Source organism: Myxococcus sp. CA056, assembly GCF_013336715.1.
Taxonomy (GTDB): Bacteria; Myxococcota; Myxococcia; order Myxococcales; family Myxococcaceae; genus Myxococcus; species Myxococcus llanfairpwllgwyngyllgogerychwyrndrobwllllantysiliogogogochensis.
Window position 1 is genome coordinate 57,193 of sequence record NZ_JABUMT010000016.1, and the last position, 57,671, is coordinate 114,863.

At 70.1% G+C, this 57,671-nt stretch carries 24 protein-coding genes and 1 riboswitch (2 of these 25 only partly in view); of the genes, 13 read left to right on the plus strand and 11 right to left on the minus strand.

The annotated features are described in order from the left end of the window. On the minus strand, positions 1-2,050 hold the 5' portion of the coding sequence (locus HUA76_RS38035) for a 1-acyl-sn-glycerol-3-phosphate acyltransferase (protein ID WP_174463647.1). 341 nt of this gene lie to the left of the window's left edge; 2,050 of the gene's 2,391 nt are visible here — the first part of the coding sequence; the start codon lies at positions 2,048-2,050; its stop codon lies beyond the left edge, outside the window. 2 nt (positions 2,051-2,052) lie between these two features. Further along, complete coding sequence (locus HUA76_RS38040) at positions 2,053-3,018, minus strand: SDR family oxidoreductase (RefSeq protein ID WP_174463648.1); 966 nt, start codon at positions 3,016-3,018, stop codon at positions 2,053-2,055. Positions 3,019-3,120: 102 nt separating this feature from the next. Between HUA76_RS38040 and mutL the strand changes: the two genes are divergently transcribed. The 5 genes from mutL (at position 3,121) to HUA76_RS38065 (ending at position 7,780) form a co-directional block, all read left to right on the plus strand. Further along, positions 3,121-4,983, plus strand: coding sequence for a DNA mismatch repair endonuclease MutL (mutL, locus tag HUA76_RS38045; RefSeq protein ID WP_174463649.1), 1,863 nt, complete (start codon positions 3,121-3,123; stop codon positions 4,981-4,983). Positions 4,984-5,143: 160 nt separating this feature from the next. Further along, positions 5,144-5,299 (plus strand): hypothetical protein, encoded by a 156-nt coding sequence (locus HUA76_RS38050; RefSeq protein ID WP_174456601.1) that lies wholly within the window; start codon positions 5,144-5,146, stop codon positions 5,297-5,299. A gap of 25 nt (positions 5,300-5,324) precedes the next feature. Further along, positions 5,325-6,044, plus strand: a complete 720-nt coding sequence (locus tag HUA76_RS38055) for an outer membrane beta-barrel protein (RefSeq protein WP_174456600.1) — start codon at positions 5,325-5,327, stop codon at positions 6,042-6,044. Between the two features lie 117 nt (positions 6,045-6,161). Beyond that, positions 6,162-7,178: a tol-pal system YbgF family protein gene (locus HUA76_RS38060; protein ID WP_174456599.1), complete on the plus strand. Its 1,017-nt coding sequence runs from the start codon at positions 6,162-6,164 to the stop codon at positions 7,176-7,178. A gap of 86 nt (positions 7,179-7,264) precedes the next feature. Next, positions 7,265-7,780, plus strand: coding sequence for a hypothetical protein (locus HUA76_RS38065; protein ID WP_174456598.1), 516 nt, complete (start codon positions 7,265-7,267; stop codon positions 7,778-7,780). Position 7,781: 1 nt separating this feature from the next. Here HUA76_RS38065 and HUA76_RS38070 read toward each other — a convergent pair whose 3' ends face one another. From HUA76_RS38070 to HUA76_RS38100, 7 genes are all read right to left on the minus strand, one after another. Further along, positions 7,782-9,410, minus strand: coding sequence for a carboxypeptidase-like regulatory domain-containing protein (locus tag HUA76_RS38070; RefSeq protein WP_174456597.1), 1,629 nt, complete (start codon positions 9,408-9,410; stop codon positions 7,782-7,784). Continuing rightward, positions 9,407-9,997, minus strand: coding sequence for a hypothetical protein (locus HUA76_RS38075; RefSeq protein WP_141647954.1), 591 nt, complete (start codon positions 9,995-9,997; stop codon positions 9,407-9,409). Before HUA76_RS38075 ends, HUA76_RS38070 begins: the two co-directional genes overlap by 4 nt. Before the next feature lie 19 nt (positions 9,998-10,016). After that, a complete protein-coding gene (locus tag HUA76_RS38080; protein WP_174463650.1) occupies positions 10,017-11,909 on the minus strand; it encodes a sigma 54-interacting transcriptional regulator in 1,893 nt (630 codons plus the stop codon). A 28-nt stretch (positions 11,910-11,937) separates the two neighbouring features. Then, the gene (locus HUA76_RS38085; RefSeq protein WP_141647956.1) at positions 11,938-12,957 is read right to left on the minus strand and encodes a hypothetical protein; all 1,020 of its coding nucleotides are present in this window, start codon (positions 12,955-12,957) and stop codon (positions 11,938-11,940) included. Then, entirely contained in the window at positions 12,954-15,035 is a 2,082-nt protein-coding gene (locus HUA76_RS38090; protein ID WP_174463651.1) for a serine/threonine-protein kinase, read from the minus strand. Before HUA76_RS38090 ends, HUA76_RS38085 begins: the two co-directional genes overlap by 4 nt. Positions 15,036-15,064: 29 nt before the next feature. Next, positions 15,065-16,162 (minus strand): 6-phosphofructokinase, encoded by a 1,098-nt coding sequence (locus HUA76_RS38095; RefSeq protein ID WP_174463652.1) that lies wholly within the window; start codon positions 16,160-16,162, stop codon positions 15,065-15,067. A 141-nt stretch (positions 16,163-16,303) separates the two neighbouring features. Beyond that, positions 16,304-16,786 (minus strand): hypothetical protein, encoded by a 483-nt coding sequence (locus tag HUA76_RS38100; protein WP_174463653.1) that lies wholly within the window; start codon positions 16,784-16,786, stop codon positions 16,304-16,306. A gap of 115 nt (positions 16,787-16,901) precedes the next feature. On the opposite strand from HUA76_RS38100, the gene HUA76_RS38105 reads away from it, so the two are divergent. Beyond that, the gene (locus tag HUA76_RS38105; RefSeq protein ID WP_254614756.1) at positions 16,902-17,618 is read left to right on the plus strand and encodes a hypothetical protein; all 717 of its coding nucleotides are present in this window, start codon (positions 16,902-16,904) and stop codon (positions 17,616-17,618) included. A 149-nt stretch (positions 17,619-17,767) separates the two neighbouring features. Here the strand turns inward: HUA76_RS38105 and HUA76_RS38110 are convergent, their stop codons facing one another. Beyond that, positions 17,768-18,184, minus strand: coding sequence for an acyl-CoA thioesterase (locus HUA76_RS38110; RefSeq protein ID WP_217440768.1), 417 nt, complete (start codon positions 18,182-18,184; stop codon positions 17,768-17,770). A gap of 132 nt (positions 18,185-18,316) precedes the next feature. After that, positions 18,317-18,516, minus strand: a riboswitch (cobalamin riboswitch). A 141-nt stretch (positions 18,517-18,657) separates the two neighbouring features. Here HUA76_RS38110 and HUA76_RS38115 point away from each other — a divergent pair. From HUA76_RS38115 to HUA76_RS38130, 4 genes are all read left to right on the plus strand, one after another. Beyond that, positions 18,658-19,998, plus strand: a complete 1,341-nt coding sequence (locus HUA76_RS38115) for a S1C family serine protease (protein ID WP_174463654.1) — start codon at positions 18,658-18,660, stop codon at positions 19,996-19,998. Next, positions 19,986-20,951, plus strand: a complete 966-nt coding sequence (locus tag HUA76_RS38120; protein WP_174463655.1) for an FHA domain-containing protein — start codon at positions 19,986-19,988, stop codon at positions 20,949-20,951. Before HUA76_RS38115 ends, HUA76_RS38120 begins: the two co-directional genes overlap by 13 nt. 102 nt (positions 20,952-21,053) lie before the next feature. After that, positions 21,054-22,190 carry a DUF4130 domain-containing protein gene (locus HUA76_RS38125; protein WP_371745633.1) on the plus strand — a complete coding sequence of 379 codons (1,137 nt, stop codon included), beginning with the start codon at positions 21,054-21,056 and terminating at the stop codon, positions 22,188-22,190. A 125-nt stretch (positions 22,191-22,315) separates the two neighbouring features. Then, a complete protein-coding gene (locus tag HUA76_RS38130) occupies positions 22,316-23,122 on the plus strand; it encodes a hypothetical protein (RefSeq protein WP_174463656.1) in 807 nt (268 codons plus the stop codon). Positions 23,123-23,152: 30 nt separating this feature from the next. Here the strand turns inward: HUA76_RS38130 and HUA76_RS38135 are convergent, their stop codons facing one another. Then, positions 23,153-24,133 (minus strand): aldo/keto reductase, encoded by a 981-nt coding sequence (locus HUA76_RS38135; protein ID WP_141646072.1) that lies wholly within the window; start codon positions 24,131-24,133, stop codon positions 23,153-23,155. A 324-nt stretch (positions 24,134-24,457) separates the two neighbouring features. Here HUA76_RS38135 and HUA76_RS38140 point away from each other — a divergent pair, with 324 nt between their 5' ends. The 3 genes in view from HUA76_RS38140 to HUA76_RS38150 are tightly spaced (at most 4 nt apart) and all read left to right on the plus strand, a layout consistent with a single transcriptional unit that may run on beyond the window. Beyond that, positions 24,458-29,722 carry an amino acid adenylation domain-containing protein gene (locus tag HUA76_RS38140; protein WP_371823579.1) on the plus strand — a complete coding sequence of 1,755 codons (5,265 nt, stop codon included), beginning with the start codon at positions 24,458-24,460 and terminating at the stop codon, positions 29,720-29,722. A 4-nt stretch (positions 29,723-29,726) separates the two neighbouring features. Next, positions 29,727-41,126, plus strand: coding sequence for a non-ribosomal peptide synthetase/type I polyketide synthase (locus HUA76_RS38145; protein ID WP_174463658.1), 11,400 nt, complete (start codon positions 29,727-29,729; stop codon positions 41,124-41,126). Further along, a protein-coding gene (locus HUA76_RS38150; protein ID WP_174463659.1) for a non-ribosomal peptide synthase/polyketide synthase crosses the window boundary here: on the plus strand, positions 41,123-57,671 show its 5' portion. It continues 1,607 nt past the right edge of the window; the window shows 16,549 of its 18,156 coding nt (coding positions 1-16,549); it begins with the start codon at positions 41,123-41,125; its stop codon lies beyond the right edge, outside the window. The genes HUA76_RS38145 and HUA76_RS38150 overlap by 4 nt, the downstream gene beginning before the upstream one ends.

Genomic DNA, 57,671 nt, shown 5'->3' on the forward strand with positions numbered 1-57,671 from the left:
GGTAGCGCTCCGCGAAGGGCTTGCTGAGCCCCTGGTAGCCCTCTGGGAAGACGACCAGTGGGCGCTGCTCGTCGAGCAGCCGCAGCGCGTTCTCCGGGCATGCCCGCACGGCGCCCAGGCGATTGAAGAGGGTGCCCAGCACGGGCGCGTGGAAGATCTGATCCTCCACCAGCCAGCGTGATTCGCGCAGGTCGGGGCGCTCGCGAGCCAGGGTGAGCGACATCACCAGGCCGTCATAGGGCAGGGCGCCCGAGTGGTTCGCCACCAGGATGGCCGCGCCCTTGGGGATGTGGTCCGTGCCTTGCGCGGCGACGCGCCAGTACTGGCCATAGAGGAACTCCAGCACGGGCTCCAGCCGCTGCACCAGTGACGGGTCCTTGCCGTACTCGTCCAGGTGGGCGCCTCCGCCCGTGCCCAGGCCCGCGCGGACGGCGTCCAGCATGCCGTTCATCGCGCCCCAGGCACGTCCCAGGCCCTCGCTGGCCAGCGCCTGTCCGGCGATTTCACGCGCCAGCGACAGCATGCCGGTGGCGCGCTGCGCGAGGGGACGAGGGGCGTCGGATTCCCCCGAGCCATCCGGAGCCCGCGCCGCGCGCGCCGCATCCTCCTCGGCGGTTGCGGGCACCAGGGACAAGGGGCCTCGACGGCCTGGGGGGAACTCGTCGCGCGTCGCGTCTGGCATTTCCACCTCCGGCTCCAGCGAGGAGCGGGTTGTCGAGAGGGGCGGGGAGGACAGCTCCCACACGTCATCGGCGTCGTCTGGCGTTTCGTCGAGGTCGGAGAGCTCCAGCACCGCGCCCGCCAGGTCCTCGTGCGGCTCGAGACGGGAACCCTGGTCCGCGTCGGATTCGTTCGCGGTGTTGTTCGCGGCGCGCTCCTCGAGAGCGTCCCTGGAGTGCGTGAACGGGGCGCGGCGATCCATCACCTCCGCGACGGCGAGCTCGGCGGCGCTCTCGGCCACCTGCGCGGCGACGGTGGCGGCGAGCTCGCGCTCGCGTTCCGGGCGGCGGGTCGAGGGGCTGTGGTCCAGGACCTCTTCGACCGCGGCTTCGGCCAGCTCGGTCGCCATCTCCGTGGCGAGGAGCCTGTCCACGGGCTCCTTGGAGCCGTCCCGCCGGTTCATCGCCACGTCCACGGCGTGCTTCGCGGTGACTTCGGCCACCTCGGCGGCGAGGGCTTCCGCGAGCGCGTGGTCCACCTCCCGCTGATGGGGTGTTCTCGCCGCGTTGGCGTCATCCATGGCCGGAGCGCGCGCGGGCGGCGGCTCGCGCGGCGTCACCGGAGCCGCGGGTTCACGCAGGGGCTCCACCTCGGCCGAAGGCACTGCGGACGTGTCGGCGGGTCGCGTCGCGGCGACGTCCTGGCCGTGGGTGTCGCGGTTCTCTTCCGACACCGAAGCCGCGGACTCGTCGCCTTGCCGCGCCCGTGCACCGCGCGATGCCGATGCTGGGGCCTGGTGGCCAGCGCCCGATGTGCGCTGCGAAGCGCCCGCCCCGGAGGGCTGACGGGCTGCCGCACTCGGGCCATCCTTCGGGCCCTTGGCGCCATTCGTGCGAGAGGGTGCTTTCCCGTTGGCGTTGGATGCGTGCTTCACCTTCGCGTCGGGCGGCGTGGCGTTCGCCTTGAGCTTCGCCTCGTCGCCGACCTTCGAGCCGGCCGTGCCTCGCGACGCCGTGCCCTGTGGCTGTTTCGTTCCCACTCCGGTTCGCGAAGCGGATGCACCGCCTCCGGAATGTGCCCTGGCCTCGCCCGCGCTCCGGGCCGCCGCCGTGGTGGAGCCCTTCGCCCCGCCCGTGGACTTCGCGGGTGCGGGCTTCGCGCTGGAGGGCTTCTTCGCTCGGCCCTTGTCCAGGGTGCCATCATTCCTGGCGTGGGCCGCGCTCGGGCCCGACGACGCGCGGGTGTTCGCGGCCTTCTTCTTGTCGTCGGAGGTCCCGCGCTCGGAGGGCGAGCGCTCCTGCTTCGCATGGGGGCCGGGCTTCGCGGGCGCGCCATCGCGGGTGGCGGCTCCGCGCTGGAAGGGATCGTTCCCGAGGACACCCTTGGCCATCTCTAGCTCCTCTTGAGCGCCGCGGCGGCGTCCCTGACGTGGTGGAAGGGGATGAATCCGAGGGCGGTCTCGGCGCGCGCGCCGTCCGCCACCCACGAGTAATGGATGTAGTCGAGAAGGGCTACGGGCAACGTGTCCGCTCCCACCACATCCAGCGCGTGGAGTGCGCCACGGAACAAAGGCCCTGGGAGGGGGAGCGGGCGAGCACCCGCCTGCCGGATGAGGCCGGACAGTGGCAGCACACCCCGTCCGACGATGTTGAACTCGCCGGATACGTCCGCCCGCAGCGACAGATGCAGCGCCCGCCCCGCGTCCTCCTCGTGCAGCCCCTGCCACAGCGGGTCGAACCCGAGCAGCGTGGGGACCACGGACGTGCGCGTCAGCAGCCGCGTCACGGGATTCTCGATGGTTGGCCCCAGCACCGGCGCGAAGCGCAGCACGAGCACGCGCATCTCCGGATGCCGCTCGCGGAAGGCACGGACCTGTCCCTCCACCTCCACCTTGTCGGTGACGAAGCGGCTGTGAGGACAGCCCTGCAGCGGCGACTCCTCTCGCAGCAACGCGGGGTTGTTCCCCCGCGCGCCATAGACGGCCGTCATCGAGGGCACCACCAGCCTCGGCAGCCGCGCCCGGCCCGCCGCGGTCAGCACGTTCATCGTGCCGATGACCTCCAGCTCGTGCGCCAGGGAGCCGTTGCGGATGGGTCCGAAGAGGAACGCCAGGTGGTAGAGCGCGTCCACGGGGCGCTCGGCCAGCGCGTCGGTGAGCTCGCTTTCGGCGTCATGCCGGGTGAGGTCCACCTGGTGGAACTCCACCTTGGCCCCCTCCGGACGGGCGACGTCCAGAACGAGAATGCTCTCCACGTCGGGATCCCGCTCGAGCCGGGGCAGCAATAGCTTCCCGTACTCGCCGCTGGCTCCGGTCACCGCGACGCGCAACCGCCCCTTGCCTGGTTGTGACACGTCCATACGCGGGCTCTCCTGTTAGCCCAGCCGGTCCTGAATGTCAGCCTGCACCCATCTCGTCTCGCTGGACAACGTTCGTTCCGTGGCGGAGGGTGGATGATTGCCATGGCTCGCATCGCACGTCTCAGTGACGTCCTCATCAACAAGATCGCCGCCGGCGAGGTGGTGGAGCGCCCCGCGTCCGTCGTGAAGGAGCTGGTGGAGAACTCCCTCGACGCGGGCTCGAGCACCATCCGCGTCGACCTGGCCGGTGGGGGCGTGGACCGCATCATCATCTCGGACGACGGGCACGGCATGGGGCGGCACGACGCCACGCTGTGTCTGGAGCGTCACGCCACCAGCAAGCTGCGCGAGCTGGACGACCTGTTCCACATCGACTCCATGGGGTTCCGGGGCGAGGCCGTGCCCGCCATCGCCTCCGTCTCCCGCTTCTCCCTCCACACCGCCGAGGTGGGCGCGGACGTGGGCACCCGGGTGACGCTGGAGGGTGGGGTGGACCCGCTCATCGAGGATGCCCCTCCGCGCACGGGCACCGTCATCACCGTGGAGGACCTCTTCTTCAACGTGCCCGCGCGCCGCAAGTTCCTGCGCCGGGGCGACACCGAGCTCAAGCACGCCGAAGAGGCCGTCATCCGCCTGGCGCTCGCGAACCCGGAGGTGGGCTTCTTCGCCACCCACGAGGGCAACGAGCTCTTCTCCAGCGCGGCCTGCCCGGAGGACCCCCGCGAACGCATCGCCGCCGCGCTGGGCCCCGCGGCCCACCCGCACCTGTTCCCCGTGGAGGAGCGGCGCCTGGGTGTCAGCGTCACCGGCTACGCGGCCTCGCCCGAGTTCACCTTCCCCAACGCGCGCGGGCTCTACACGTTCGTCAACCGCCGCTACGTCCGCGACAGGGGCCTCATCGGCACCATCCAGCGCGCCTACCAGGACTTCCTCGCCGCGGGCCGGCAGCCCGTCGTCGTCCTGCACATCGACGTGGACCCCATCGCGGTGGACGTCAACGTGCACCCCCAGAAGCTGGAGGTCCGCTTCTCCGATGCCCGAGGCGTCCAGGAGGCCATCAGCGCCGCGCTCAACCGGATGCTGCGCGCGGCCCCATGGCTGGGCGCGGGCGCCGACCCCAATGGCCCCGGCGGGAATCAGCCGCGCGATGCCGCGCACTATGCGCTCGCCGTGGAGCGCTTCCTCACTCGCGCTCAGGAGGCCTCCTGGGGCGCGCCGCTGCCCACCACGCTGGACGCAGCATCGGGGGGCGCTCCGTCGCACGCCCTGTCCGGAGCGCCCGGGCCCATGGTCGGGATTCCCTCGTCGCTGCCCTTCGGCGCGGTGGGGCGCCCGCCCGCGTTCGGCGAGGCCCAACCCCAGCTCAATGAGGCCCCTCCGCCGGGCTACTTCGTCGCGCTGCGACCCATGGGCCTGCTCGGAGGTCGCTTCCACCTCTGCGAAGGACCCGGCGGCACGCTGGTGGTGTTGGACCCTCATGCGGCGCTGGAGCGGACCCGGCTGACGACCTACCTGCGCGCGCTGGACGATGCGAAGGGCCCTCCCGCGCCCTCGCTGTTCGGCACCACGCTGGAGTTTCCCGTGCAGGTCGCCAAGGCGCTCGTCGAGGGGCGCGAGGCCCTGTCGCGCCTGGGCGTCGACGTGGAGCCCTTCGGCGGCACGACGGTGGCGCTGAAGACGGTGCCTCCGGGGTTGGAGGGGGCGGATGCTCGCTCGTTGCTGGAGGCGCTCGCGCGCGCGTTGCCGCCCAAGGGCGCCGCGCTGGACTCCGTCACGCTGGCCGAGGCCGTGCGGGTGATGGCGTGTCATGCCGCGCGCAAGGCGGGCTCCGTGCCGCTCACGGACGCGCAGCTTCGCGCGCTCCTGGGCGAACTGGACCGGGCCGACTTCCATCCCCCCTGCATCCACGGCACGGTGGTGGTGCTGGAGATGCCCCTGCTGGAGCTGGAGCGCCGCGCCCGCTGAAGCCGGAATCCCAGTCCCTCCGCGCCCTTGCACGGCCGGAAAATTGACCCGTGGGAGGCCGCTGCTACGGTGGGCCACACGCCTGTAGCACGGGGCGGACCGGGCACGGACGGCCGGGAAGAGCATCCCTCACGGCAACAACCACGATGGGAGCGGCCACATGCGCGGTGTCATCACCCTGCGGGACGTGGTGTCGAACCTGGGCGTGGTGCTCCGTGAGTTCGGAGCCCTGTGTGTCGTCCGCTGTCTGGTCGCCTCGCTGCGCCGCCAACGGACGACGTTCCTCGAAATCGCCGTGCGCCCCAAGCGCTCCTGACCTTCACCCCCGAGTCCCTGCTTCGATGCTCCGTCGACTTCCGCTTCTGCTCGCCCTGTTGTTCGCCGCTCCCGCTTTCGCCCAGGACGAGGAGGACGATGGGCCCACCTCGATGGACGGCGTGGGACGCATCACCGTGCAGGGTGGCTGGCGTTCCACCTCCAACGAGACGTTCTACAAGGGCTGGTACGGCCGGACGGGCAACGGCGACCTGGCGCGCGCGCGGAAGACCGGAGGGGGGCCGTTCGGTGTGGCCTCCTTCGCCTATTCGCTGTCGGACCTCGTGGAGCTGGGCATCGACCTGTTCGGGACCGGCTCCCGGCTCTACGTCACGGAACCGGGCGTGGAAGGCCTGCCTCCCACCGAGCGGGGCATCGACACCCTGGCCTACGGCGCGATGCTGGGCCTGCGCTTCCAGAAGCTGCTCCCCGAGGTCGGCCCCTATGGGCTGGTCCCCTTCCTGGGCTTCTTGACCGGTCCCACGCTCATCAGCTCGGAGCGCGACGGAGAGGCCGTGCGGGAGAGAACGACGCAGGCCTGGGCGGGTTCGCTGGGAGCGACATGGCGCTTGTCCTCTCGCTGGGGCATCACCGGTGAGTACCGCTTCATGTTCCTGCGCGGACCCGTGGGCCCCGAGGACGCGAAGATTGGCTCGTTCAGTCTGGGAGGGAGCTGGCTGTCGCTGGGCGTGACGTACACTTTTCCGCCCGAGCCATCACGAGGTCTCCCAGGCTCTGGTTTGTAGCTCGCAGAGCGAGCAGGCGTGGACATTGGAAGGTTGTTTGCTCCCGGAAATGTGACAAAGCCTCCGTGTTGTTCCGGTGCGGAAATTGTCGCCGTATGACCGGGAGAACTCCTTACGATGCGTGAATCGGCCGAGATCGTTACCGGGCCCAGGAAGATGTCCATGCCAGAGCAGGCGAAGACCGAGATTGATAAGGAATTGGCGGACCTCCGCCGCGAAGTCGTCGAGGCCCGCAACCTCGTCATCAAAAGTGACAACCTGCTGAAGAACCTCCACGCGGAGGTGAAGGCGGTCGGCAAGCGTCACGAGGACTTCCAGAAGCGGCAGTGGATTTCGTCCGCGGCGGCCTACGTGCTGTTCGCGGTCATCGCGGTGGGCGCGGCGGTGATGATCACCAGCGCGCGCAGCTCCAGCGCCACCAACGAGCGGGAGCGCCTGGAGAAGATGGTGGCGGACCTGACGGGCCAGCTGGAGAAGCAGCGCTCGGACACCTCCGCGCACCAGACGGCCCAGCGCGGCGCCGCCGAGGTCTACAAGATGATGACCTCGCTGCCCGGCGACGAGCGGCTCAAGGGCATCGACGCGCTGATGAAGCTGGACACCCAGCGCCTCAGCTCGCTGGAGCGCCAGGCCCTCAATGACCGCGCCACGTCGCTGCGCCGCGAGACGGGTGATGCCGCCTTCGAGCGCGGCAAGATCGCCTTCCGCAAGAACGAGATGGACCAGGTCGTCTCGGAGATGGAGCGCTTCCTGGCCATGAACCCGCCGCAGGAGCAGTCGCTGGACGCGTCCTTCTTCCTGGGCACCGCGTACAACCAGCTGCGCAAGCACGACAAGGCCGTGCCCTTGCTGGCCCGCTTCGTGGAGGGAGACCGCAACTCCAAGACGCGCGACTACGCCATGCTGCTGCTGGCCCAGTCGTACCAGGAGGTCGGGCAGATGGAGAAGGCGCTGGAGACGGCGCGTGACGCGGCTGGTGCGTACCTCAACAGCCAGTACCAGATGCAGTTCCGCAGCCGCATCGCCATGGTGAAGCGCGCCATGAACGGCAACACGGAGGCCGCGGGTCCCGCGCCCGCCGCCGCCCCCGCCGCGGCCCCCACCCAGCAGGTGGCGAGCCCCGCGGGCCAGTAGTCCCTGGACGCACCCCGCCCGCCTGTCGGGTGGGGTGACACGGAAGCGTTGCCACGCGGGGTCCACAGTCATAAGACCTGGACCCCGTGTCCGCTCCCGACCCTCGGAAAGATCCTCGCTTCCGCCGCTACCGTGGTGCCGCGTATGGGGTCTACATCGCGCTCACCACGCTCTTCTCGCTGTGGATCATCTGGAACGTGAGCCGCTCGGTGGCGGCCATGACGCCAGAGGAGTTGCCACCCGCGGCCACGACGCTCAGCTTCCAGGAGTGTCTGGCGGGTGCCCGGGCCCTGTGGGACGAGCTGGAGGCGGGGCGCGAGAAGCTGGTGCGCGTGTCGCCCGCGCGAGACACGGACCAGGAATGGATGCGCTTCCGGACCTCGTGGCTGGCGCGGATGCGCGAGCGGGAGTCCCAGTGCGATTTGAAGGCCCGCGAGCGCGCGCCGTTGCGCACCGTGTACCGCCGCCTGGAGGTGGTGCTGGACCTCTACACCACGCACGCGGTGCAGTACGCGGACGAGGTGGGCGGCACGGTGGACTCGTTCCACGCCGCCTTCCAGGCCGCCAGCGCCAGTCCGGCCGCCACGTCCCCCCGGCCGTGAGTCAGCGCACCGGCAGCAGCGCGGTGTAGCGGCCCAGCGTGTCCGTCACGGACTGGGCCAGCAGCACGGAGGAGGGGCGCCCCTCCACGTTCACTACCCGATAGAAGCGGATGGACGTGAAGGGCAGGCCCGGAGGCACGCCCGGCTCTCGCGTCGACGACAGCACCCGGCCGCGCAAGGTGCGGCCCCGCTGGAGGGCGAAGGCCGTCACGGCCTGCTCGGAGCCGTCATTGGCGGGCAGCACCGAGACGAAGCGGCTGACGCGGGGCAGGTTCTCACCCGGCACGACGTCCAGCCGGTAGAGGGCGGGGTCCAACCGCAGCACGTATTCGCCGTTGGCGTCCGTGAGGGTCTCCGAGGCGAGGTTGGGCGGAAGCAGCCGGCCGGGGACGACGTCCACGGGCTCCACCACCAGCCGCACGCCCGCGGCGGGGGAGACGTTGTCGGGCTGCAGGAGCCGGCCGCGCGCCACGCGGCGGTTGACGCACACCACGTCCGGCAACACCGTGTCCTCGCGAGGCACCACGGCCGCGGAGGTGGTGAGCCCCGAGGTGGAGCCGGCGGGAGGCACCACCACCAGCTCCAGCGGGGACTCGGTGGCGCTGGGCAGGGAGCGCAGCTCGAAGCGGCCTTCCTCGTCCGTCGTCGCCACGGCGCTCTGGAAGCTCCCGCCTCCTCCCACGCGCCCCTGGATCGACACCGTGGCGGCGACGACAGGCCGGCCGTCCAGGGCCACCACGCGTCCCGACACCCGCACCGGGGCGCCGAAGTCACCCAGTTCCAGCGGGCCGGGCAAGGGGACGCTCGGGTCCACCGTGAAGGTCTGCTGGGGCAGGAGCGCGCCCGCGTCCCGTGCCGTCACGCGCAGCAGCACCGTGGAGGCACTCGCGGCCACAGGCGGCAGCGCCAGCGCGAAGGCGCCCGTGCCGCGATTCACGGGAACGCGCTGGGAGATTGGCTTCAGCTCGGCGTCCAGGGCCTCCACCGAGAGGTCCGCGTCCAGCGGCGCGCCCCCGTGTCCGGTCAACTGCCCTTGCACGGGCACCACGGCGTCGGCGGCGGGCAGCAGCCACTCCAGCGCGAGCGCCTCGCCTGGGAACACGGTGCCCAGGTTCGTCATGGGCGGCACCAGGAGGTCCTCGGCGAGCACCGTCACCGCGTACTGGCCGCTGGCCACCGGCAGGGTCCACTGCCCGTTGTCCGGCACCAGCGTCGCCTCGTGGTAGCGGGCCACCCCGGGGATGAGGGCGCTCGTGCCGACGGCGCGCACGACGAGCGGCTCGGAGTAGGGACGGGAGGTGGTGGTCGACGACGCGGGCGGCACCGTCGAGCGCAGCGTCGTCCCGCGCAGCGAGGCCTTGTCGAACAGCTCCAGGTTCTGCTCGGCCCGCAGGCGACCCACCGGGAAGTCCTGCGCGTACAGGCCGAGGGCGGGGTTGGGCGTCACCTCCACGACGATGTCCTGGCCCGGGTCGCCGCAGCCGTCCACGAAGCACACCTCGTTGGAGGCGCAGTCCGCGTCCGAGCGGCAGACGAGCAGGGAATCCTCCGGCTCCTCTTCCAGCAGGGCACAGCCGGTGCCCCAGAGCAGCGTGAGCGCGAGGAGGAGCCGCGCGGGGCCCCCCTTCATCGGCAGTCCCCCTGCACCGTGTTCACCACCCAGGAGTAGCTGATGACGAACCCCGGGTCGATGATGGAGCCTCCGTCGGGCAGGTTCACCACCTGCGATTCGGGCTCGCGGTCCGTGAGCTCCGCGTCGCTCACCAGCGCCTCCACCAGGTGCTGGCCCGGCGTGCTCAGCTCCGCGTTCGCCGAGGCCAGGTTGATGCGCAGCGTGCCCCGGTCCGGACGGCGGGCCTCGCCGTTGTTCGTCAGGGCGATTTCCCGGTACGGCCCACGCGGGTCCTGCGGGCTGTAGTCGATGAACCAGTGCACCTTGATGCGGTCATCCACGTCCGGGTCCTCGACGGCGACCTCGAACGTCAGCTCGCACCGGCTCCCGCCGAAGTCCTGGATGATGTGCTCCTGCGGCAACACCAGCGACTCGATGATGCGCGGCGAGCGGTTCATGAAGCGCGGAGGCTCGTCGAGCAGGGTGTCGTCCTGGGGCAACAGGCAGCCGACGAGCAGGCCCAGACTCGCGGCCAGCACGCACGTCGCCCAGCCCTGGCCGGAGCGCCTGTCCCAGACTTCTCGCCGCGTCGTCGAGTCCATCACCAGTGCGACTGGGGCCGCTTCAGAGCAGCTCCTCGCCCTCCTCGGGGGGCAGGGGCCGCCCGGTCTTCTCCGCTTCCAGCTTCTCCAGGTGGCGGAAGATGGTGCGAGGGTCCACGCCCAGGTCCTTGGCCGTCTTCGTCCGGTTGCCGTTGTTCCGCGCCAACACTTCGTTGATGTAACGCTTCTGGAATTCTTCCTTGGCCTGGAGCAGCGGCATGATGGGCTCCAGGTTCTCCGGCTTGAGGTCCAGGTCGTCGGGGCCCAGCAGCGGCTTGTCTGACAGCACCACCGCCTTCTTGATGCGGTTCTCCAGCTCGCGGATGTTGCCGGGCCAGCCGTACTTCTTCATGGACACGGCGGCGGACGGGGTGAAGCCCTTGGCCCGGGAGTTGAACTCGCGCGAGTACTTGTGGAGGAAGAACTTGCCCAGCACGACGACGTCCTCGCCGCGCTCGCGCAGGGGCGGCAGCTTCAGGGTGACGACGTTGAGCCGGTAGTAGAGGTCCTCACGGAAGGTGTTCCGCTTCACCTCGTCCTCGAGCACCTTGTTGGTGGCGGCGACGACGCGGATGTCCACCGGCTCGCCGCGGTTGTCGCCCACCTTGTAGACGATCTTCTCCTGGAGCGCGCGCAGCAGCTTCACCTGGAGCTGGAGCGGCATCTCGCCAATCTCGTCCAGGAAGAGGGTGCCGCTGATGGCGGCCTGGAACTTGCCCGCCTTGGTGGCCACCGCGCCGGTGAAGGCGCCCTTCACGTGGCCGAACAGCTCGCTCTCCAGCAGGTTCTCCGGAATCGCGCCGCAGTTGATGGTGATGAAGGGGCCCTTCACGCGGGGCGAGCGGCGGTGGATCTCCCGGGCGATCAGCTCCTTGCCGGTGCCCGTCTCGCCGGTGATGAGCACGGAGATGTCCGTGGGGGCAATCTTGTCGATGCGCTTGTACACGTCGCGCATGCCCTGACAGGCCCCGACGATGTCGCCATAGCGCTGGTCCTCCAGCTTCCGGCGCAGCTCCGTGACGTCGAGCTTGAGGTCGTTGACCAGCATCGCGTTCTGCAGGACGAGCGACGCCTGGGCCGCGAAGATGGTGAGCATGTCCGCGCTCTTGGGCTCGAACCGGTTCACCAGCCGGTCATTGCCCACGTAGATGACGCCGAACAGGTCCCCCTTGTGCATCAGCGGCACGCACATGACGGAGTGCACGCGCAGGTTGACGACGGACTCGCTGGCCTTGAACTCGGGCGCGTCCACCGCGTCCGCGACGATGAGGGGCCGCTGCTCCTTGACCACCTTGGCGATGATGGAGTCGGACAGCTTCTCCACCGCGTCCTCGATGTTCTCCCGGGCCACGTTGCGCGCGACCTTCACGCGCGGGTCCCCGCTCTCCATGAGGATGAGGAAGCCCTTGTCGGCGCGCGTCACCTCGATGGCCTCGTCCATCAGGCTCTCGAGGATGCGCTCCACGTCGTAGAGGGCCAGCAGCCGTTCGCTGAACGCGGTGAGCCGCCGCAGCATGGCCAGCTCTCGGCCGGGCACGCCGGGCAGCTCCGTGGTGTGCGAGTCCGCGGTTTCCGGACTGGCCACCGCGTCGCGGTGAGGCGTGAGGGCGGAGGGGGGGGGCGCGCGCGGCGCGTCCTCGCGGGCGAACGTCAGCTCGGTGCCGCCCACGCGGACCACGTCGCCGGTGGCGAGCGCGTGTGAGTCGCGCTTCTTGCCGTTGACGTGGAAGGTGGCGCCCAGGCTGCCGACTTCGTAGCGACTGCCGTCGAACGTGACGTGCAGGGCGCTGTCGGGCACGCCGGAGTCTTCGAGCGGGATGTCGTTGTCCGGGCTCCGGCCGATGCTGGTGATGCGCTTGTGCAGGGCGACCGCGCGGACCTTGCCATCAGGACTGCGGACGGTGAGGCTGGCCATAGGGCTTCACGTACCTGGAGAAAAAGGCTCAGAAGGAGAGGGTGAGTCCGGCGCCGAGTCCGCCGGAAGTAGGGTACAGCCCCAGCCGTGCGGTGGGGCGAGGCGCGGTCGCGCGCGGCGGCCGGGAGACCGAGGACTCCGAGCGGGGCGCGTTGGAAGAGGGCGGATCTCGCGTCTCCACCGAGGTGCGTACCACCTGGTCCTCGTGGTGGTACAGCGCGTCCACCACGCCCAGCGCATAGATGGTGTAGAAGCCGGCGGCGGACGCCAGCTTGAGCAACTGCCACGTGTCCCGCTGACGCTCGCGGTTGGTGGGGATGTAGCGGATGGTGATGGACGCCTTGCCATCCTCGTCGAGCACGTTGTCCAGCTCGAGGGGCCGCTCCTCGAAGAGCGACTCGTAGGCGAAGTAGGAGATGATGCTCGTCACGGCGAGCACACCTTCGGTGGCGGCGAAGACGATGCCCAGGCTGTTGCGGCCTTGCTGGAACTGGCCCGCGCCGAACGGCACGAAGTTGACCAGGAAGTTGCGCTTCTCCACCGTGCGGACGTTGACCTGACTGGCCAGCTCCTCGGCGCGGCGACGGAGGACCTCGGCTTCCATGCGCTCACGTTCGCGGCGCTCGGCCTCGGCCTTCTCGCGCTCCTGGCGCAGTCGGCGCTCCTGCCGGAGGAACTCCAGCTCATTGGTCATGTCGTCCTTGATGCTCTCCAGGAAGGTCACCGCCGGGGGCGGGACGACGAACGGGTCCAGGCTGAAATCGGGGTCCAGTCGGAGCAGGGCGCGCAGGTGACGCGAGGCCTCCTCGGTGCGTCCCAGGTTGAAGGCGGCGAGTCCGGCCAGCTTGTGCAGCTCCACCAGCTCGTCCTCGTTGAGCCCGCCACGGTCGATGCGGGCACCCGCGCGGTCCAGGACCTCGGCGTACTTGCCGTATTCGAAGCTGGCGCGCAGGGCGGCGACCTCCGGGTCTCCGGCCTCCTGCGCGAGCGAGCCGGCCGGGGTCCACAGCACGAGCCAGAGCGAGATGAACGCGAACCTTCGACTCATTCGGGGCGCAGGCTCCCGTGCAGAAGGGTGGGCTCGCCGGGACGCAGGTGCACCACGCGTCGCTCCGTCTGGAAGCCCGGATGGGAGATCTCCACCGTGACGGTGTGCTGGAAGCCCGCGGGCCCGCGTGGCGAGCGAATCTCGAACGGGTGCTGGACGCTGTCGCGCGCGGTGCGCACCTGGTCGCCCACGCGCACGGTGGCCTCGGCGGGCTCGTACTCGAGCGACAGCGGCGCCGACTTGGGCTGGGCGCGCAGGTGGAAGATGTTCTCCCCGTCGGGCTGCACGTCGATGGTCTCCACCACGTCCTCGCAGTAGTCGCAGGAGATGGTGATGGCGTGTGGGCCGGGGGCCATCTCCACGTCGTGCTTCTGGAGGGCCTGGGCGCTGGGCATGCCATCGTCCACGCGAATGAGCCCGAAGGGCCGCACGAGGATGGACACCAGGATCTTCTTCGACGCGGATTTCCGGCCGGCGACGCGGTCCTCGCCTGGACCTCCCGGCAGGGCGCGGGCGTCCTCCTGGGCCCCTCCGGTGGGACGTACCGCGCTCGCGCGCGCCGCGCTTCCGCCCGAGGCGGGGGCCTGCCGGGTGTCGGGACGGCCGACGAGGGACTCCATGCGGGAGGAGGTGGCTTCGGGGGTGTAGCCCGGGGGGAATCGCGACGGATCGGCGCTCCTCGTGCGAGCTCCGTCGGTCGGCGTGGCGGGACGAAGGTTCGGTCGGGGAGCCGTGTCCACGGTGCCGGAGCCGGGGGGCTCGCGCGCGTCCGTGTCCGGGTTTCCCGAGCCGAGTGTTCCCTCGGGGCTGGAGTTTCCGACCCCGCCGTTCGCGCCATCATGACTGGTGTCGCCGGAGCCCGGGTTGACGCCCTCGCCGCCCTTGGGAGGACTGTCCGTGCCCGGCTGGAGGGCCGCCGCATCCGCGCGTGCGTGGTACGCCTTGTAGGCGCCCAGGCTCACGGCCGTGGCGGTGACCAGTCCCACCGCCAGCCGGATGCCGCGCCGCCGCCAGGTCTTCACGCGCTGCGCGCGCTGGATGCCCTTGAGCAACCCGAGCGCCCGCGCGTTCTGCGCGTCCAACGCCAGCACATGATTGAGACTGCCGAGCGCCCTCGACGTGCGCTTCTCCGAAAGCAGCCGCTCTCCTCGCTCCAGCAGCCTGGCGACGATGCGCTGCCGCGCCAGCTTCCGGTACGACGGTGGATCGGCGAAGAACGACACCAGCTCCTCGCCCACCCGGGAGAAGCCCAGGCCCGCGAGGTAGTCCGCCAGCGCGTCACGCAGCTTGCTTGCGTCCGGATATCGCTGCTGAGGATCTCTCTGGAGACAGCGCGCGCAAATGTCCGCCAGCTCGTCCGACAGGGCGGGGAGGCGGCGGCGCGGATCCTCGTAGTCACCGTCGAGGATGCGCTTGAGCGTGGCCGTGGTGTTGGGCGCGGAGAAGGGCAGCCGCCCCGTCATGGCCGCGTAGAACATGATGCCCACGCTGAAGACGTCCGCCTCGGGGCCCGCCTCCAGGCCCTCGATGATCTCCGGGGACATGTGCGCGGGCGAGCCCACGAGCGAGCCCGTCACCGTCATCCGCTCCTCGATGTCGAGCAGCCGGGCGATGCCGAAGTCCATGAGCTTGAGGATGCCGTCCTCGCGCACCATGACGTTCTCGGGCTTGAGGTCGCGGTGGATGACGCCGGCCTCGTGCGCATGCGCGAGCGCCGCCGCCAACTCGTGGATGATCATCGCCGCCAGCTCCGGCGGATCCAGCGGACCTTCGTCCAGGACCGTCTTGAGCGTCCGGCCACGGATGTACTCGGTGACGATGAACGCGTCCTGCGCGTCCGCGGCGGAGAAGTCGAACACCTCCAGGATGTTGGGGTGGTGCAGCTTCGCCACGGCGCGGGCCTCGCGGGCCAGCCGCCTGCGCGACTCGTCCTTGCCGGCCAGGTGCGGGTGCAGCACCTTCACCGCGACTTCACGGTCCAGGGCCGTGTCGAGCCCTTTGTACACGACGCTCATGCCCCCCGAGCCGAGTTGCTCGAGGATGCGATAACGACCGATATGGCGGCCGACGAGCGTCATGACATGCGGCGGTTGTGCCTGCCCCTCCCTCAGTCCCCGAAGCTGATGCCCATGCTCTTGGCGAAGCGCACCAGTTCGCCGGATGGGTCCACCCGGCGCTCCTTTCGCGACTCGCTCAGAGGTACAGCGACGAGCTGCCCGGCGCGCAGGGCCACCATGTGGTCCCACTGTCCGTCGCGCACCAGGTCCAACACCCCACAACCATAGCGCGTCGCCAGCACGCGGTCCGCCGCGCTCGGACTTCCTCCTCGCTGGAGATGCCCCAGCACATTCACCCGAATCTCCGCCTCGATGTGCTGCGCCAGCAGATCCGCGCACACCTTGCCGGAGCCGCCCAGTCGCACCACGCCTCGCCCGGGGACGTCTTCGGCCCGGTCCAGCACGGCCAGCGTGCCGCCCACGGGGAACGCGCCCTCGGAGATGGCGATGATGGAGAAGCTGCGGCGGCGGGTGGCGCGGCGGCGCAGCTTCTCCACGATGGCCTCCACCCGGTACGGAATCTCCGGGATGAGGACGACGTCGGCCCCGCCCGCGAGCCCGCTCTCCAGCGTGAGGAAGCCCGCGTGGCGCCCCATGATCTCCACCAGCATCACCCGGTCGTGGGACTCGGCGGTGGAGTGCAGCCGGTCCAACGCCTCCGTGACGATGAGGCGCGCGGTGTCGAAGCCGAACGTCTGGTCCGTCCCGCTCAAGTCATTGTCGATGGTCTTCGGACAGCCGACCACCTTGAGGCCCTTCTCGCTCAGCCGGTGGCCAATCGACAGCGTGCCGTCACCGCCCACGGCGATGACTCCGTCGAGCTTCAGCGCCTCGCAGCGCCGCAGCACCGCGTCGGACACGTCGCGCTCCACCCAGTGGCCACCTTCGCGGAAGGCATAGAGGAAGGGGTTCGCGCGGTTGGACGTGCCGAGGATGGTGCCGCCCTTGGGCAGGATTCCCCGCGTGTCCTCCTCGGTGAGGGGACGCGTGAGGTCTGGCTCCACCAGCCCCATGTAACCGTTCTCGATGCCCACGAACTCATGGCCGAACTCATGCGTGCCCCGCTTGACGAGGCCACGGATGAGCGCGTTGAGCCCGGGGCAGTCTCCGCCACCGGTGAGGACTCCGAGTCTCAGGGAACGGGCCATAGGGGTCGGACGCGGGTGTCAGAGGGAGGGTGGCCCACCATGACAGCGACGTCGGACCTGATGATAGGAGGCCCCGGAGCCGGGGTGCAACGCGCGAATCATTCGGCAGGTCGGATTTCCGAGTGGAAACGCGAGCTTCCATCAGTCCCGCTTGAGGCGGCGACGAGAAGCAACCCTGTCGAGGAGGGCTTGGAGACGGGGCTGAGGGGCCTTGGGAAGGGCCTTGTCTGTCGGTGACTGTAGGGGCATCTCCCGGGCCATCTGGAAGATCTCGAGCAGCCGTTCCTTGAAGAGCTCGTTGTCCGGACGCTCCTGGAGGGCGCGGCGATAGGCGGCGGCGGCCCCCACGTAGTCCCCGAGGGCGAACAGGCGCTCACCCTCTTGCGCGGGTGAGGAGGGACCGACCGGCAGCTCCGGCTCCTCGGGCGGGCGGGCGGCCTCCAGCTTCTGGAGTTCCAGGGGGAGCAGGGACTCGCGCACGTTGGCGAGCTTGTCGGCGAGCGAGGCGTCATCCGGGAAGGCATGGGTGAGCGTCTCGTAGAGGTCGACCGCCTCGACGAGCTCGCCACGGCGCAGGGCTCGGTCGGCGCGTGCCTCCATCTCCACCCGGGCTGCAGGAGTCATCTGGGCGCGAGGTTACCCGCGCCGCCCGGGGATGTCACAACGAAGGCATGTGAGCGGTGACTTCGCCGCGCCCGGGGGCACGGGGTATCCGTGGGTTCGTCGTTTCTCGGGGCCCATGACCTGGCCTGCGGATGTGACGCGGGGGGCCTATGCTCGCGGCGTGAATCTCGCGTGGGCGGCTGGAGGCTGGTTGCTGCTGTCGGGCGCGCTCGGCTCCGAGCTGCGTCGAGACGGCTACGTGCTGCGGCCGCCGGAGCGCTTCCACATGGTGCGGTGGGAGCCTTACGTGGGCTCGGTGGCGGGAGCGGTGTCGCTCGACGCGGAGGCGACGCGGAGCCTGTCGGCGGCGCTGGCGGATGGGGAGGGGCCCGAGGCGGCGACGATGCTGGTCTCGGTGGTGGAGCGGAGTTTCTCCGCCAGTCCTTCGGAGCGGGATGACTTCGCGTCGGCGGTGATGCAGCACTTCCAGCGGGAGCTGGGGGTGACGCTGTCTCCGGAGCGCGTGGACCGGGTGGGTGGAATCGTTCCGCGAGTGGAGGTGCTGGGCACGCTGCGCGAGGCGGGACAGGTTCGCACGGTGCTGGTGGCGGGGCTCGCGTCCGAGGGCCGGCACGTGGTGGTGGTGGTGAGCGCGCCGGCGGTGCGCTGGGAGTCGCTGGCTCCGGGGGTGCGCGCGTCGCTGGATACGTTCCGGTTGGAGGCGACGACCGCGCCGGGCGTGGTGCCGCGCCGGGTGCTGGGGGCGCTCGCGGGAGCACTGGCCGGGGCGCTGGTGGCGTCGTACGCGGCGTGGCGCCGGATGCGGGCGGGGCAGGGTACTTCCGAGGCGTGACGACGCCGCGCGCGCGTCGCGAGGTCGTCCACGAGTGGATGGCCCACTTCCGCGAGGCATCCCTTCTCCGCGAGGTGGCCCACCTCCGCGAGTAACGAGGTGGGCCGGTCGATTCATCGGGATGTCATGCCGCGACGTTCACCCGAGTGCTACGCGTTCGGTTCTGGCGCCAGCGACGGCACAGCGGTGGGCTTGCGGTGTTCATCCAGCGCGACGAGGACGAAGCGCCCGCGGGTGCACAGCTCGCGCGCGCCGGACAGGAGGTCTTCGGCGAACAGCTCCACGTCCACGGTGACGGAGGTGCGGCCGGTGGAGACCACGCGGCTCACCAGTTCGACGAGCTGTCCCTGTCGCACGGGCGTGTGGAAGTCCACGCGCTCGCTCGACGCGGTGACGACGGTGCGGCGCGTGTAGCGGCTGGCGGTGATGAACGCGGACATGTCCATCAGCCGCAGGGCCTGTCCTCCGAAGAGGGTGCCGTAGTGGTTGGTCTGATCGGGAAACACCATGTCCACCATCCGCGTCTCGGTGGCGGACGATGGAAGCGACGGCTGCATGCTGCTCATGGGATGGACTCCTGGCCCGCAGCGCGCGCACGGGTGGCGGCGGCGACGGGCCGTGAGGGATGGCCGGGCCTTCCCGCGAAGGCCGGGGGCGCAGCTCCACCCGGGGCGCATCAGGCGTCCCGCGTGGGCCGGAGGCAGGTTTTCGGGCTCCGTGGGCCTGTCCAGCGCGCGCCGCTCTCACGGTGCGCGCTGGCTTCCTAGGCGCCGTCCCTTCCCAGCCCGCTCCGGAGCCAGTGCGTTCGACGGCGTTCGTTCCCACTGACCGCTGCGGGGCAGCTCCGGATTCACACCGGATTCCCTTGCTAAACCTCGCGGACCCCCGCGAGGCACCTTCGGCGGGGCGGAACGTAGTCGCTGGCAGGCACGCCGCCAACAGGGCAGGTGGGTCGGCGAGCGCACGCGGGCCTCATGCTCCGGGCCGTGCGCGACTCGGTGCCCAGGCGCTCGGCGCTGGGATAGCGTGCGCGGCATCCATGTTCGTCCTCCTCCTCGTCGCCGTGCTTGGGCAGGCGCCGTCGGTCGCTCCCTCGGAACCGGGCGTGCAGTCCCCTGCTCGAAGCGAACCCGACTCCGCGCCTGCTCCCGCGCCCGAGTCCCCTCCGGCAGTGCTGCCACCGGCCACCCACGAGCTGTTCCAGCGCATCCAGAACCGCGTCGCCCAGGTGCGCATCATCGAGCGGCGCTCGGGTACGCGCTCGTCCATCGGCTCGGCCTTCTTCGTCTCCGCCAGCGGGCACGCCATCACCAACTACCACGTGGTCTCCGACGTGGTGCTCCACCCGGAGGACTACACCGCGGAGCTCGTCCTGCGCAGCGGCGGCGAACCCGTGCCGGCGCGCCTGGTGGACGTGGACGTCGTGCATGACCTGGCCGTCATCCGGATGGATGACGTCGTGAAGGACTTCTTCGCGCTGGAGGACCGCGAGCCGCAGCAGGGCACGCGCCTGTTCGCCATGGGCAATCCCCATGACCTGGGAACCACCATCGTCGAGGGCACCTACAACGGCTTCATCCAGGACTCGCTCTATGAGCGCATCCACTTCAGCGGCGCCATCAATCCGGGCATGAGCGGCGGGCCCACGCTCACGGGGCAGGGGCGCGTGGTGGGCGTCAACGTCGCCACCATGGGAAACCAGCTCGGCTTCCTGGTGCCGGTGAAGCACGCGAGCGCGCTCCTGGCGCGTGCACTGGAGGCGAAGCCGGACAAGGCCCGCACGCTCGTGGACACGGTGCGCGCGCAGCTCGTCGACAACCAGCAGCGCCTCACCGAGCAGCTGATGGCGGCCCCGGTGCCGAAGCAGAAGCTGGGCAGCTACCAGGTCCCCGGCCGGTGGATTCCCTTTCTCAAGTGCTGGGGCGACACGCCGCATGACCCGGAGGTGCCCTACACGGTGACGAACTACCAGTGCTCCTCGGAGGAGGACATCTACCTGTCCTCGCATCACCGCACGGGCGTGGTGGCCTTCCTGCACCAGCAGGCCTCCAGCCAGAAGCTGGGCGCGCTGCGCTTCTCCTCGCTCTACAGCGCGCTGTACGCGCAGGACCCGGACACGGTGGAGGCCTCGCGCGAGGACGTGACCAACTTCCGCTGCACGACGGAGTTCGTGGACGTGGAGGGTCTGCCCGTCCGCGCCGCGCTGTGCCTGCGCGCCTACAAGCGCTTCCCGGGCCTCTATGACCTGGTGCTGCGCGCCGCCGCGCTCAACGCCAGCACCAGCGGCGTCGACACCAGCCTCACGCTGGGCGGCTTCACGGCGGACAACGCGCGCAAGCTGGCGCGCCGCTACCTGGAGGGGCTGTCGTGGACGAAATGATCTTCCTGGAGGTGCTGGAAGGGGATTCCGTCCACGAGCGCCACCGCCTGGAGCGCTTCCCTGCGACGATTGGCCGGGCGTACTCGAACGACGTCATCCTCGATGACCCCAAGGTCTCCCCCGAACACCTGCGCATCGAGCGGCGCGAGGACGGCGCGCTCGTGGTGCGGGATGTGGGCAGCCACAACGGCACCTGGCGCGTGGAGCCCTGGGCACCGCTCGCCGAACTGGAGCTGGCGCCCGATACGCGCGTGGCCGTGGGTGACACGGTGCTGCGCTTCCGGCGCAGGGACCACGCCGTGCCCGGCACCGTCATCACCTCGGCCGTCGCCCCCCGGGAGCGCGTGTTCGAGCACGCCCGCGCGTTCCCCATCGCGATGCTGGCCCTGATCTTCGTCAGCTCGCTCGAGACGCACCTGGGCAACTACGGCCGCACGGATTGGGGCGAGCTGACGGTGGCCGTGGTGACGCCGCTCACGCTGACGTTGCTGTGGGCGGGAGGCTGGGCCGTCGCCAGTCGCATCTCCCGCCGCCGGTTCCACTACCGCACGCATGCCACCATCGGCAGCCTGGTGCTGCTGGGGGCCGTGGCGCTGCCACCGCTCGTGTCGGCGCTGGGCTTCAGCCTGGGGCTGGGCTCGGGCCTGTCCTGGCTGCATCACGCGACGTTCCTCTCGCTCATGGGCTGGGGCCTCTTCTGGCACCTGCGCTACGTGGCGCGGTGGGAACCCGGGCGACTGGTTCGAGTGCTCGTCGTGGTGACGCTCGCCTTCGGCGCCCTGTCCCGCGCGAACGACCTGCTGGGAAACGAGCCCTTCAGCACGTCGCTGGACTTCCCGCGCACGCTGCTGCCGCCGGCCTTCCGCATGACCCGCGCCCAGCCCGTGGAGTCCTTCTTCGAGGAGATGGAGGGGCTCCAGCAGCAGGTGGATGCGCTCGCGAAGGAGGAATAGCCGCGAGGGCCCGACGACGTCACGGGTGGGATGGTGATGTCAGACCTGGAAGGTAGAAGCCTTCCACGCGCGCGAGCACCCTCCACGGGTGGCTCGCGGCGTGTGTCGCTGAGCGACCAGGAGGTCCAGGTGCGGGTGAGCGTGGCGCCGGAGCTGGCATCGTTTCGGGAAGTAGCGCGGGGGCTGTTGGCGCGGTGTCTGCCCCCGGAGCGGGTGTCTTTCGAGGAAGCGCGGGGCCCGTGGGATGGACGGGTGGATGCGCTCGTGAGCGGCATGGGCACCGGCGCGCTGCCGGTGGTGCCCCGGGACTTCCTGGGGCTGGCGGAGAAGGTGGTGTGTCATCGGGAGCCGGAGCGCTGGGCGCTGCTGTACCGCGTGCTCTGGCGGCTGACCCACGGGGAGCGGTGGCTGTTGGAGCGGGAGTTGGACCGGGACGTCCAGCGGCTGCGGCGGATGGAGCGCGCGGTGCGGCGGGACGTGCGCAACCTCGTGATTCGCGTCCGCTTCCGGCGGGGAGCGTCCGATGGCGCGGAGCGGTATGTCGCATGGTACCGGCCGGAGCACCTCGTCGTCAGGCTGGCGGCGCCCTTTCTCGTGGGGCGCTTTCCCACGCTGCGCTGGAGCCTCTTCACCCCGGACGCCAGCGCCCACTGGGACCTGGCGCGCCTGAGCTACGGGGCGGGACTGGCGTGGGAAGCGCCGCCGCAAGCCCCGGCGCGGAGCACGGCCGCGCGCAAGTCGCGGACACCGTCAGAGGGGACTCCGGTGATGATGGTGGGGGACGTGCCCGACACGCGGGAGGACGGTGACGTGCCGTGCTTCGTGGGGCCGGCGGGGCGGTTGTTGGAGGTGGTGCTCTCACGGGCGGGGCTGAAGCCCACGGACCTCCATGTCTCGCGGGGACCTCCGCCGGATGGGGACGCGGAGGCCGCGGGCTGGCGGGAGGCGCAGGCGTTCCGGGAAGCGCTGGCGTCGGAGGTGGCCTCGGTGCGCCCGTTGTTGATGCTCGCGCTGGGCAGCACGGCGGGCCAGGCGGTGCTGGGGCCGGGGTTTCGTCTCAACCTCAACCGGGGACAATTCGTCCAGACGCCCTGGGCACGCGGCGCCATGGCCACCTTCGCGCCCGCGGACGTGCTGCGCCGGGCGGACCCTCGCGAGCGCGCGGAGCTGCGCATCCACTTCGAGGCGGACCTTCGCTCGGCGGCGCAGTGGCTGCGCCACGCCGGTCGGCGCGGGTAACGTCTGGACGCGGCTGCCATATCGTTCCCCGCGGGGATGGTTGCTCCGTGGTTTGCTGGCTGGGACGGGTCGCCGCGAGGGGCGTAAACTCGGAGGACGCAAAGCCCACGACAAGGGGACCTTCGATGCGCCGCTCCTCACTGACCCTGTTGCTGCTCCTTTCCGCCGCGTGCGCCCGGTCGCCCCTGGTCCGCCAGGGCCCCCCCGTCATCGTCGCCACGCCGGCGCTCGCGCAGCAGTCTGGCTTCGCGCCCTGGGCCATCTCCATGCCCTTCGGACACGCGCAGGACGGCAGCACGCTGGTGCTGCGGTTCCTGGAGCGCGCGGAGACGTCCGGCGCGCGCTACGTCAGCAACGTCCAGGTGGTGTTCATGGCGGACGACGGGGGCACGGAGCTGGAGTGCCGCACGCACCTGATGCCCGAGGGCCCCGTGCCGCCATGGAAGGCCCTGGTCCGCACCGCCATGGCCGCGGGGGAATACGCGCCGCTGCGGGTCATCCGCCGCCCCATCCCGTACACGATGACGCAGTGCCGGGAGCATTGGGTGTCCGCCACGGTGACGGAGGCCACCCGGTCCGGTCCCAGCTCCGCTCGGGGCGCGGCCGTGTTGATGACCACGACCTCCCTGACGTCGCGTCCGGAGATTCGCTGCGAGCCCGTGACGGCGACGCGCATCCTCTCCCGGTATGCGTTCGAGGACGCCGTCGACTACGTGCCCCCGCGCATCGAGCGGCTCCTGGAGTCCCGCCCGGAGCTGAAGCTCCTGGAGACGGAGGCCGAGTGTCTGCCGAGAGACCCGCTGGCTCCTCGCACCAACCGCATCGAAGCGCTGGCCTATGGCGGCTCTGGCCCGCGAGCCGCCTTCCTGGATGTCCCTCCGGTCGCGCCCGCGCGTGCGCCGAAGCCCGCTCCCACCCAGGTCGACCTCTGACGTCGACCCGGTACCGTACCGCCGCGCGGCTCACATGCCGCGCAGCGCGTGGGGCTGGTAGGGCGCCTCCAGGGCCTGGAGCTCCTCGGGCTGGAGCTTGAGGTCCACCGAGCGCATGGCGTCCTCCAGGTGCTCCAGCTTCGTGGCGCCGATGATGGGCGCCGTCACCACGGGACGCGACAGCAGCCACGCCATGGCCACCTGGGCCGGAGGCACGTTGCGCGCCTCGGCCACCCGCCGCGTGGCCTCCACCACGTCCCAGTCTCCCGCCTGGTCATACAGCACCGGCGCGTACGCATCCGTCTTCGCGCGCGGCGTGGCGTCCCGGTCTCCCAGCGACTTCCGCGTCCCCGCGAGCAACCCGCGCGCGAGCGGAGACCAGGGGAGCACGCCAATGCCCTCCGCCTCGCACAGCGGCAGCATCTCCCGCTCCTCCTCGCGATAGACGAGGTTGTAGTGGTCCTGCATGGACACGAAGCGGGACCAGCTGTTCACATCCGCCACGCCCAGGGCCCGCGCGAACTGCCACGCATACGTGGACGACGCGCCCAGGTAGCGCACCTTGCCCTGGCGGACGAGCTGATCCAACGCGGACAGCGTCTCCTCCACCGGCGTGTGCGGGTCCATCCGGTGGATCTGGTAGAGGTCGATGGTCTCCATGCCCAGCCGCTTCAGGCTGGCCTCGCACGCCTGGACGATGTGCTTGCGGGACAGGCCGCGCATGTTGGGGCCATCACCCATGGGGAAGTACACCTTGGTGGCGACCACCACTTCTTCCATGCGCGCGTAGCGTCGCAGCGCACGGCCCGTCACTTCTTCGCTGACACCCAGTGAGTACATGTCCGCGGTGTCGAAGAAGTTGATGCCCATCTCCACCGCGCGGCGGAAGAACGGCTGCGAGGCTTCCTCGTTGAGGACCCACGGGCGCCATGAGGGGGTGCCGTAGCTCATGCAGCCCAGGCACAGGCGTGAGACGCGCAGGCCGGTGCGGCCCAGTTGCGTGTACTTCATGGGGAGCTCCTCTCGTCGGGTGTCGACGCGGCACATCGCCACGAACGTTCGTGAATATGCAACCGGTCAACACCGATGTGCTGGGTCATTCGTGATGACACGACTTTTCTGGATGCCGAGAATCCATTAAAAGTAGGGGGAATCCAGGGGGCGTCGGTCGGTGCAGCAAGGTCAACGCCCCCGGGTTCACGGGACGCGTGTGTGCCGGGCTGAAACGGCTTCCGTCCTCCTGAAAATCCCCCCGGGACACTCGACATGCACTTGCCGACTCGCGCTGCCCCCGCCTCCGCGTTCGTTCGTCCCGAGAACGCTACCCTCGTCGACGTGTGCCGTGCCCGGGCGGTGTCTCAGCCCACCGACTCCATCTTCACGTTTGTCGACGAAGAGGGGGAGCACACCGTCACCTATGCTGAACTGGATGCGCAGGTGCGCGCGGTGGCGGCGCGGCTCCAGCAGGAGATGGCGCCAGGAGACCGGGCGCTGCTCATGTACTCGCCAGGGCGCGAGTACGTGGTGGGCTTCCTCGCGTGTCTGTATGCGGGCGTGGTGGCGGTGCCCGCATATCCGCCGGATGTGATGCGACTGGGTCGCACGCTGCCCCGGCTCCAGGCGCTGGTGGCGGACTGCGGCGCGCGCGTGGCGCTCACCACGTCCGGAATCTCGGAGCTGGTGGGGCCGCTCACCGAAGGACTGGAAGACCTGCGGGCGCTGCGCTGGTTGTCGACGGACACGGTTCCACTCAGTGAGGCCGCGTCGTGGCGCGATGCGGGCGTGCGCGACGACACGGTGGCGTTCCTCCAGTACACGTCGGGCTCCACCGGCTCGCCACGCGGCGTGGTGCTGGCGCACCGCCAGTTGATGCACAACTGCGAGCTCATCTCGCGAGGGTTCGACGCGAAGCCGGATCCGAGGTTCGTCTCGTGGCTCCCGCCGTACCACGACATGGGGCTGATTGGCGGCATCGTCCATCCTCTGTTCCGGGACATGCATGCGTCGCTGATGGCGCCCTTGTTCTTCCTCCAGCGGCCCATGCGGTGGCTGGAGATCATCTCGCGCCACGGCGGCACGGTGAGTGGCGGGCCCAACTTCGCGTTCGACTTGTGCGTGCGCAAGAGCACGCCGGAGGAGCGGGCCGCGCTGGACCTCAGTCGCTGGGAGGTGGCGTTCTGTGGCGCGGAGCCGGTGCGCGCGGAGACGATGGACCGCTTCGCGGAGGCCTTCGCGCCCGCGGGCTTTCGCCGCCACGCGCTCTATCCCTGTTACGGCCTGGCGGAGGGGACGCTCATCGTCACGGGCCGCCAGCGCGTCGCGGAGCGCCCGGTGGAGTTGGTGGTGAAGAGCTTCTCGCGCGAGGGCCTGGAGCGGGGCGAGGCGCGAGCACCGGAGCACGCCGACGCCGGAGCAGTCCTCGTGGGCAGCGGCGAGGTGCTGGGCGCGCAGGAGCTGCGCGTGGTGGACCCCCAGACGCGCGAGCCGAAGGCCCCGGGCCAGGTGGGCGAGCTGTGGGTGCGCGGGCCCAGCATCGCGGAGGGTTACTGGCAGCGCCCCGAGGAGACGGAGCGTGACTTCCGGGGCCGCCTCGCGGGGACGGGCGAGGGGCCCTTCCTGCGCACGGGAGACCTGGGCATCGTCGAGGGCGGCGAGGTCTTCGTCACGGGCCGCTTGAAGGACGTGCTCATCCTGCGCGGGCGCAACCTCTACCCGCAGGACCTGGAGTTGACGGTGGAGCGCGGCCACCCGGCCCTGCGCCCGGGGTGTGGCGTCGCGTTCTCGGTGGAGGCGGAAGGGGAGGAGCGGCTCGTCATCGTCCAGGAGGTCTCCGGAAAGGCGGCCGAAGGGGGCATCATCGACGAGGCGCTCGCGCGCATCCGCGCCACGCTCGTCGAGGAGCACGGCGTGGCCGCGCATGCGGTGGTGCTCATCACGTCGGGCAGCCTGCCCAAGACGTCCAGCGGCAAGGTGCAGCGGCGCGTGACGAAGCAGGCGTTCCTCACCGACGGCCTGGAGGTCGTGAAGGAGTGGCGGGAGAGCCGCGCGGACGTGCTCGCGCGGGACGAGGTGGCGAGCGCGTCCGAGGCGCTGACTTCGGGAGACGTGTTCTCGTGGCTCGTGAGCGAGGTGGCGCACCGGCTGGGTGTCTCCGCGAGCACGCTGGATGCCGATGCGCCGCTCACGCAGTACGGCCTGGACTCGCTGCGCGGGCTGGATGTGATGCACGCGGTGCAGCAGACGTGGCGCGTGTCGCTGCCCCCGACGTTGTTGCTGCAAGGGCCGAGTCTGCGTGATGTGACGGCGTGGGTGGAGCGCACGCGGAACTCGGTGGCGGAGTCGTCCACTCCCGCTGTGTCGGAGGACGCGACGCCGCATGTCTCGGACGGTCAGCGCGCGCTCTGGTTCCTCCAGCGCATGGCGCCAGGAAGCACCGCGTACCACATCGCGCGCGCGATGCGCCTCGCTCCGGACGTGGACCTCGGGGTTCTGGAGCACGCGTTCTCGGTGCTCATCACCCGCCATCCTGCCCTCGCGTGCGCCTTCCCCGAGGAACGCGGCGAGCCCGTGCTGCGTCCCGCCGCCGCGCCCGTGCTGGAGCGCGAGTCGGCCGAAGGGTGGACGGAATGGGCCTTGCGCGAGCGGTTGGAGGTGGAGACCCACCGTCCCTTCGACCTGGAGCGTGGGCCCATGATGCGCATGCGCGTCTTCACCGACGTCGCGGGTGGACCGGTGCTGCTGCTCGTGTTCCACCACCTCATCACCGACTTCTGGTCGTTGGAGGTGATGGCCGAGGAACTGGGCCTCCTCTACACGTCCGGTCTCCAAGGCGTGGCTCCGACGCTGCCGCCACCTCCGGCTCGCGTCGCGCCCATCCTCCGCGCGCAGGAGGCGCTGTACTCCGGTTCACGAGGCGACGGGCTCCAGGCGTGGTGGCGTGAGCAACTGAGCGGAGAGCTGCCGGTGTTGGAGTTGCCCACTTCGCGTCCACGGCCTCGGCTCCAGTCCTTCCGGGGCGCGGCTGTGACCTTCCGAGTGGAGGCGGAGACCGCCTCTCGCCTGGTGTCGCTGGCGAGCGCGCGCGGTGCCACGCCCTTCATGGTGCTCCTGGCCGGCTACCTCGCCTTCCTGCGCCGCTACACGGGACATGAAGACCTGCTGGTGGGGACGCCGACGGCGGGTCGGGCACGCGCGGATCTGGCTCGACAGGTGGGCTACTTCGTCAACCCCGTGGCCCTGCGCGCCACTGTGACGAAAGGGTTGTCGTTCTCCGCGCTGCTGGCGGAGGTGCGCGGCACGGTGCTGTCAGCGCTGGAGCGGCAGGAGCTGCCCTTCGCACGGCTTGTCGAGCGGCTCCAGCCTCGGAGGGATGCGTCGCGCGCGCCCGTCTTCCAGACGATGTTCGTGCTGCACTCCGGGCGTCCGGGCCGTGAAGCCCTCGCGCCCTTCGCGCTCGGAGGCGAGGGGGCGCGGGTCCGGCTGGGGGCGCTGGAGCTGGAGTCCGTTCCGCTGCGCAATCAGGCCTCGGCCTTCGACCTGACGTTGTCGATGGCGGAGTCGCGAGGTGGCTTCGCGGCCAGCCTGGAGTACTGCACCGACCTCTTCGATGCCGAAGTCGTGGAGCGCATGGCCCGTCATCTGGGCGCGCTGTTGGACGCGGCGTCGCGGACACCCGACGTGCCGGTGCTCGACCTGCCGGTGCTGGATGAGGAGGAGCGGGGCGCGGCGCTGGCCACCGGCCGAAGGCGCGCGATGTCCGAAGCCCCCCCGGTGACCGGTCTGCACGAGGCCTTCGAGTCCTGGGTGGCGAAGACACCCGAGGCCGTGGCCCTGGTCGCGGGCACGTCGCGGTGGACCTATCGCGAGGTGAATGACTGGTCGGACCGTGTCGCCGCGAGGCTGCGTCGTCAGGGCGTCGGTCCGGAGTGCCGTGTTGGTGTGCAGATGGAGCGCGGGGGCCCCGAGGCGCTCATCGCGTTCCTCGCGGTGTTGAAGGCCGGTGGAACGGTGGTGCCGTTCGACGCGGGCTACCCGTCGGAGCGAGTCGCGTGGATGTTGAGCGACGCCGGGGCGCGCTGGTTGCTCGTCCACGAGCGGCTCGCACGGCGGCTGACCCTGCCCGAAGCCGTGACGACGCTGCTCTGGGAGGAGCACGGAGCCCGGGACACACGTGACGGGGAGTCGCCGTTCGAAGCACGGGCGCTGCCCTCGTCGGACTGCACGGCGTACATCATCTACACCTCCGGAAGCACGGGACGTCCGAAGGGCGTGATGATCTCTCACTGGAGCGCCCTGCAGTTGGTCGAGACGATTCGACAAGGCTTCGCGTTGGCCCCCGGAGCACGAGTGCTCCAGTTCGCGTCACCGGCCTTCGACGTCTCCGTCTGGGAATACATCCAGGGCCTGATGACGGGTGCGACGCTGGTCCTGCCTCCTCCGGGCGAAGTCCTCGCGGGCGAGGCGCTGCACCGGGTGCTGCGAGAAGAACGCATCACCCTCGTGACGCTCCCTCCCTCCGCCTGCACGTTGCTGCCGGAGGCACCGCTTCCCGACCTGAAGACGCTCGTCTCCGCGGGCGAGCACTGTCCGGAGGACCTGGTGACCCGCTTCGCTCCGGGGCGGGTGATGCTGAACGCCTATGGGCCTACCGAAGTCACGGTCTGCTCGGCGTGGTCCACGTGCGTGGTCGGAACCGGGGCGCCGGACATCGGCCCGCCCTTGCCGCATGTCGATGCCTACGTGCTCGACGAGGCCCTGCGGCCCGTTCCTCCTGGGGTGACGGGGGAGCTGTTCCTGGGAGGACCGGCCGTCGCACGCGGCTACGAAGGGCGCCCGGACCTGACGGCGGAGCGCTTCGTCCCGGACCCGTATGGTCCACGGCCCGGGGCGCGCCTGTATCGCACCGGGGACCTGGCGCGCTGGCGTCCCTCTGGCCACATCGACTTGCTGGGCCGGGTGGATGCACAGGTGAAGCTGCGCGGGTTCCGCATCGAGCCGGGCGAGGTGGAGGTGGCCCTGCGCGAGCTGGCGGGAATGCGGCAGGCCCATGTCCGTGTGTGGCGCCCGCCGGCGGGAGGAGAGCCTCGGCTGGTCGCATACGTGGTGCCCCCGGAAGGCGGGATGCCGACGCCGGGAGAGGTTCGAGCGAGCCTTCGCGCGCGCCTGCCCGAACACCTGATTCCCGCGGACCTCGTCACCCTGGAGGCACTGCCGTTGTTGTCCAGCGGCAAGGTGGACACGCGGGCCCTGCCGGCTCCGACGCGAGCGGCGCCCTCGGAAGGTGCTCCGCGCACACCCTTGGAGCAGACGTTGGTCCAGGCATGGGCTGAGACGCTTGGGTATCCGACGGTGAGCGTCCACGCCCACTTCTTCGATGACCTGGGCGGCAGCTCGCTGTCGGCGGTGCGCGCGTGCGCGCGGCTGCGCGAGGTGCTCGGGCGGGATGTTCCCGTCACCCATTTCTTCGAGCATCCCACCGTCCATGCGCTGGCGCGGAGGCTGTCCTCCGAGTCGGAGCCTGGGACGCAGACGGTAAAGCATCAGGAGCGTGCGGAGGCCCGTCGTCAGGCCCTCCAGCGTCGCGGCGGAAGGAATACCTGAGAACATGGCGGACCAGGACCTGACGGGCGGAAGTGGCAACGACATCGCGATCATCGGCATGTCCGGGCGGTTCCCCGGCGCGGCGAATGTGAGGGACTTCTGGCGCAATCTGCTCGACGGCGTGGAGTCGGTCTCCCGCCTGTCGCCGGAGGCGCTGGAGACTTCGCCGCTGGTGCCCGAAGCGCTGCGGAGACACCCGGACTTCGTGCCCGTGGCCGGAGTGATGGAGGGGGCGGACACCTTCGACGCCGACTTCTTCGACGTGCCCCCACGCGAGGCGTTGTGGATGGACCCGCAGCAGCGGGTGTTCCTGGAGTGCGCCTGGGCCGCGCTCGAGGATGCGGCCTATGACCCGACTCGCTACTCGGGGAAGATCTCCCTGTACGCGGGCGCGGCCCCGTCGCTGCACACGTTGGGCATGTTGGGACAGGGGCAACTGGACCCGGCCTCGCTGTACGAGGTGATGGGCACGTCCGGCGAGAACCTGGCCACCAAGGCCTCCTTCAAGCTGAAGCTGCGTGGCGAGAGCCTCGCCGTCTACACGGCATGTTCCACGGGCCTGGTCGCGGTCCACATGGCCTGTCAAAGCCTGCTGCTGCGCCAGTCCGACATCGCGCTGGCGGGCGCGGTGCGTATCTCCTTGCCGCAGCGCACGGGGTATCTCTTCCAGGAGGGGATGATTCTCTCCCCCGACGGACACTGTCGTGCCTTCGACGCGCGCGCGGCCGGCACGGTGCCGGGCAATGGCGTCGCGGCGGTGGTGCTCAAGCCGCTGGCGGATGCGCTGCGGGATGGAGACCACATCCATGCGGTCATCCGAGGCTCCGCGCTGAACAACGATGGTGGCCTGAAGGTGGGTTACACGGCGCCCAGCGTGGAAGGGCAGGCGGATGTCATCGGTGAGGCGCTCGCCTATGCGGGACTGACGGCGGACGACATCGGCTACGTCGAGGCGCACGGCACTGGCACCGCGCTGGGAGACCCCATCGAGGTCGCGGCGCTGACCCGCGCCTTCCGGCGGGACACGGACCGCAAGGGCTTCTGCGCGCTGGGCTCCGTGAAGACGAACATCGGCCACCTCGATACGGCGGCCGGACTCGTGGGGCTCATCAAGACGGCCCTGGTGCTCTCCGAGGAGGTGATGCCTCCCACGCTCCACTTCACGTCGCCCAACCCGGCCATCGACTTCGCGAGCAGCCCGTTCTCCGTCGTCGCGGAGAAGCGCGCCTGGCCGCGCGGAGACGTGCCCCGGCGCGCGGGCGTGAGTTCGTTCGGCATTGGCGGCACCAACGCGCATGCGGTGCTGGAGGAGGCGCCGAAGAAGGAAGCCTCGGGCCCGAGCGCTCGGCCCGCGCAGCTCATCACCCTGTCCGCGCGCACCGCACAGGCGCTCTCCGCGTCGGTGCGTGAGCTGGCGGAGTGGCTGGAGACGGCCCCTGGGAACATGTCGCTCGCGGACGTGGCCTTCACGCGCAACGTGGGGCGCGGTGGCTTCGAGCATCGGCTCGCGGTGGTGGCTGGGGACCGGGCGGAGCTGCTCGCGCGACTGCGGACTCCCAGCAACGGGCGCGTGCTGGAGGATGTGGCGGCGGCGCGCGAGCGGCGCGTGGCCTTCCTGTTTCCGGGGCAGGGCGCGCAGTCGCTGGGGATGGGGCGCGAGCTGTACGGCGCGGAGCCGCTCTTCCGCGAAACGGTGGACACCTGTCTGCGAGTGCTGGGGCCCTCGCTGGAGCAGGTGCTGCGAGACGTGCTGCTTCCGGGCCCGGGCGCGGAGGCCGCGGCACGCGAGGCGCTGGGAGACCCGCGCCATGCGCTGCCCGCGCTGTTCTGCGTGGAGTACGCGCTGGCGAAGCTCTGGGAGTCGTGGGGCATCCAGCCGGGAGCGCTGCTGGGACACAGCTTCGGCGAGTACACGGCGGCCTGCCTCGCGGGCGTCCTGCCGTTGGAGGACGCGCTGACTCTGGTTGCGGCGCGCGGTCGGCTGATGTCGAAGCTGCCCCCGGGAAGTATGACGGCGGTGGGCTGCGCCGAAGAGGTGGTGCGTCCGTTGCTGACGGGAGCCCTCGCCCTGGCGGCGGTGAACGGGCCCGAGCGGTGTGTGGTATCGGGACCGACGGCGGAGGTCGAGGCCCTGGAGCGGGAGTTGGTGGCTCGAGGCGTCGGCGTGCTGCGCCTGGCCGCCGGGCACGCCTTCCATTCGGAGGCCGTGGAGCCGCTGCGAGAGGAGCTGTCGCGCGTGGTGGCGGGCCTGCGGCTCTCCGCGCCCCGGGTGCCGTATGTCTCCAGCGTCACGGGCACGTGGATTCGTCCGGAGGAGGCGACGGACCCCGCGTACTGGGCGCGTCAGATGCGGGCCCCGGTGCGCTTCGGGGAGGGACTGGAGACGCTGAAGGAGGGCGGCTTCACGCTCTTCCTGGAGGTGGGACCGGACCAGGCGCTCACGGCGCTGGCGCGACTGGGACTGCGCGGACACGGAGGGCGAGTGGTGGCCTCGCTGCCTCGGGCCGACTCGAAGGTGGGGGAGTACGGCGTGCTCATGGCGGCCCTGGGCGCGCTGTGGGAGTCCGGGCTCGAGCCCGACTGGAAGCGGGTCTACGCGAACGAGCAACGCCACAGGGTGTCGCTGCCCACGTATCCGTTCCAGCGTCGGCGCTTCGCGCTGGATGCGCCCAAGGTGCTCGCGACGACGACTGCCGCCACCGTTGCGCCCGCACTCGACACCAGCGGCGCGGAGTCACCCGAGGTGATGGACGTCCCCGCGGACAAGGCGGGACCGCGAACAGATGTGGAGCGGGGCGTGCTCGGCATCTGGCGCGAGCGGTTGGGGCGCTCGGACTTTGGCATCCACGACGACTTCCTGGAGCTGGGTGGAAACTCGCTGATGGCGGCACAGATGCTCACGCGGCTGCGTGAAGCCTTCCCCGTCCAGCTTCCGCTCAGTGATTTGTTCGAGGCGCCCACCGTGGCGGGCCTGGCCGCGCGAATCCAGACGCGACTGGGGACCGAGGGACTGTCCGCGAAGGACGGTGTCCTGCCGCCGCTCGTGCGGGTTCCTCGGGATGGGGTGCTGCCTTTGTCGGTGGTGCAGGAGCGGGTCTGCGCGCTGGAGCAGGCGCTCCCAGGCAATCCCGCGCTGAACATGTCCGTGGCCCTGCGCCTGACGGGCGTGCTCGACGTGTCGGTGCTGCGGCGAAGCCTGGAGGAGGTGGTCCGGCGTCACGAAGCCCTGCGCACGTCGTATCCGCTCGTGGACGGTCGGATGGTGCAGCGAGTCTCTTCGGAGGCGCGCGTTCCCCTGGTCATCGACTCCCTCGATGAGATGGCGGAGGAGGCGCGCGAAGCGGAGTGGCGACGGCGGGTCTTCGCGGAGATGTCCCAGCCGTTCGACGTCGCCCACGGGCCGGTGGTTCGCGCGCGACTGTTGAAGCTCTCGGCGCGGGAGCACCTGCTCGTCATCTCGGTCCATCACGTGGTTTGCGACACGTGGTCCCTGGTGGTGTTCAGCTCGGAGCTGGGCGCGCTGTACGGCGCCTTCAAGCGGGGGGAGTCGTCGCCGCTTCCGGAGCTGGCGATTCAGTACATCGACTATGCGGCCTGGCAGCGGAAGTTCCTGGAGTCGGGGGCCTCCACCGCGCAGGCGGCGATGTGGCGTGAGCGGTTGGCGGGCATGCCCGGGCCGCTGGACCTGCCCGTGGACCTGCCGCCTGGCGTGGGGCCCGCGCTCAGCGGAGTCCGACGCGGCGTCGGCTTCTCGGCGTCGTTGACGAGCGGCATCCACGCCCTGGCGCGGCGAGAGGGCGTCACGGCCTTCATGGTGTTGCTCGCGTCCTGGCAGGCGCTGTTGGCGCGGTGGGCCGGCCGCGAGGACATCATCGTGGGCACGCCCATTGGCAATCGGAACCGTCCGGAGCTCGAGCCGTTGATTGGCTACGTCGCGCATGCGGTGCCCCTGCGCACGGACCTGTCGGGTGACCCGACGTTCCGCGAGCTGCTCGGGCGCGTGCGCGATGTCACGCTGGACGCGTACGCGCAGCCGGACGTCCCCTACGAGCATCTCATCCGGGAGGTGGAGCCCACGCGGAACCCGGGCCGCGAGCGCGTGTTCGATGCGCTCTTCGTCCTGCATCCCCGGTTCGATGCGGTCCTGGATGCTCCGGATCTGCGGATGCAGTTGGTGGAAGTCGAGGAGGGGCCGCCGCGGTTCGGCGCGGTGCTGTCGCCGTTGTCCGTGTCGATGGGTGAGGATGCTGGCGGTTTCGCGGGCACGCTCGACTACGCGGTGGAGCGGTTCGCGCCCGAGACCATCGACCGGCTGCTGTCGCACTGGACGGTATTGCTCACCTCCGCGCTCGCGGACCCGGGGCAACCGCTGTCGGGACTGTGTCTGGAGGCCGAGGGCCAGGAGTCGCCCGCGCGCGTGTCTCTCGCTGACTCGTCGGCGCCGCCGAGCACGGTCTCCGCGTTGCTGGAGTCTCGTGCCTCAAGGGCACCGGATGCGGTGGCTGTGTCGACGGAGGGCCACGGTGACTTCACGTGGCGCGCACTGCGCGCGGAGTCGCGCCGACTGGCGTCCGAGCTGCGTGCGAAGGGCGTGGGCCCCGAGGTGCTGGTCGCGCTCTGTCTTGAGCCGTCCGTGGAGCGCGTGGTGGCGCTCTGGGCGGTCCTGGAGGCGGGCGGCGGCTACGTGCTCCTCTCCACCCCCCAGCTCAGGGAACTCGCGGCCCTCGCGCCTGCTGGTGGCCCACCGCCGTTGTTGCTGACGCACGAGCGGTTGCACACGAGCGTGCCGTTGGACCCGGCTCGGGTCATCTCCGTCCGCGCGCTCTCGACGCTGGCGGTGGAGGGAGGCCTTGCGTTGGAGGACTCCGCCTCACGAGGCTCGATGGAGTCCTCGGCGGAGACCCTGGTCTGCCTGGAGTCGCTGGTTGGACCGACGGGAGCGCGACTGCGTGCCATGCACACGGTGCGCACGGTGGATGCGCTGTTCCGGCGCCTCGACTCGAATGCCGAGGTGAAGGAGGGGACCTGGCTGTCGGCGGAAGAGGCGGGGGCGCCGGGGACGGGACTGGAGTTGCTGTGGGCGCTGACGCGAGGCCTGCGCGTGGTGCTGCCGTCGGAGCGTGCCCGCCTCGTGCTGGCCACTTCGAGCGGAGCGGGCACACGGCCTGGGCCCGACTTCAGCCTGTCGTTCTTCGCCAACGACGAGGACTCGCTGGGGGGACGCAAGTACCGCTTGCTGATGGAGGCGGCGAAGTACGCCGACGCGCAGGGCTTCTCTGCGGTGTGGACCCCCGAGCGGCACTTTCATTCCTTCGGAGGGCTCTACCCCCGCCCCGCTGTCGTCGGCGCGGGCGTGGCCACGGTGACGGAGCGACTGGGGATTCGCGCGGGCAGCGTCGTGCTCCCGCTGCATGACCCCATCCTCGTCGCGGAGGAGTGGTCGGTGCTGGACAACCTGTCCAACGGCCGCGTGGGTGTGTCGTTCGCATCGGGCTGGCATGCGAATGACTTCGTCTTCGCGCCGGACCGGTACGCGCGGCGCAAGGAGGTCATGTTCAAGGGCATCGAGGAGGTGCGCACGCTGTGGCGTGGCGGCTCGGTGCTTCGGCGCAACGGCGCGGGTGACGAGGTGGAGGTGTTCCTCCGTCCGCGTCCCGTCCAGAAGGAGCTTCCGTTCTGGCTCACGGCGGCGGGGAGCCCGGACACGTTCCGCATGGCGGGTGAAATGGGGGCGTACGTCCTCACGAACCTGATGGGGCAGAACCTGGAGGACCTGTCGTCGAAGGTGGCCCTCTATCGCGAGGCCTGGCGGCAACACGGTCATCCAGGGCGGGGACACGTGAGCCTCATGCTCCACGCGTTCCTGGGCGAGGACGAGGCCGAGGTCCGCCGCCGCGTGCGCAAGCCGCTGCTCGAATACTTCCGCAGCTCCGTGGACATCCTTCAGGCCTTCGTGGCCAGCCTGGGCCTCAAGGGAGACTTCCGCTCGCTGACTCCGGGGGACATGGATGCCCTGCTGGAGCACGGGCTGACGCGCTACGTGGAGGATGGGGGCCTCTTCGGAACCCCTGACACGTGCGGGCCGGTGGTGGAGCGCGTGAAGCGCCTGGATGTGGATGAAGTGGCCTGCCTCGTGGACTTCGGCGTGGAGGTGGAGGCGACGCTCGACTCGCTCCAGCAGTTGGATGTGCTGCGGCGGCGACATGCGCCGCTGTCCGTGTCGCCGGTGCCCACCGTGACGCTCCACGAAGGGCCGAGCGCCGCCGAGGCGTTGTTGTCCCTGGTGCGCCAGACGGGTGCCACGCACCTGCACCTCACGGCGACGCTCGCCAAGGCCCTGTCGGAGCTGCCCTCCGTCGCCGAGGTCCTGCGTCCCGTGCGGCGCGTCTTGCTGGAGGAGGCGAAGGGAGAGGTCGCGGACGCGCTGTCGCGTGCGCTGCCGGTCGAGGTGTCGCGCCGGGACCCGCTGCTCGGCCTGGGGGCGTGGACGCGGTCCGGGTCTGCTTCACCTTCGTCGAAGGAGCCCCTGTCCTGGGACGTGGTGGATGCGCGAGGCCGCTCCGTGCCCACGGGTGTGGTGGGCGAGCTGGCGGTGCTGGGCGATCAGGCGCCACGCGGCCTCTGGAATGCTCCGGCGTCCGCCGCGCTCCGGCTGCTTCCGGACGGCGGCGCGGGGCCTCGCCTCGCGATGGGGCGCAGGGCGCGCCGCCACCTGGATGGCTCGTTGGAGTTGCTGCCTCCGCTGCCCGTGTCGTCACGTCGTCCGACCCCGCCCCGCGTCGTGGGGCAGTCGAACGGCGCCGCTCGGCGCGAGGGCCCTCCGCCCATTCCGCACGTCTCCCGCGAGCGCCCGCTGCCGCTCTCGTTCTCGCAGCAACGGCTCTGGTACATGGACCGGCTGGAGCCGGGGAATGTGGCCAACAACAACGCGGTGATGCTCGCGCTGACCGGCACGCTCGACGTGGCCGCGCTCGAGCGCGCGATCAACGAGGTGGTGCGTCGCCACGAGGTCCTCCGGACGACGTTCTCGATGTCCGACGCGGGCGGAGTGCAGCACATCTCCGCGGCGCTCGAAGTGCCCCTGCGGGTCTTCACGATGGATGCAGGGGACGCCCGGGGAGTGGACGGCTGGGCGCGGGACGAGGCGCGCAAGCCCTTCGACCTGGAGACGGGGCCGCTGCTGCGGGCTTCACTCCTGCGCGTCCGCGAGAACGAGGATGTGCTGCTGATCGTCATGCACCACATCGTCTCGGATGGCTGGTCCCTGGGCGTGATGTTCCCTGAGCTGGCGAGCCTCTATGCCGCCTTCCTCGCGGGCCAGCCGTCTCCACTCCCACCCATCACGGTGCAGTACGCGGACTACGCGGCCTGGCAGCTCGAATGGATGCGAGGCCCGGAGCTGGCGGCCGAGCAGGCCTGGTGGAGCGAAGTGCTGGCGGACGTCCCCGTGCTCCGGCTGCCCACGGACCGTCCCCGGCCTCCGGTGCAGACCTATCCGGGCGCAAGACTGCCCCTCTCCCTCTCCCGGTCTCTCACGGACGCGCTGGTGTCACTGGGTCGGCGAGAAGGCGCCACGCCGTTCATGGTGTTGATGACCGCGTGGCAGACGCTCCTCCACGCGTACACCGGGCAGCATGACTTCGCGGTGGGCACTCCCGTCGCTGGACGCAACCGACCCGAAATCGAGCCGCTCATCGGCTGCTTCATCAACTCCATCGTGCTGCGCGCGGACCTGTCCGGCGACCCCACCTTCACGGAGTTGCTGGGCCGCGTGCGCCGAGCCTCGCTGGGGGCCTTCGCCCACCAGGAAGTGCCGTTCGAGAAGCTGGTGGACGCGCTCCATGTGGCTCGAGACCTGAGTCACACGCCCATCTTCCAGACGATGCTCGTGCTGCACAACACGCCGCCCATCGAGCTGACCATGGCCGGTCTGCGCCTGAGCAGCCAGGCCGTCCACACGGGGGCCACGAAGCTGGACCTCATGTTGGAGTTGGTGGAGTCGAAGGAGGGGCTGTCCGGAGGCATCGACTACAACACGGACCTCTTCGACGCGGACACCATCCACCGACTCTCGGGGCACCTGCTGCGACTGCTGGAGCAACTGGCCGCGCATCCCGAGCGACGCCTGTCCCAGCTCTCCGTGCTGTCGGAGGATGAGCGTCACCAGCTCCTGGTCGAGTGGGCCACTGCGCCCTCGCGCGAGTCGACGGCGGGCGAGACGGTGACCGCGTGCTTCGCCGCGCGCGCCTCCTCCGACCCCGACGTCGTGGCGGTGGACGACGGCACCCGCCGACTCACCTACCGCGAACTCGATGCGCTGTCCGCGCGCCTCGCTGGTGCGCTGAAGGCGGTGGGCGCGGGCGCGGGGAACATCGTCGCGCTCGCGCTCGCGCAACCGTCCGACGTGGTGGCGGGCCTCCTCGGCATCCTGCGCGCGGGCGCGGCCGTGGTGGTGCTCGACCTGGAGCATCCCTCCGAGCGGCTGTCCGGAATCATCGAGGACACCCAGGCGCACGCGGTGGTGACGTCCGGCGCCTGGCTGGCGCGTGTGCCTTCGCGAGAGGGCATGGCGGTGGTGACCCTTGAGGCCCTCCCGATGGGTGCAAGCGCGCTGCCCTCGGAGCCCCAGCCGCACCAGGCCGCCTGCATCGTCTACACCTCGGGCTCCACCGGCAAGCCGAGGGGGGTGGTGCTGGATCACCGCCAGCTCGTCTCGGCGACGCGGGCACGACAGCAGGTTTATGGCGCCCCCGGAGTCGTGTTGTCCCTGGCGCCGTTCACCTTCGATGCCTCGCTGGCGGGGTTGCTCTGGTCGCTCTTCGAGGGTGGCACGCTGCGCTACCCGGACGTGGAGGACCGCGAGGACCCGAGGAAGCTGGCGGAGCTGGTGGCCAGGGCTCGCGTGACGCACCTTATCTCCGTGCCGGCTCTCTACGCGGAGGTGCTCGCGGCGGCGCCAGCGGGAGGATTGGTGGGCCTGCGCGCGGTGAGCGTGGGCGGAGAGGCCTGCACGCTCGAACTGGCGCGCGCGCATCACGAGGCCCTGCCCTCGGTGCCGTTGTTCAACGAGTACGGTCCGACGGAGGCAACCATCTGGAGCACGGTGCATCGTGTCCGACGGGATGAGCAGGGACATGTGCCCATTGGTCGGGCCGTGCCGGGCGCCCAGGTGTACCTGCTGGATGCCCGAGGTGGGCTGGCGCTGCCTGGCGCACCGGGCGAGCTCCACGTGGGTGGCTCCGGCGTGGCGCGAGGGTACCTGGGCCAGCCCGGGCTCACAGCCGAGCGCTTCGTGTTGGACCCCTTCGACACGCGACCGGGAGCGCGCATGTACCGGACGGGAGACCTGGCCCGCTGGCGCCGCGATGGGAGCTTGGAGTTCCTGGGCCGCGCGGATGCGCAGGTGAAGGTGCGAGGCTTCCGCATCGAACCGGGTGAAGTGGAGGCCGCGCTGCTCGCGAATCCCGAGGTGCGGGAGGCGACGGTGGTGGCGAGGGCGGAGGGGAGTGGGCCCCGTCGGCTCGTCGCCTATGTCGTGGCGCGGAGTCCGGGCGAGGTCGAGGCGCTGACCTCGGGCGCGCTGAAGTCGTGGCTGCTCTCCCGCCTGCCGCCCTACATGGTGCCGTCCGCCTTCGTCACGCTGGCCGCGCTGCCGCGCACGCGTCACGGCAAGGTGGATGCGCGCGCGTTGCCGGCACCGGAGGCCCAGCCGTCGAAGTCCTCGAGCGCGGAGGACGCGGTGCCTCGTACGGAGGTGGAGGCGCGCCTCGCGGAGCTGTGGCGGCAGGTCCTCAACGTGGAGCGCGTGGGCATCCACGACGACTTCTTCGAGCTGGGCGGCGACTCCATCCTCGGCTTGCAGATTGTCACCCGTGCGCGGGCGGCGGGTCTGGAGCTGTCTCCGAAGCAGCTCTTCCAGAACCCCACCGTGGCGAGGCTCGCGACGGTGGCGGGGACACGGCTCGCGGTGCAGGCCGAGCAGGGACCCGTGGTGGGCCCGGTGGCGCTCACGCCCATCCAGCACTGGTTCTTCGAGCTGGGGCTGGAGGAGCCGCACCACTGGAACATGTCGCTGATGTTCGAGGCGCGGGCCGCGCTCGACGCGCCGCTGCTGGAGCGCGCGCTGGCGCGGGTCGTCGAGCACCATGACGCCCTGCGGTTGCGTTTCGCCAGGAAGGAGGACGGCTGGCATCAGACGTCCGTGGCGCCGGGCGTGTCGGTGGAGGTGGCGCGCGTGGACCTGTCGACCGTGCCGCCGGAGGCGATGGGGCCCGCGCTGGAGCGGTGCGCCCTGGAGCTTCAACAGTCCCTGCGCCTGGAGGCGTCGCTCGTCCGGGGTGTGTTGCTGGAGCGAGGTCCCGGACGTCCGGCGCTGCTGATGCTGGCGGTCCACCACCTGGCGGTGGACGCGGTGTCCTGGCGAATCCTCCTGGAAGACCTGGCGACGGCCTACGCGGAGCTCGCCGAGGGCGGCGCGGTGCGACTGCCACCGAAGACGACCTCCTTCCAGGTGTGGGCTCGGGGCCTGGAGGCACTGGCACGTTCGGAGAAGCTGCTCGCGGAGCGCGCGTGGTGGCTGGAGCGGCCCTGGTCCGAAGCCGCGCGGCTGCCGAGGGATTTCCCTGCGGGCATCAACACCGAGGCCACGGCTCGCCGGGTACAGGTGTCGCTGGATGCGGAGCAGACGAAGGCGCTGCTGCACGACGTGCCGAAGGCCTGGCACACGCAGCCGCAGGACCCCTTGCTCACCGCGTTGGCGCAGGCCCTGACGGCCTGGACGGGACGGAGCGTCGCGCTGGTGGACGTGGAAGGGCACGGCCGTGAAGAGGTGCTGCCGGGCGCGGATGTCTCCCGCACGGTGGGGTGGTTCACGCGTGTCTTCCCGGCGCTCCTGGACCTCCGCGACGTGCAGGGGCCCGGCGAGGCCTTGCGCGTCGTGAAGGAGTCGCTGCGCGCGGTCCCGTCGCAAGGCATGGGCTGGGGGCTGCTGCGCTACGTGGCGAAGGACGCTTCGTTGGCGGCGCTCCCTGTCGCGGAGCTTGGCTTCAACCATCTGGGACAGGTGGATGGCATCGTCGGTACGGGAGGCCCCTTCGGACTGGCCCCGGAGAGCGACGGGCTGAGGCAGCGCGCGGACAGCTCGCGGCGGCCGTACCTGCTGGATGTGACGAGCGTGGTGCGCGAGGGCCGGCTGGAGGTGACGTGGACCTTCAGCGAGGCGGTGCACCGGCGAGAGACGGTGGTGGGTGTGGCGGAGGACTTCGTGGCGAGACTGTTGGCGCTGGTGGCCGCCTCGCGAGCGCCCGACGCGGGGGGACATTCTCCGTCGGACTTCCCGCTCGCGAAGGTGAAGCAGTCGCAGCTCGACAAACTGGCGGCGCGGTTCGGAAAGAAGACGCGATGAGCGACAACATCGAGGACCTGTACCCGCTGTCGCCTCTGCAGGGCGGCATGCTCTTCCACGCCATCGCGGAGCCAGGAGAGGGGCTCTACTTCAACCAGCTCGTCTGTGAATTGCGGGGACAGCTGGACGTGGACGCCTTCATCCAGGCCTGGCGGGGCGCGGTGGCGGCGCATCCCGCGCTGCGCACGGCGCTCGTCTGGGACGACGTGGACGAGCCGGTGCAGGTGGTGCTGCGAGAGGTGGAGTTGCCCGTGCGCGTCGAGGACTGGCGCGACCTGTCGGCGGACGCCTTCGAGGCCCGACTGTCGACCTTCCTGGAGCAGGACCGGCGTGAGGGGTTCGACCTGTCGCGCGCGCCGTTGATTCGACTGACGCTGCTGCGAAGCGCCGCCGATGCGTACCGCTTCGTCTTCAGTCACTCTCACCTGGTGCTGGATGGCTGGTCCGTGCCGCTGGTGGTGCGGGACTTCTTCACGCTGTACGAAGGCTCGCTCGCGGGGCGGTCTCCGAGGCTCGTCTCGCCTCGTCCGTTCAGCGACTACCTGGGGTGGCTGGCCGAGCACGACCTGAAGGACTCGGAGGACTTCTGGCGCCGCGAACTGGCCGGGGTCGATGAACCCACGCCGACGGGCGAGGGGGCGGGGGAGGGCACGGGGCGAATCACGCGCACCCGCCATCTGTCGGAGTCCACCACCGCGGCGCTCAACACCTTCGCGCGTCGACACGGGCTCACGCTGAGCACCCTGGTGCAGGGCGCGTGGGCGCTGGTGCTGGGACAGCTCTCGGGCGCCGAGGACGTTATCTTCGGCACCACGGTCTCCGGTCGTCCTCCGGACCTCGCGGGCGTGGAGGACATGGTCGGGTTGTTCATCAACACCCAGCCCGTGCGAGTGCGCTGGTCCCAGGACCTGACCTGGTCGACGTGGCTGCGTCGCATCCAGGACACGCAGGTGGAGGCGCGCCAGCACGAGCATGCGCCCCTGGTGAAGGTGCAGCGCTGGAGCAACGTCCCCGCGGGCACCTCGCTCTTCGACACGCTGGTCGTCTTCGAGAACTACCCGCTGGATGCCGCGCTCACGTCCTCCGCGCGGGCGCTGGAGGTGCGCGACGTACGGGCCCGGGAGGCGGACCACTTCGGCCTCACGTTGATCTCCACCTCGGGCGCGAAACTTCCGCTGCTCCTTCGCTACGACCAGACCCGCTTCACGCAGGCGTTCGCGGATGCGCGACTGGAGCGGATGGTCCTCGTGCTGGAGGCCATCGCGGCGCGGCCGGAGGGGCGACTGGGGGAGCTGTCCCTGTTGTCCGGCGCGGAGCGGCACCAGCTCCTGGTGACCTGGAACGACACACGCGCGGACTTCCCGGAGCAGGCCACCGTGCATGGCCTCTTCGAGGAGGCGGTGGGGCGCACCCCGGACGCGCTGGCCGTGTCGATGGGAGATGTGCGCTGGAGCTACCGCGAGCTGGACGCGCGGGCGAATCAGCTCGCGCACCACCTGCGCGGCCTGGGCGTCCGGCGAGGAACGCTGGTGGGCCTGTGCTTCCGTCGCTCTCCAGACATGGTCGTGGCGCTGTGGGCCGTCTTGAAGGCCGGGGGCGCGTATGTGCCCATCGACCCGGCCTGGCCGTCGACACGGGTGTCCTTCCTCCTGGAAGACACCGGTGTGCCGGTGGTGCTCACCGAGGAGGTGCTCGCGGACGCGCTGCCGGCGACCTCGCAGTTCCTCCTCTGCCTGGACACGGACTGGGCGCGCACCGCGGGTCGCGAGCCCGTGACGCCGCCAGAGCCACTGGCCGGAGCCGGAGACCTCGCGTACCTCATCTACACGTCTGGAAGCACGGGGCGACCCAAGGGGGTGATGGTCGAGCACCGGGGCGTGGTGAACTACCTGACCTGGGCGCAGCGGGCCTATGGGCTCGCGGAGGGCAGCGGCTCGCCGGTGCACTCGCCGCTGTCGTTTGATTTGACGGTGACGAGCCTGGTGGCGCCCCTGGTCGCGGGGCGGCCGGTGGTGCTGGTCCCGGAAGACGTGGGCATCGAGGGACTGGGTGAAGCCCTGCGCGCGGGCAACCACTTCAGTCTGGTGAAGCTGACGCCCACCCACCTGCGCATGCTGGCCGCGCAGCTTCGTCCCGAGGAAGCCGCGGGACGCACGCGGGCCTTCGTCATTGGCGGTGAGGCGCTGACGGCCGAGGGCATCGGCTTCTGGCGCGAGCACGCGCCCGACACGCGCCTCATCAACGAGTACGGCCCCACGGAGACGGTGGTGGGCTGCTGCGTGTACACGGTGAGCGCGGCGGACCCGGTGAGTGGTCCGGTGGCCATCGGTCGGCCCATCGCGAACACGCGCCTTTATGTCCTGGATGCGAGCCTGGGCCCGGTGCCGGTGGGCGTGGTGGGAGAGCTGTTCATCGGTGGCGCCGGCGTGGCGAGAGGCTACTGGCGGCGGCCGGAGTTGACGGCGGAGCGCTTCATTCCGGATGCCTTCGGCACGGAGCCGGGGGCGCGGCTGTATCGCACGGGAGACCGCGTGCGCTGGCGCGCGGATGGACGCCTGGAGTACCTGGGCCGCGCGGACTTCCAGGTGAAGGTGCGCGGCTATCGCATCGAGCTGGGCGAGGTCGAGTCCGTGCTGCGGACACACCCCTCGGTGGGCGACGCGGTGGCGGTGGTGCGCGAGGACGTGCCCTCCGGCGCGAGGCTCGTGGCGTATGTGGTGCCCTCCGGCGCACAGCGACCGGAGTCCTCCGCGCTGCGCGAGTTCCTGGCGGAGCGGTTGCCCGAATACATGGTGCCCGCGGCCTTCGTCGTGCTGGAGGCGTTCCCGCTGTCGGACAACGGGAAGGTGGAGCGGCGAGCCCTGCCGGCACCGGAGCTCACGGTGGTGGAGCGGACCGCCGAGATCGCACCACGTGACGCGAAGGAGGAAGCCCTCGCGAGCATCTGGGCCCAGGTGCTGGGGCGTCCCCAGGTCAGCGTGCACGAGGACTTCTTCGAGCTGGGGGGCGACTCCATCCTCGGCATCCAGGTCATCTCTCGCGCCGCGCAGGCGGGGTTGCACCTGAGCGCGAAGCAGCTCTTCGACCATCCGACGGTGGCGCGGCTGGCCGCGGTGGTGTCCGAGGCACCCAGGGAGGTCATCGCCCAGGGGCCCGTGACGGGTCCGGTGGAGTTGACGCCCATCCAGCGCTGGTTCCTCGCGCGCGAGCTGTCGGGGGCGCACCACTTCAATCAAGCCCTGCGCTTCACGCTGCGCGAGCGGATGGTGGCCGCGCATCTGGACCGAGCCCTCCAACTCGTGCGCGAGCACCACGACGCCCTGCGCCTGCGCTTCACGAGGGACGGGCAGGGCGGCTGGCATCAAGAGCTGATGGGGTTGGAAGGAACCCTGCCGCTGGAGACGGTGGACCTCTCGCGGTGCGCGCCGGGGGCTCGGAGTGCAGAGGTGGAGGCGTACTCGGCGCGGGTCCAGGAGCGCTTGAAGCCCTCCACGGGAGACGTCGCGCGAGCGGTGCTCTTCGACCTGGGGCCGGAGGTGCCTCAGGAGTTGTTGCTCGTCATCCACCACCTGGCAGTGGATGCCGTCTCGTGGCGGGTGCTGCTGGAGGATCTGCTGTCTGCCTACCAGCGGCTTCGCGCGGACGAGCCCGTGCGACTTCCCGCCAAGACGCTGTCCTATCAGTCCTGGGCCTCGCGCCTGGTGGAGCATGCGCGCACGCCGTCCGCGCGGGAGGAGGCGACCTTCTGGCTCGGGCTCCCCTGGGCGCGCGTGGGCTCGCTTCCCCGTGAGGTGGAGGGAGGCGTCGCCAACACGGAGGGTGCTTCGCGTCTGGTGGAGGTGACGCTGGAGCCCGGGGAGACTCAGGTGTTGCTCCAGGACGTGGCGAAGGCGTTCCGCGCGAAGCCGGATGAGCTGTTGCTGGCCGCGCTCGCGCACGTGCTGCGTCGCTGGACGGGGGCATCGTGCGTGCGGGTGGAGATGGAGGGGCACGGGCGCGAGAACCTCTTCGGAGAGGTGGACCTCTCGCGCACGGTGGGCTGGTTCACCAGCCTGTACCCGGTGCTGGTGGAGTCGATGGGGGATGGGCCCGGGGCGTGGGTGCGAGCGGCGAAGGAGGCCGTGCGGCGCACTCCGTCGAAGGGCGTGGGGTTCGGTGTGCTGCGCTACCTGTCGCCGGACCGGGCGCTGCGCGAGCGACTGAGCGCCTTGCCCGTGCCGGAGGTGGGGTTCAACTATCTGGGGCAGTTCGACAACGTGCTGCCCGCCACGGCGCCGCTGCGCTTGTCGGAGGGCTCGGCGGGGCCCACGCACGCACCAGAAGGGCTGCGCGCGCACCTGCTCGACGTGGACTGCGCCGTCAGCGGCGGCCGGATGCGGCTGATGTTCACCCATGGCTCGGGGATTCATCGGACCGAAACCGTGGAGAGGCTGGCTCACGCGCTGCGAGCGGCCCTGCGTGAACTCATCGCGCATGGGACGTCCGAGGACCCGCGTGGACTGTCACCTCTGGACTTCCCCCTGGCGAAGCTGGGGCAGGGTGCGCTGGAGGGGCTCGCGGACCGGCTGGCCTCCCAGGGACAGCGGCTTCGCGACGTGGAGGACCTGTATCCCTTGTCGCCGTTGCAGCAGGGCATCCTGTTCCACCACCTCCAGGAGGACGAGACCCAGCCCTACTTCAACCAGATCGCCTTCGAGCTGGATGGCGTCCTCGATGTGACGGCGCTGACGGAGGCGTGGCGGCAGGCGGCACAGCGCTTCACCATCCTGCGCACGGCGTTCTTCTGGGAGGGATTGGACGCGCCGCTGCAGGCGGTGATGCGCGACGTGGAGCCCACCGTCTCCGTGGAGGACTGGCGCACGGTGCCTCGGGAGGAACTGGAGGCCCGGGTGTCGGCCTTCTTCGTGGCGGACCGTCGGCGCGGGTTTGAACTCTCCGTCGCGCCGCTGTTCCGGCTGGCGTTGTTTCGCACGGACGAGCGCGTCTGGCGCGTGGTGTTCAGCGTCACGCACCTGTTGCTGGATGGCTGGTCCACGCAGTTGGTGACGCGGGATGTGTTCACCCGGTACGAGGCGCTTCGGCGTGGGGTGACGCCGCCGCGGGGAGATGTCCGGCCCTACCGGGACTTCATCGCGTGGCTGGAGGGGCAGGACCAGGGTGCCGCGAGGGACTTCTGGCGCAAGGCGCTCGTGGGTTTCGCGGAGCCCACGCGATTGAATGTGGGAGGTGTGCCTCGGGGACAGGGGGAGCGGGGGGACGAGGAGGTGCGGCTGGGAGCGGAGGAGACGTCGGCGTTCGTCGCCTTCGCCCGGCAGCAGGGGCTCACACCGGGCACGTTGCTGCAGGGCGCCTGGGCGGTGCTGCTGGGGCGCTACAGCGGCGGCGATGACGTGGTCTTCGGTCTGACGGTCTCCGGACGGCCGCCCGAGCTTGCTGGCATCGAGAGCATGGTGGGCATGTTCATCAATGCCATCCCCGTGCGCGTGCGGATGCCCGCCTCACGGCCCGTGGGGCCGTGGCTGAAGGAACTGCAGTCGTGGTTGCAGGAGGCGCGTCAGTACGAGTCCTCTCCGCTGGTGGAGGTGCGCCGCTGGAGCGAGGTGCCTTCGAGCGAGCCGCTGTTCGAGAGCCTCGTCATCTACGAGAACTATCCGATGGAGGCGGGGCTCTCCACGCCGTCGGATGAGCTGGTGGTGCGCAACCCCACGTCGATGGAGGTGGACCACCACCCGCTGACGTTGATGGCGCTGCCGGGACACGAGCTGGTGCTTCGGCTGACCTATGACGCCAGGCGCTTCGGCGCGACGGGGGTGCGGCGGATGCTGGCGCACCTGCGTCACGTGTTGCGCGAGCTGCGTGAGAAGGTGGAGCGGCCGTTGTCGGAGTTGGCGTTGCTCGACGTGGAGGAGCGACGACAGGTCCTCACCGAGTGGAATCCCCTGGCGCGTGATGCACATGTGCCCGTGGCGGTGTTCCGTCCGGTGGAAGCCCAGATGGCTCGGGTTCCCGAGGCCATCGCCGTCACCGATGGGACGCGGGCGCTGACCTATGCGGAGCTGGAGGCTCGGGCGAATCAGCTCGCGCATCACCTGGCGGAATTGGGAGTTTCCGTCGGGAGCAAGGTGGGCCTGTGTCTGGACAAGAGCCTGGACCTGGCTGTCGCCGTGCTGGGCACGCTCAAGGCGGGGGCCACCTATGTGCCGTTGGATCCGCGCTATCCGGCGGAGAGACTGACGTTCATGCTGGAGGACTCGGGCGCCGTCGTGGTGCTGAGTCACTCCCGGCTGGGCACGGTGTTGCCGGTGGACTCGCGCGCGCGTCGCGTGTTCATGGACCTGGAGTCCGAGGCGCTGGCGCGTCAGCCGACCCGGGCTCCTGCTCGAGAGGTTCCTCCGGAGTTGGCGTGTTACGTCATCTACACGTCGGGCAGCACGGGGCGGCCCAAGGGCGTGGCGCTGTCGCATCGTGCGCTGTCACATCTGCTGACGTGGCAGCTCGAGCGGTCCGTGATTCCCACGGCGACGACGCTGCAGTTCGCGGCGCTCAGCTTCGATGTGTCCTTCCAGGAGATGTTCTCCACCTGGTGGGCCGGTGGCACGTTGGTGCTGCCCTCGGAGGACGTGCGTCAGGATTTGTCAGCGCTTCTGACGTTCCTGGACAGGCACGCGGTGGAGCGCCTCTTCCTGCCCTTCGTGGCGCTTCAAGCCCTGGCGGAAGTCGCGGTCCAGCGCCCGACGGTGCCCAGAGCGCTGCGCGAAGTGGTGACCGCGGGTGAGCAGCTCCAGGTGACGCCGTCGTTGGTCGCGTTCTTCGAGCGGTTTCCAGGGTGCGTGCTGGAGAATCAATACGGGCCATCGGAGACGCATGTCGTCTCCGCGCACCGGTTGCGGGGGGCGCCTTCATCGTGGCCGCGTCTTCCGTCCATCGGCGCGCCGCTGCCGCACTGTCAGCTCTATGTGTTGGATGCATGGGGACAGCCCTGTCCCGTGGGGATTTCGGGTGAGCTGTTCATCGGTGGCGCGCATCTGGCGCACGGGTACATGGGTCGGCCGGAGCTGACGGCGGAGAAGTTCGTTCCGCATCCGTTCAGCGAGGAGGCTGGCGCCCGGTTGTACCGCACGGGAGACCTGGCCCGATGGACAGCGGAGGGGACGGTGGAGTTCGTGGGTCGCCTGGATGGTCAGGTGAAGCTGCGAGGCTTCCGCATCGAATTGGGCGAGGTGGAGGCAGCGCTCCGTGCCGCGCCGGGTGTTCGCGATGCGGCCGTGGTGGTGCGTGAGGATGTTCCCGGGGACCGGAGGTTGGTGGGGTACGTCGTCCTCTCGGAGCCGGAGGGGGCGAAGCGGGAGGCCCTGCGCGCGCATGTCGGGGCACATCTGCCCGAGTACATGGTGCCGTCCACGTTCGTGACGCTGGACGCGCTGCCGCTGACGCCGAGTGGCAAGGTGAACCGCAAGGCGCTGCCCGTGGTGGATGCGGGGCGCGAGGGCGTGAGTGCCTATGTGGCGCCGCGCACCGCGACGGAGGACTTGCTGGCGGGGCTCTTCGCGGAGGTGCTCGGGCTCGACAGGGTGGGGCTGTATGGCCACTTTTTCGAGCTGGGAGGCCACTCGCTGCTGGCAACGAGGGCCATCTCCCGGGTGCGGAGTGCGTTCGGAGTCGAGCTGCCGCTGCGTGAGCTGTTCGAGGCCCCGACCGTGGCGGAGCTCGCGAGTCGGGTGGATCGACTGATTCGAGCGGGGGCTGCGCAGGTGGCGCCGTCGCTGGTGCCGAGGGAAGACAGGAGTCAGCCTCCAAGGCTGTCCTTCGCGCAGCAGCGCCTGTGGTTCCTGGACCAGCTCGAGCCGTTGAGCGCTTCGTACAACGTGCCTGGCGCGGTGCGGATGACGGGGCCGTTGAACCGGGATGCGTTGGCTCGGACGTTCCAGGAACTCGTTCGGCGTCACGAAGCGCTGCGCACCACATTTCGAAGTGTGAACGGCGTCGCCGTGCAGATCGTCGCGCCGGAGTCACCGGTGGTGTTGCACGACGTCGATCTGGAAGGGCTTCCCGAGGAGCGCCGTGAGGCCGAAGCACGTCGTCACGTGGAGCAAGCCGTGTTGCTTCCGTTCGACTTGTCGGTGGGGCCGCTGTTGCGAGTGACGCTGGTGAGGCTGTCAGCGGAAGCACATGTGTTGGTGGTGGTGCTGCACCACATCGTGTCGGACGGGTGGTCGACGGAGGTGTTGGTGAGGGAGGTGGCGGCGCTCTACGAGGCGTACGCGGCAGGCAAGCCGTCACCGCTGGGCGAGTTGCCGGTGCAGTACGCGGACTACGCGGAGTGGCAGCGAGGGTGGTTGCAGGGAGAGGTGCTGGAGCAGCAGGTGGAGTACTGGCGGAGGCAATTGGAGGGAGCGCCGAAGGCGTTGGAGTTGGTGACGGACAAGCCGAGGCCGGCGGTGCAGAGCTTCCGAGGGGCCATGTTGGAGAGGCGGTGGCCGAAGGAGCTGTGGAGGAAGGTGGAGGAGGCGAGCCGGAGGGAGGGAGCGACGCCCTTCATGGTGTTGCTGGCGGCGTACCAGGTGGTGCTGGCGAGGTACGCGGGGCAGGAAGAAGTGGTGGTGGGGTTTCCGATAGCGGGACGTACGCACGCGGAGACGGAAGGGCTGATTGGGTACTTCGCGAACACGTTGGTGCTGAGGGGGCGAGTCCGCGAGGAGGAGAGCTTCCGGGAATTGGTGGGGAGGGCGAGGGAGGTGACGTTGGGTGCGTACGCGCACCAGGACGTGCCGTTCGAGAAGTTGGTGGAGGAGTTGGTGCCGCGGAGGGACATGAGCCGCAGTCCGCTCTTCCAGGTGTCGTTGACGTTGCAGAACACGCCTGGGGTGGAGGTGAAGCTGGGGGAGGGGTTGGTGCTGAAGGGGCTGGAGACGGACACGAAGACGTCGAAGTTCGACTTCTCGTTGCTGGTGGGGGAGGACTCGGAGGGGATGGGGGTGTCGCTGAACTACAACAGCGACCTGTACGAGGAGGGGACGGCGGCGAGGTTGGTGGAGCACGTGAGGGCGGTGTTGGAGGGGGCGGTGGAGGGGTTGGAGAAGAAGGTGTGGCAAGTGCCGCTGGTGGGGGCGGAGGAGCAGCGGCGACTGGTGCGCGAGTGGAGCGGGCGAGAGAAGAGAGGCGCGCGCGGGGACGAGACGCTGGCAGCCCACTTCGAAGCCCAGGTGGAGAAGACGCCGGGCGCGGTGGCGGTGGAGTGCGGCGAGGAGTCGCTGACGTACGCGCAGCTGAACGAGCGAGCCAACCAACTGGCGCACCACCTGAGGGTGGTGGGAGTAGGCCCCGAGGTGAGGGTGGGGCTGTGCGTGGAGCGCGGGGTGGAGTGGGTGGTTTCGGTGCTGGGAGTGGTGAAGGCGGGAGGGGCGTACGTGCCGCTGGAGGCAGGGGTGCCGGCGGAGCGGTTGAGGTGGATGAAGAGGGAAGCGGGAGTGGCGGTGGTGGTGGGGACGGACGCGCAGGTGGAGGAAGTGGCGGAGAGCGCGGACGTGGTGGTGAGCGTGGACGGAGAGGGCTCCACGATTGCGCGCCAGCCGCGAAGCAACCCGAGTCTCCGAGGCAGCGGAGGCAACCTGGCGTATGTGATGTACACGTCGGGAAGCACGGGGACGCCGAAGGGCGTGGGAGTGCCGCAGAGGGCAGTGGCCAGGCTGGTGCAGGGAGCCAGCTACGCGCGCTTCGGCGCGGACGAAGTGTGGTTGCAACTGGCGCCCGTGTCGTTCGACGCGTCGACGTTGGAGGTATGGGGCGCGTTGCTGCACGGGGCGAAGTTGGTGGTGTACCCGGCGAAGGAAGTGTCGCTGGAGGAAGTGGGCCGCGAGCTGACGAAGAGTGGAGTGACGTCGTTGTGGCTGACGGCGGCGCTCTTCGAGCAGATGCAGGCGTACCAGCCGGAAGCGCTGAAGGGCGTGCGTCAGGTGCTGGCGGGAGGAGACGTGCTGCCGGCGCAGCGAGTCCGAGAGCGACTGCGGCAGGGAGGCACGCTCATCAACGGGTATGGGCCGACGGAGAACACGACCTTCACGACGGCGTACCGGATGGAGGGAGAGGCCGCGGCAGGAGCGCGAGGCATTCCGATTGGGAAGCCCGTGGAAGGCACAGAGGTGTACGTGCTGGACGCGCGAATGAATCCGGTGGCGGTGGGAGTGCCGGGAGAGCTGTACGCGGGAGGAGAGGGGCTGGCGCAGGGGTACGTGGGGCGTCCCGACTGGACAGCGGAGCGCTTCGTGCCAAGCCCATTTGGAGAAGGCGAGCGGCTGTACCGGACGGGGGACGTGGTGAGGTGGCGGGGGGACGGGGTGCTGGAGTTCCTGGGCCGTCGAGACAGTCAGGTGAAGGTGAGGGGATACCGGATTGAGTTGGGGGAGGTGGAGGAGGGGCTGAAGCAGCAGGCGGGGGTGAAGGAAGCCGTGGCGGTGGTGAGGGAGGAGCGGGGGGACAAGAAGCTGGTGGGGTACGTGGTGGGGACGGGGTTGGACGCCAGCGTGGTGAAGGAAGGGCTGCGGAGGAAGCTGCCGGAGTACCTGGTGCCGACGGTGGTGGTGGTACTGGAGGCGCTGCCGCTGACGGCGAATGGGAAGGTGGACCGCGGGGCGTTGCCAGCACCGGAGGACGTGACGCAGGCCGTGGAGGAGTACGAGGCGCCGCGAGAAGGGATGGAAGCGAAGCTGGCGGAAGTCTTCGCGGAGGTGCTGGGCGCGAAGCGAGTGGGGAGGAAGGACGACTTCTTCGAGCTGGGCGGGCACTCGCTGCTGGCGACGCAGGTGGTGGCGAGAGTGCGCGCGCTGACCGGCGTGGACCTCCCGCTGCGCACGCTCTTTGAAGCACCTACGCTCGAAGCCCTGGCCGCGCGCATCGACTCCTCGCGCGAAGCAGGTCCGTCGTCCGAGGCGTTTCCCTTGGTCGCGCTGCCGCGCACGGGGATGCCGCCGTTGTCCTTCGCGCAGCATCGACTGTGGTTCTTCGACCAGCTCTCTCCGGGCAGCGCGGCCTACAACATCCCCATCCACCTTCGAGTGGAAGGTGCGCTGAACCTCGATGCCCTCCAGCGAGCGTTCTCCGCGCTGGTGGCGCGGCATGAGGCGCTGCGCACCACCTTCGCCCTGCATGAGGGCGAGCCCGTTCAGGTCGTCCACCCTCCCACGGACTTCCCGCTCGCGGTGGAAGACCTCGGTCAACTGACTGAGCTGGAGCGAGAGGCAGAGGTTCGTCGTCGAGCTGTCGAGGACTCGCTGCGTCCGTTCGACCTGGGACAGAAGTGGCTCGTGCGAGCCACGTTGTCGCGGCTGGAGCCCGAGGTGCATGTGCTCTCGCTGGTGATGCACCACATCATCGCGGATGGCTGGTCCCTCGGCGTGTTGGTGCGCGAGCTGAGCACGCTCTATGTCACCTTCTCGGAGGGCCGTGTTTCACCGCTCGCCGCGCTCCCGGTGCAGTACGCGGACTACGCACGCTGGCAGCGCGAGTGGCTGAGGGGTGAGCGACTGGAAGCGCAGCTCGACGGCTGGCGCAAGCGCCTGGCGGGAGCACCTCCCCACCTGGAGCTGCCCACGGATGGTCCAAGGCCCGCGATTCTGTCGCACCGGGGCGCCACGGTGCCGGTGCGACTTTCGAGGGAGCTGAGCGACGCCATCGGAGCACTGGCCCGCGCCGAGGGGGCCACGCCTTTCATGGTGTTGCTCGCGGCGTTCCAGGTGTTGCTGGCGCGCTATTCGGGTCAGGAAGACGTGAGCGTGGGTTCGCCCATCGCGGGCCGGAGGTACGCGGAGACCGAGGGCCTCATCGGCTTCTTCGTCAACACGCTGGTCCTGCGAGCCCAGGCACGGCCTCGGGACACGTTCCGTGAGCTGCTGGCCCAGGTGCGGGAGACCACGCTGGGCGCCTACGAGCACCAGGACCTTCCGTTCGAGAAGCTGGTGGAAGCGCTCCATCCCGTGCGCGACCTGAGTCGCACCGCGCTGTTCCAGGTCCTCTTCGTCCTGCAGAACGCGCCGGTGGAGGCCCTGGAGTTGCCCGCGCTGTCGTTGAAGCCGGTGCCGACCGAGGGCACGGAGTCCGCGCGCTTCGAGCTGTCGTTGAACCTGAGTGAGTCGGCCGAGGGTTTCGCGGGGACGCTGCTGTTCAACTCGGACCTGTTCCTGGCGTCCACGGCGGTTCGGATGGTCTCCCACCTCCAGGTCTTGCTGGAGTCCATCACCGCGAACCCGGAGCAGCGCCTCGCCGCGCTCCCGCTGATGACGGCCTCCGAGCGTCGACACGTCCTGGAGTCCTGGTCCACCGCGACCGCTGATGCCCCGTTCGAGTCCGCGCTGCTGCACCAGCTCATCGAACGACAGGTGGCTCGCACACCGGACGCGCCGGCTGTGCGCTGCGAGGAGACGGTGCTCTCGTATCGGCAGCTCGATGCTCGGGCGAATCAGCTCGCGCATCATCTGCGAGCTTTGGGCGTGGGACCGGACGTCCCGGTGGCGCTGTGCCTGGAGCGAAGCGCGGAGCTGGTGGTCGCGTTGCTGGGTGTCCTGAAGGCGGGTGGCGCATATGTGCCGCTGGAGCCGTCGCAGCCCGCCTCTCGCCTGTGCCTGATGGTGGAAGAGGTCGCCGCGCCCGTGGTGGTGACGGAGTCACGTCACGCGGCCTTGTTCCAGGCCTGTGGGGCGCGGCGAGTGCAACTGGACACCGAGGCCCAACAGCTCGCTCAACAGCGAGTAGATGCTCCGGACCATCGAGGTGCGTCGGAGAGTCTGGCGTACGTGTTGTTCACGTCGGGGAGCACCGGGCGTCCGAAGGGCGTGGCCGTGTCGCATGGCGCGCTCGTCAACTACGTCCAGGCCGCGACGGAGCGGTTGAAGTTGAGCGAGTGCTCCAGCTTCGCGCTGGTGTCCACATTCGGCGCGGACCTGGGGAACACGGTGTTGTTCCCCGCGCTGTGCACGGGTGGTGTGCTGCATGTGCTCACCGCGGAGCGCGCGGGGAATCCCGTGGGAGTCGCGGAGTACTTCCAGCGTCACGGCGTGGACTGCGTGAAGATCGTCCCCGCGCATCTCTCCGCACTGTTGACTGCGCCAGCTCCGGCTCGGGTGCTTCCGCGCAAACGACTGGTGCTGGGAGGCGAGTCCTCCACCTGGGCGTTGCTGGAGCAGGTGCGTGCCCTGGCCCCGGAGTGCGAGGTGTTCAACCACTACGGCCCCACGGAGACGACGGTGGGGGTGCTCGCGGGTGGGGTTGATACGGGCGAGGCGATTATTGCGCCTCACTCGACGCCCGCTCGTGCGGATGCGGGTCCGTCGACACGACGGGTTACGGTGCCCTTGGGTCGACCCCTGGCGAATGCGCGGGTGTATGTGCTCGATGACGAGCTTCGGCCGGTGCCAGTCGGTGTTCCGGGCGAGCTGTTCATCGGAGGTGCGCAAGTCGCTCGTGGCTACCTGTCGCGCGCCGAGCTGACGGCGGAACGGTTTGGTCCAGACCCGTTCAGTGCCGTGCCGGGAGCGCGGATGTACCGCACGGGGGATCGCGTGCGGTGGCTCGCGGATGGGCGGGTGGAGTTCCTCGGCCGCTCTGACTTCCAGGTGAAGGTGCGCGGCTTCCGAGTGGAGCCGGGAGAAGTGGCAGCGGTCCTGCGCGAGCATCCCTCGGTGAAGGATGCGGTGGTGGTGGCCCGTGAGGACACGCCTGGAGACCAGCGCCTGGTCGCGTACGTCCTCGCGGGTTCGGGGCAGGCGGCGGAGGTGGGGGCCTTGCGAGGGTTCCTCCAGGAGCGTCTGCCGGCGCACATGGTGCCCTCGGCCTTCATGTGGCTGGACGTGTTGCCGCTGACGCCGAACGGAAAGTTGGATCGTCGAGCGCTGCCAGTGCCCGAGTCCGGAGCCGTGGTGTCGGGAGCCGCGCATGTTCCGCCCGCCACGCCGATGGAGGAGGCGCTGGCTTCCATCTGGGCAGAGGTCTTGCGAGTCGAGCGGGTGGGTCGACACGATGACTTCTTCGCCTTGGGTGGACATTCGCTCGTCGCGACGCGAGTGGTGGCTCGTCTGCGTGCATCGCTGGGAGTGGAAGTCCCCCTGCGAGCGCTCTTCGAGGCGCCCACGCTGGAGGCGTTGGCGAGGAAGGTGGACCAGGTCGCGCGAGCCGTCTCGTTGCCCGCGCTGCGACCTTCGCCTCGGAAGAGCGCGCTGCCGTTGTCCTTCGCGCAGCAGCGACTGTGGTTCCTGGATCGGCTTGAACCGGGGAGCGTTGCGTATAACGTTCCGACGGCACTCCGGTTGGATGGGCCGCTCGATGTGGATGCGCTGGAGCGAGCCTTCGCGGAAGTGGTGCGTCGTCACGAGAGCTTGCGCACCTGCTTCCCTGATGAAGGAGGTGTCCCCGTCCAGGTCATCCAGCCTCCGACGGCGTTCCAGCTTCAGCGAGTCGAACTGCCCGAGGATGAAGCCACGGTGCTGCGCTGGGTGGGTGAAGAAGTCGCAAGGCCCTTCGACCTGAAGAGTGGGCCGCTGCTGCGAGTGACGCTGGTGAGGTTGTCAGCGGAGTCGCATGTGTTGGTGGTGGTGCTGCACCACATCGTGTCGGACGGGTGGTCGACAGCGGTGCTGGTGAGGGAGGTGGTGGCGCTCTACGAGGCGTATGCGGCGGGGAAGCCGTCACCGCTGGGCGAGTTGCCGGTGCAGTACGCGGACTACGCGGCCTGGCAGCGCGGCTGGCTGCAGGGCGACGCCCTGGAGAAGCAGCTGTCCTGGTGGCGCCAGGAAATGGCAGGGGCCGCCCAGGCCCTGGAGCTGCCCACTGACAGGCCTCGCTCCTCGAATGGTTCCGCACGCGCGGCCGCCGTTCCCATCCGCATCCGTCGCGAGTCCACCGAGGCGCTGCGTGCTCTCTGCCAGCAGGAGGGACTCACGCCCTTCATGGGCATGCTGGCCATCTGGCAGTTGCTGCTGGCCCGCTACTCCGGCCAGGACGATGTCTGCGTGGGTTCGCCCATCGCCGGCCGCCGCTTCGCGGAGCTCGAAGGGCTCATCGGCTTCTTCGTCAATACGCTCGTCCTCCGCGCCCGCATCGACTCCCGTGCCACCTTCCGCGAGCTGCTCGCCCAGGTGCGCAAGAACACCCTGGCTGCCTACGAGCACCAGGACATCCCCTTCGAGAAGCTCGTCGAGGAGCTCCAGCCCGAGCGCAACTTGAGCCGCTCACCGCTCTTCCAGGTCATGTTCGAACTGCATGCCCTGGGCGAGTCGCGGCGCTCGCACGCGGGCCTGGAGCTGTCGCCCCTTGCCCTCAACCCTGGCAACGCCAAGTTCGAGCTCATCCTCGATATGGGCTTCGTCGAGGACGGGAGCCTGGAGGGACGGCTCGAGTACAATACGGACCTGTTCGACGCCTCCACGGCCGAGCGAATGATGCGGCACCTGGAGGTGCTGATCTCGGCCGTGCTGGCCCGCCCGGATGCGCCGCTCGCCACCTGCTCGCTGTTGCCTGGCGAGGAGCGCGAGCAACTGCTGTCGCGGTGGAGTGGCACCCAGGCCGCCTTCCCGCATCAGGCCTGCCTCCACGAACTGGTCATCCCGGCCTCGCGCGACCTCGACTCGGCGGCCATCGAGTCCAGCTCCGGCGCGCTCACCTACCGCGAGCTGGAGCGCCGCGCCAATCAGCTCGCCTGGCACCTGCGCTCCCTGGGCGTGGGCCCGGAGGTCCGCGTCGCCCTGTGCATGGAGCGCTCGCCGGAGCTGATCGTGAGCATGCTCGGCGTCCTCAAGGCCGGCGGCGCCTACGTGCCACTCGACACGATGCAGCCTCCCGTGCGTCTGGCCTTCATGCTCCAGGACTGCGGGGCCACCGTGCTCCTCACCCAGCAGCCGTTCGCGGCACGCCTGCCTGCCTTCTCCGGCGCCACCGTGTGCGTCGACACGGCCGAGCTCTCCAGCCAGCGAGAGGACGCTCCCGTCTCCGGCGTGATGGCGGAGAACCTCGCCTACGTCATCTACACCTCGGGCTCCACCGGCCAGCCCAAGGGCGTGCTCGTCACCCACCGCGCCGTCTGCAACCTCGTCCACTGGGAGAAGCAGGCGTATGCCCTGGGGCCGTCCAGCCAGGTCCTCCAATTCGCCAACCCCAGCTTCGACCTCTCCGTCGAGGAGATCTTCAGCACGCTGACCGCGGGCGGAACCCTGCATGTCCTCACCACCGAGCAGGCCATGCCAGGGCCGGCGCTGCACGAGCTGCTGCGGCGCTCGTCCATCTCCGTCCTCAGCCTCACCCCCGCGGTGCTGGCGGCGACCGCCGCTGAAGAGCTGCCGGCGCTGCGCACGGTCATCTCTGGCGGCGAGGCCTGCTCGGCCGAGCTCGTGTCGCGCTGGGCTCCGGGCCGGACCTTCCTCAACACCTACGGCCCCACTGAGGCCACGGTGGTGGCGACGCTCCGCGAGTGCGCGCCGCAAGAGGGACAGCCGCCGCCCATTGGCCGCCCCCTGACGAATGTGCGGGTGTACGTCCTCGACGAGCGCCTGGAGCCCGTGCCCG

Coding starts and splice junctions, on each gene's coding strand:
- HUA76_RS38040 (WP_174463648.1), bottom strand. CDS start 3,018: ATGGACGTGTCACAACCAGGCAAGGGGCGGTTGCGCGTCGCGGTGACC.
- mutL (WP_174463649.1), top strand. CDS start 3,121: ATGGCTCGCATCGCACGTCTCAGTGACGTCCTCATCAACAAGATCGCC.
- HUA76_RS38050 (WP_174456601.1), top strand. CDS start 5,144: ATGCGCGGTGTCATCACCCTGCGGGACGTGGTGTCGAACCTGGGCGTG.
- HUA76_RS38055 (WP_174456600.1), top strand. CDS start 5,325: ATGCTCCGTCGACTTCCGCTTCTGCTCGCCCTGTTGTTCGCCGCTCCC.
- HUA76_RS38060 (WP_174456599.1), top strand. CDS start 6,162: ATGCGTGAATCGGCCGAGATCGTTACCGGGCCCAGGAAGATGTCCATG.
- HUA76_RS38070 (WP_174456597.1), bottom strand. CDS start 9,410: ATGAAGGGGGGCCCCGCGCGGCTCCTCCTCGCGCTCACGCTGCTCTGG.
- HUA76_RS38080 (WP_174463650.1), bottom strand. CDS start 11,909: ATGGCCAGCCTCACCGTCCGCAGTCCTGATGGCAAGGTCCGCGCGGTC.
- HUA76_RS38085 (WP_141647956.1), bottom strand. CDS start 12,957: ATGAGTCGAAGGTTCGCGTTCATCTCGCTCTGGCTCGTGCTGTGGACC.
- HUA76_RS38090 (WP_174463651.1), bottom strand. CDS start 15,035: ATGACGCTCGTCGGCCGCCATATCGGTCGTTATCGCATCCTCGAGCAA.
- HUA76_RS38095 (WP_174463652.1), bottom strand. CDS start 16,162: ATGGCCCGTTCCCTGAGACTCGGAGTCCTCACCGGTGGCGGAGACTGC.
- HUA76_RS38100 (WP_174463653.1), bottom strand. CDS start 16,786: ATGACTCCTGCAGCCCGGGTGGAGATGGAGGCACGCGCCGACCGAGCC.
- HUA76_RS38105 (WP_254614756.1), top strand. CDS start 16,902: ATGACCTGGCCTGCGGATGTGACGCGGGGGGCCTATGCTCGCGGCGTG.
- HUA76_RS38110 (WP_217440768.1), bottom strand. CDS start 18,184: ATGAGCAGCATGCAGCCGTCGCTTCCATCGTCCGCCACCGAGACGCGG.
- HUA76_RS38115 (WP_174463654.1), top strand. CDS start 18,658: ATGTTCGTCCTCCTCCTCGTCGCCGTGCTTGGGCAGGCGCCGTCGGTC.
- HUA76_RS38130 (WP_174463656.1), top strand. CDS start 22,316: ATGCGCCGCTCCTCACTGACCCTGTTGCTGCTCCTTTCCGCCGCGTGC.
- HUA76_RS38135 (WP_141646072.1), bottom strand. CDS start 24,133: ATGAAGTACACGCAACTGGGCCGCACCGGCCTGCGCGTCTCACGCCTG.
- HUA76_RS38145 (WP_174463658.1), top strand. CDS start 29,727: ATGGCGGACCAGGACCTGACGGGCGGAAGTGGCAACGACATCGCGATC.